At 67.7% G+C, this 56,307-nt stretch carries 49 protein-coding genes, 5 tRNA genes, 1 pseudogene and 1 riboswitch (2 of these 56 running past the window's edge); of the genes and pseudogenes, 30 read left to right on the forward strand and 25 right to left on the reverse strand.

The window, feature by feature from the left end; genetic code table 11:
- Positions 1–704 carry the 5' end (the start) of an ATP-binding cassette domain-containing protein gene (locus GZH52_RS09465; protein WP_163316233.1) on the reverse strand. 1,204 nt of this gene lie to the left of the window's left edge, so only the first 704 of its 1,908 coding nucleotides appear in the window; the start codon lies at positions 702–704; its stop codon lies off the left edge, out of view.
- A 48-nt stretch (positions 705–752) separates the two neighbouring features.
- The gene (gene tsaD, locus GZH52_RS09470; RefSeq protein WP_163316234.1) at positions 753–1,778 is read right to left on the reverse strand and encodes a tRNA (adenosine(37)-N6)-threonylcarbamoyltransferase complex transferase subunit TsaD; all 1,026 of its coding nucleotides are present in this window, start codon (positions 1,776–1,778) and stop codon (positions 753–755) included.
- Positions 1,779–1,886: 108 nt separating this feature from the next.
- Here tsaD and GZH52_RS09475 point away from each other — a divergent pair, with 108 nt between their 5' ends.
- From GZH52_RS09475 to flgL, 12 genes are all read left to right on the forward strand, one after another.
- Positions 1,887–2,303, forward strand: coding sequence for an OsmC family protein (locus tag GZH52_RS09475; protein ID WP_163316339.1), 417 nt, complete (start codon positions 1,887–1,889; stop codon positions 2,301–2,303).
- A gap of 143 nt (positions 2,304–2,446) precedes the next feature.
- On the forward strand, positions 2,447–2,851 hold the full coding sequence (gene flgB, locus GZH52_RS09480; protein ID WP_163316235.1) for a flagellar basal body rod protein FlgB: 405 nt from the start codon (positions 2,447–2,449) through the stop codon (positions 2,849–2,851).
- A gap of 2 nt (positions 2,852–2,853) precedes the next feature.
- The gene (gene flgC, locus GZH52_RS09485; RefSeq protein WP_136551671.1) at positions 2,854–3,264 is read left to right on the forward strand and encodes a flagellar basal body rod protein FlgC; all 411 of its coding nucleotides are present in this window, start codon (positions 2,854–2,856) and stop codon (positions 3,262–3,264) included.
- Positions 3,265–3,277: 13 nt separating this feature from the next.
- Entirely contained in the window at positions 3,278–3,952 is a 675-nt protein-coding gene (locus GZH52_RS09490; protein ID WP_163316236.1) for a flagellar hook assembly protein FlgD, read from the forward strand.
- Positions 3,953–3,976: 24 nt separating this feature from the next.
- Positions 3,977–5,590 (forward strand): flagellar hook protein FlgE, encoded by a 1,614-nt coding sequence (locus tag GZH52_RS09495; RefSeq protein WP_163316237.1) that lies wholly within the window; start codon positions 3,977–3,979, stop codon positions 5,588–5,590.
- 8 nt (positions 5,591–5,598) lie between these two features.
- On the forward strand, positions 5,599–6,339 hold the full coding sequence (gene flgF / locus GZH52_RS09500) for a flagellar basal-body rod protein FlgF (RefSeq protein ID WP_163316238.1): 741 nt from the start codon (positions 5,599–5,601) through the stop codon (positions 6,337–6,339).
- Positions 6,340–6,360: 21 nt separating this feature from the next.
- The gene (flgG, locus tag GZH52_RS09505; protein ID WP_163316239.1) at positions 6,361–7,143 is read left to right on the forward strand and encodes a flagellar basal-body rod protein FlgG; all 783 of its coding nucleotides are present in this window, start codon (positions 6,361–6,363) and stop codon (positions 7,141–7,143) included.
- 35 nt (positions 7,144–7,178) lie between these two features.
- Positions 7,179–7,853: a flagellar basal body L-ring protein FlgH gene (locus GZH52_RS09510; RefSeq protein WP_349290651.1), complete on the forward strand. Its 675-nt coding sequence runs from the start codon at positions 7,179–7,181 to the stop codon at positions 7,851–7,853.
- 10 nt (positions 7,854–7,863) lie between these two features.
- Positions 7,864–8,955 carry a flagellar basal body P-ring protein FlgI gene (locus GZH52_RS09515; RefSeq protein ID WP_163316240.1) on the forward strand — a complete coding sequence of 364 codons (1,092 nt, stop codon included), beginning with the start codon at positions 7,864–7,866 and terminating at the stop codon, positions 8,953–8,955.
- Positions 8,956–9,050: 95 nt separating this feature from the next.
- Entirely contained in the window at positions 9,051–10,004 is a 954-nt protein-coding gene (flgJ, locus tag GZH52_RS09520) for a flagellar assembly peptidoglycan hydrolase FlgJ (protein ID WP_163316241.1), read from the forward strand.
- Positions 10,005–10,062: 58 nt separating this feature from the next.
- A complete protein-coding gene (flgK, locus tag GZH52_RS09525; RefSeq protein ID WP_163316242.1) occupies positions 10,063–11,925 on the forward strand; it encodes a flagellar hook-associated protein FlgK in 1,863 nt (620 codons plus the stop codon).
- A gap of 15 nt (positions 11,926–11,940) precedes the next feature.
- A complete protein-coding gene (gene flgL, locus GZH52_RS09530) occupies positions 11,941–13,104 on the forward strand; it encodes a flagellar hook-associated protein FlgL (protein ID WP_163316243.1) in 1,164 nt (387 codons plus the stop codon).
- 12 nt (positions 13,105–13,116) lie between these two features.
- On the opposite strand, the gene astE is transcribed toward flgL, so the two are convergent.
- From astE to GZH52_RS09545, 3 genes are all read right to left on the reverse strand, one after another.
- Positions 13,117–14,091 carry a succinylglutamate desuccinylase gene (astE, locus tag GZH52_RS09535; RefSeq protein WP_349290652.1) on the reverse strand — a complete coding sequence of 325 codons (975 nt, stop codon included), beginning with the start codon at positions 14,089–14,091 and terminating at the stop codon, positions 13,117–13,119.
- Between the two features lie 111 nt (positions 14,092–14,202).
- Complete coding sequence (locus GZH52_RS09540) at positions 14,203–14,982, reverse strand: enoyl-CoA hydratase-related protein (RefSeq protein WP_163316244.1); 780 nt, start codon at positions 14,980–14,982, stop codon at positions 14,203–14,205.
- Between the two features lie 11 nt (positions 14,983–14,993).
- Positions 14,994–15,788 carry an alpha/beta fold hydrolase gene (locus GZH52_RS09545; RefSeq protein WP_163316245.1) on the reverse strand — a complete coding sequence of 265 codons (795 nt, stop codon included), beginning with the start codon at positions 15,786–15,788 and terminating at the stop codon, positions 14,994–14,996.
- Positions 15,789–16,260: 472 nt separating this feature from the next.
- Here GZH52_RS09545 and GZH52_RS09550 point away from each other — a divergent pair, with 472 nt between their 5' ends.
- The 7 genes from GZH52_RS09550 to speA all read left to right on the forward strand — a co-directional run bounded on the left by GZH52_RS09550 (position 16,261) and on the right by speA (position 27,596).
- Positions 16,261–17,403 carry an ABC transporter ATP-binding protein gene (locus GZH52_RS09550; protein WP_163316246.1) on the forward strand — a complete coding sequence of 381 codons (1,143 nt, stop codon included), beginning with the start codon at positions 16,261–16,263 and terminating at the stop codon, positions 17,401–17,403.
- An 11-nt stretch (positions 17,404–17,414) separates the two neighbouring features.
- Positions 17,415–18,320, forward strand: a complete 906-nt coding sequence (locus GZH52_RS09555) for an ABC transporter permease subunit (protein ID WP_432417434.1) — start codon at positions 17,415–17,417, stop codon at positions 18,318–18,320.
- Positions 18,313–19,209, forward strand: coding sequence for an ABC transporter permease subunit (locus GZH52_RS09560; RefSeq protein WP_163316248.1), 897 nt, complete (start codon positions 18,313–18,315; stop codon positions 19,207–19,209). The genes GZH52_RS09555 and GZH52_RS09560 overlap by 8 nt, the downstream gene beginning before the upstream one ends.
- Before the next feature lie 110 nt (positions 19,210–19,319).
- Positions 19,320–20,609 carry an NAD(P)/FAD-dependent oxidoreductase gene (locus GZH52_RS09565; RefSeq protein ID WP_163316249.1) on the forward strand — a complete coding sequence of 430 codons (1,290 nt, stop codon included), beginning with the start codon at positions 19,320–19,322 and terminating at the stop codon, positions 20,607–20,609.
- 82 nt (positions 20,610–20,691) lie between these two features.
- On the forward strand, positions 20,692–21,900 hold the full coding sequence (locus tag GZH52_RS09570) for an autotransporter strand-loop-strand O-heptosyltransferase (RefSeq protein WP_163316250.1): 1,209 nt from the start codon (positions 20,692–20,694) through the stop codon (positions 21,898–21,900).
- Positions 21,897–25,349 (forward strand): AIDA repeat-containing protein, encoded by a 3,453-nt coding sequence (locus GZH52_RS09575; RefSeq protein WP_163316251.1) that lies wholly within the window; start codon positions 21,897–21,899, stop codon positions 25,347–25,349. Before GZH52_RS09570 ends, GZH52_RS09575 begins: the two co-directional genes overlap by 4 nt.
- Positions 25,350–25,724: 375 nt before the next feature.
- Positions 25,725–27,596 carry an arginine decarboxylase gene (gene speA, locus GZH52_RS09580; RefSeq protein ID WP_163316252.1) on the forward strand — a complete coding sequence of 624 codons (1,872 nt, stop codon included), beginning with the start codon at positions 25,725–25,727 and terminating at the stop codon, positions 27,594–27,596.
- A gap of 132 nt (positions 27,597–27,728) precedes the next feature.
- Here the strand turns inward: speA and GZH52_RS09585 are convergent, their stop codons facing one another.
- Both GZH52_RS09585 and GZH52_RS09590 read right to left on the reverse strand, forming a co-directional pair.
- A complete protein-coding gene (locus GZH52_RS09585; protein WP_163316253.1) occupies positions 27,729–28,919 on the reverse strand; it encodes an ammonium transporter in 1,191 nt (396 codons plus the stop codon).
- A 150-nt stretch (positions 28,920–29,069) separates the two neighbouring features.
- The gene (locus GZH52_RS09590) at positions 29,070–29,543 is read right to left on the reverse strand and encodes an Lrp/AsnC ligand binding domain-containing protein (RefSeq protein WP_163316254.1); all 474 of its coding nucleotides are present in this window, start codon (positions 29,541–29,543) and stop codon (positions 29,070–29,072) included.
- 136 nt (positions 29,544–29,679) lie between these two features.
- Here GZH52_RS09590 and GZH52_RS09595 point away from each other — a divergent pair, with 136 nt between their 5' ends.
- Both GZH52_RS09595 and alr read left to right on the forward strand, forming a co-directional pair.
- On the forward strand, positions 29,680–30,981 hold the full coding sequence (locus GZH52_RS09595; RefSeq protein ID WP_239058083.1) for a D-amino acid dehydrogenase: 1,302 nt from the start codon (positions 29,680–29,682) through the stop codon (positions 30,979–30,981).
- A gap of 3 nt (positions 30,982–30,984) precedes the next feature.
- Positions 30,985–32,049: an alanine racemase gene (gene alr / locus GZH52_RS09600; protein WP_163316256.1), complete on the forward strand. Its 1,065-nt coding sequence runs from the start codon at positions 30,985–30,987 to the stop codon at positions 32,047–32,049.
- Positions 32,050–32,076: 27 nt separating this feature from the next.
- On the opposite strand, the pseudogene GZH52_RS17170 reads toward alr, so the two are convergent.
- The 3 genes and pseudogenes from GZH52_RS17170 to GZH52_RS09615 all read right to left on the reverse strand — a co-directional run.
- Positions 32,077–32,259: pseudogene (locus GZH52_RS17170) on the reverse strand (hypothetical protein); the annotation flags it as partial.
- Positions 32,231–33,919 carry a methyl-accepting chemotaxis protein gene (locus GZH52_RS09610; RefSeq protein ID WP_163316257.1) on the reverse strand — a complete coding sequence of 563 codons (1,689 nt, stop codon included), beginning with the start codon at positions 33,917–33,919 and terminating at the stop codon, positions 32,231–32,233. The gene GZH52_RS09610 and the pseudogene GZH52_RS17170, both read right to left, overlap by 29 nt.
- Before the next feature lie 80 nt (positions 33,920–33,999).
- A complete protein-coding gene (locus GZH52_RS09615; protein WP_163316342.1) occupies positions 34,000–34,935 on the reverse strand; it encodes a LysR family transcriptional regulator in 936 nt (311 codons plus the stop codon).
- Positions 34,936–35,166: 231 nt separating this feature from the next.
- On the opposite strand from GZH52_RS09615, the gene GZH52_RS09620 reads away from it, so the two are divergent.
- Complete coding sequence (locus GZH52_RS09620) at positions 35,167–36,102, forward strand: DMT family transporter (protein ID WP_203525696.1); 936 nt, start codon at positions 35,167–35,169, stop codon at positions 36,100–36,102.
- Between the two features lie 50 nt (positions 36,103–36,152).
- Here GZH52_RS09620 and serS read toward each other — a convergent pair whose 3' ends face one another.
- The 3 genes from serS to GZH52_RS09635 are packed head-to-tail and all read right to left on the reverse strand — an operon-like array spanning position 36,153 to position 40,309.
- Entirely contained in the window at positions 36,153–37,439 is a 1,287-nt protein-coding gene (serS, locus tag GZH52_RS09625; RefSeq protein ID WP_163316258.1) for a serine--tRNA ligase, read from the reverse strand.
- Complete coding sequence (locus tag GZH52_RS09630; protein ID WP_163316259.1) at positions 37,439–38,761, reverse strand: replication-associated recombination protein A; 1,323 nt, start codon at positions 38,759–38,761, stop codon at positions 37,439–37,441. The genes serS and GZH52_RS09630 overlap by 1 nt, the downstream gene beginning before the upstream one ends.
- A gap of 57 nt (positions 38,762–38,818) precedes the next feature.
- Complete coding sequence (locus tag GZH52_RS09635) at positions 38,819–40,309, reverse strand: APC family permease (RefSeq protein WP_163316260.1); 1,491 nt, start codon at positions 40,307–40,309, stop codon at positions 38,819–38,821.
- A 186-nt stretch (positions 40,310–40,495) separates the two neighbouring features.
- Here GZH52_RS09635 and gad point away from each other — a divergent pair, with 186 nt between their 5' ends.
- The 6 genes from gad (at position 40,496) to GZH52_RS09665 (ending at position 47,088) form a co-directional block, all read left to right on the forward strand.
- Complete coding sequence (gene gad / locus GZH52_RS09640; RefSeq protein ID WP_163316261.1) at positions 40,496–41,893, forward strand: glutamate decarboxylase; 1,398 nt, start codon at positions 40,496–40,498, stop codon at positions 41,891–41,893.
- Positions 41,894–41,998: 105 nt separating this feature from the next.
- Positions 41,999–42,091, forward strand: a riboswitch (TPP riboswitch).
- Between the two features lie 44 nt (positions 42,092–42,135).
- Entirely contained in the window at positions 42,136–42,945 is an 810-nt protein-coding gene (gene thiM, locus GZH52_RS09645; RefSeq protein ID WP_163316262.1) for a hydroxyethylthiazole kinase, read from the forward strand.
- Positions 42,942–43,577 (forward strand): thiamine phosphate synthase, encoded by a 636-nt coding sequence (gene thiE, locus GZH52_RS09650; RefSeq protein WP_163316263.1) that lies wholly within the window; start codon positions 42,942–42,944, stop codon positions 43,575–43,577. Before thiM ends, thiE begins: the two co-directional genes overlap by 4 nt.
- Complete coding sequence (thiD, locus tag GZH52_RS09655) at positions 43,574–44,374, forward strand: bifunctional hydroxymethylpyrimidine kinase/phosphomethylpyrimidine kinase (RefSeq protein ID WP_163316264.1); 801 nt, start codon at positions 43,574–43,576, stop codon at positions 44,372–44,374. The genes thiE and thiD overlap by 4 nt, the downstream gene beginning before the upstream one ends.
- 74 nt (positions 44,375–44,448) lie before the next feature.
- Positions 44,449–45,897, forward strand: coding sequence for a DUF2252 domain-containing protein (locus GZH52_RS09660; protein WP_163316265.1), 1,449 nt, complete (start codon positions 44,449–44,451; stop codon positions 45,895–45,897).
- 99 nt (positions 45,898–45,996) lie between these two features.
- Entirely contained in the window at positions 45,997–47,088 is a 1,092-nt protein-coding gene (locus tag GZH52_RS09665) for a phospholipase A (protein WP_163316266.1), read from the forward strand.
- Here GZH52_RS09665 and GZH52_RS09670 read toward each other — a convergent pair.
- The 6 genes from GZH52_RS09670 to GZH52_RS09695 form a co-directional block, all read right to left on the reverse strand.
- The gene (locus GZH52_RS09670) at positions 47,085–47,495 is read right to left on the reverse strand and encodes a DUF2511 domain-containing protein (protein WP_163316267.1); all 411 of its coding nucleotides are present in this window, start codon (positions 47,493–47,495) and stop codon (positions 47,085–47,087) included. The genes GZH52_RS09665 and GZH52_RS09670 overlap by 4 nt on opposite strands.
- 25 nt (positions 47,496–47,520) lie before the next feature.
- On the reverse strand, positions 47,521–48,132 hold the full coding sequence (locus GZH52_RS09675; RefSeq protein WP_163316268.1) for a LexA family protein: 612 nt from the start codon (positions 48,130–48,132) through the stop codon (positions 47,521–47,523).
- 161 nt (positions 48,133–48,293) lie between these two features.
- Entirely contained in the window at positions 48,294–48,722 is a 429-nt protein-coding gene (locus GZH52_RS09680; protein ID WP_163316269.1) for a BLUF domain-containing protein, read from the reverse strand.
- 35 nt (positions 48,723–48,757) lie between these two features.
- Entirely contained in the window at positions 48,758–49,459 is a 702-nt protein-coding gene (gene folE, locus GZH52_RS09685) for a GTP cyclohydrolase I (protein ID WP_163316270.1), read from the reverse strand.
- Positions 49,460–49,567: 108 nt separating this feature from the next.
- The gene (locus tag GZH52_RS09690; protein ID WP_163316271.1) at positions 49,568–50,374 is read right to left on the reverse strand and encodes a SprT-like domain-containing protein; all 807 of its coding nucleotides are present in this window, start codon (positions 50,372–50,374) and stop codon (positions 49,568–49,570) included.
- On the reverse strand, positions 50,371–51,792 hold the full coding sequence (locus tag GZH52_RS09695) for a sigma-54 interaction domain-containing protein (protein WP_163316272.1): 1,422 nt from the start codon (positions 51,790–51,792) through the stop codon (positions 50,371–50,373). Before GZH52_RS09695 ends, GZH52_RS09690 begins: the two co-directional genes overlap by 4 nt.
- Positions 51,793–52,027: 235 nt before the next feature.
- Between GZH52_RS09695 and GZH52_RS09700 the strand changes: the two genes are divergently transcribed.
- Positions 52,028–53,446 (forward strand): basic amino acid/polyamine antiporter, encoded by a 1,419-nt coding sequence (locus GZH52_RS09700; RefSeq protein WP_203525697.1) that lies wholly within the window; start codon positions 52,028–52,030, stop codon positions 53,444–53,446.
- Positions 53,447–53,659: 213 nt separating this feature from the next.
- On the forward strand, positions 53,660–55,051 hold the full coding sequence (locus tag GZH52_RS09705; RefSeq protein WP_163316273.1) for a dihydrolipoyl dehydrogenase family protein: 1,392 nt from the start codon (positions 53,660–53,662) through the stop codon (positions 55,049–55,051).
- Here the strand turns inward: GZH52_RS09705 and GZH52_RS09710 are convergent.
- The 6 genes from GZH52_RS09710 to GZH52_RS09735 all read right to left on the reverse strand — a co-directional run.
- Entirely contained in the window at positions 55,048–55,836 is a 789-nt protein-coding gene (locus GZH52_RS09710; RefSeq protein WP_163316274.1) for a hypothetical protein, read from the reverse strand. The two genes, GZH52_RS09705 and GZH52_RS09710, sit on opposite strands and share 4 nt — an antisense overlap.
- 80 nt (positions 55,837–55,916) lie before the next feature.
- Positions 55,917–55,993: transfer RNA gene (locus GZH52_RS09715), tRNA-Asp, on the reverse strand.
- Between the two features lie 14 nt (positions 55,994–56,007).
- Positions 56,008–56,083 (reverse strand) — tRNA-Val (locus tag GZH52_RS09720).
- A 23-nt stretch (positions 56,084–56,106) separates the two neighbouring features.
- A tRNA-Asp gene (locus tag GZH52_RS09725) sits at positions 56,107–56,183 on the reverse strand.
- Positions 56,184–56,188: 5 nt separating this feature from the next.
- Positions 56,189–56,265: transfer RNA gene (locus tag GZH52_RS09730), tRNA-Val, on the reverse strand.
- Between the two features lie 19 nt (positions 56,266–56,284).
- Positions 56,285–56,307, reverse strand: a tRNA-Asp gene (locus tag GZH52_RS09735) (it continues 54 nt past the right edge of the window).

Genomic DNA, 56,307 nt, shown 5'->3' on the forward strand with positions numbered 1-56,307 from the left:
TCGAACGCGCTGTAGTTGCCGGTGTACAGCGTCAGCGTCTGGTCGGCGACCTCGACGATGTGGTCGGCGACGCTGTCGAGAAAATCGCGGTCGTGCGAGATCACCAACAGCGTGCCCGGGTACGCCTTCAGCCAGTCTTCCAGCCACAGCACCGTCTCGATGTCGAGGTGGTTGGTCGGCTCGTCCAACAGCAGCAGGTCGGAGCGGCACATCAGCGCCTGCGCGAGGTTCAGGCGCATCCGCCAGCCGCCGGAGAACGACGACACCGGCCGCTGCTGCGCGTCGGTGGCAAAACCCAGCCCGGTCAGCAAGCGCGCGGCGCGGGCCTCGGCGGTGTACGCGCCGACATGCTCGAGCTCGCCGTGCAATCGGCCGATCGCCATGCCGTCGCCGGCGTGTTCGGCCGCGGCCAGCTCGGCCTGCAGCGCGCGCAGCTCGGCGTCGCCGTCGAGCACGTAGTCGAGCGCGCGGCTGTCCAGCGCCGGGGTTTCCTGTGCGACGTGGGCAACCTTCCAGTGGGCGGGCACCTCGACGTCGCCCGCGTCCTGATGCAGCTGGTTCATCAAAAGCGCGAACAGGCTCGACTTGCCGGCGCCGTTGGCACCGACCACGCCGGCCTTGTAGCCGGGGTTGAGGGTGAGGGTCGCGCCGGTCAACAGTTCCTTGAGGCCGCGGCGCAGGGTGACGTTTTTTAGCTGGATCATGGTATGGGGCAGGCAGGGCGAACCCTGCCGCGAAGTTCGTGGAGGGGGTCAGGCCTTGGGCAGCGACGCGAGGTCCCAGCGCGGCTTGACCGTGTAGCCGGCGACCGGGTGCGCGTACTTCAGGCGCAAGGCGCCTGCGAACGCGATCATCGCGCCGTTGTCGGTGCACAGCGCGAGTGGCGGGTAGAACACCTTGAACTTGCGGCGCTGTGCAGCGCTGTTCAGCGCCTCGCGCAACTGGCGGTTGGCGCCGACGCCGCCGGCGACCACCAGCTGTTTGAAGCCGGTCTGTTTGAGCGCCTTCAGGCACTTGGCGACCAGCACGTCGACGATGGCGTCCTGGAAGGCGCGGCAGATGTCTTTCCGCGTCTGCTCCTTGAGGCCGCCTTCCTGTGCTTCGACGTCGCGCACCAGCGTCAGCACCGCCGTCTTCAGGCCGGAGAAGCTCATGTCGAGGTTGTCCGAGTGCAGCATCGGCCGCGGCAGCGTGAAGCGCGTGGCGTCGCCTTCCTCGGCGAGTTTCGACAGGCGCGGGCCGCCCGGGTAGTCGAGCCCCATCAGCTTGGCGGTCTTGTCGAACGCCTCGCCCGCCGCGTCGTCCAGCGTCTCGCCGAGGATCTCGTAGTTGCCGACGCCGCGCACCGCCATGATCTGGCTGTGCCCGCCGGAAACCAGCAGCGCGAGGAAGGGGAATTCCGGCCGCTCGTCGGCCAGTAGCGGCGAGAGCAGGTGGCCTTCGAGGTGGTGCACCTCGACAACCGGCTTGCCCAGCGCGAAGGCGAGCGCGTTGGCGAAGCCCGCGCCGACCAGGAGTGCACCGCCCAGCCCCGGTCCTTGCGTGTACGCGACGGCGTCGACGTCGGCGAGCGTGAGGCCGGCTTCCTTCAGGCAGGCGTCGGTCAGCGGCACCACGCGGCGGATGTGGTCGCGACTGGCAAGCTCGGGGACGACGCCACCGTACTCGGCGTGCATCGCCATCTGCGTGTGCAGGCAGTGCGCGAGCAGGCCCTTTTCGGTGTCGTACAGCGCGACCCCGGTCTCGTCGCAGGAAGATTCGTACCCCAGAACTCGCATGGCGTGGTTTCTTATAAGAAAAACAACGGTGCATTTTACCGGCTAATCTTTGTCAGCCCAAATCCCGGTGGTACGCTGCCGTTTTGTCATGCGATGAAAGGGCGAATGATGAAGGCCAGATTGAAGTGGGTCGACGGCGTGTGCTTCGTCGGCGAGACCGGCAGCGGCCACGCGGTGGTGATGGACGGCGCGCCGGAAGGCGGCGGGCGCAACCTGGGGCCGCGGCCGATGGAGCTGTTGCTGGTCGGCACCGCCGGCTGCACCAGCTACGACGTGCTGACCATCCTGAAAAAGGCGCGCCAGGACGTGCGCGACTGCTGGGTCGAGATCGACGCCGAACGGGCCGACACCGAGCCCAAGGTGTTCACCCGCATCCACTTCCATTTCGTGGTCACCGGCCGAGCGCTGAAGGCCGACGCCGTCGAGCGCGCGATCCGCCTGTCCGCCGAGAAGTATTGCTCGGCGTCGATCATGCTGGGCAAGACTGCCGACATCACGCACGACTTCGAGCTGCGCGAGGATTGAGCTGTCGCTTGCCGGTGGCGGCGGCAATTCTTGCCGCTGCCGCCGTCTTGCCGATTGTAAAGCTTCCGCTATCACAAGGTTTCGCCGTCTGATATTTACTGGCATGATTCCTGCTTTGGTGCCGTGGTCAAACGGAGGCAGGCATGCTCGACAAGATAGGCAAACACTTCGATTTCCAGCAGCGCGCGCTGAACCTGCGCGCGTACCGCACCGAAGTGCTGGCGGGCAACCTCGCCAACGCCGATACCCCGTACTACAAGGCGGTCGACTTCGACTTCGGCCAGGCGCTGCAAGGCGCCGCCGACGCGCAGCGCACGATGGCGCTCGCGCGCACCGACGCGGGCCACCTGGCCGGCGGCAGCGCCGATGCCGGCGGCGCCGACCTCAAGTACCGCACCGCGGTGCAGCCCAGCCTGGACGGCAACACCGTCGACATGGACGTCGAGCGCGCCGCGTTCACCGAGAACGCGCTGCGCTACCAGAGCACCCTCACTTTCCTGAGCCGCCGCATCTCGGGGCTGTCCGACGCGATCAAGGGAGGCCAGTAAGCATGTCGCTTGCCAACGTATTCACCATCGCGGGTTCGTCACTGACCGCGCAGTCGCAGCGCCTCAACCTGGTCGCGAGCAATATCTCCAACGCCGAGAGCGCGACCAGTTCGACCGGCGAGCCCTACCGCGCGCGCCATGTGGTGTTCTCGGCGACGCCGGTGACTGCCGCAGACCCGCAGGTCGCCGGCGTGCGCGTCACGCAGATTGTCGAGGACACCTCGCCGTTCCGCCTGAAGTACGACCCGTCGCACCCGCTCGCCGACGACAAGGGCTATATCCGCCTGCCCAACGTCAACCCGGTCGAGGAAATGGCCGACATGATCTCGGCCGCGCGCTCGTACCAGACCAGCGTCGAAGTGATGAACACCGCCAAGACCCTGATGCAGAAGACCCTGCAACTGGGCCAGTAACCGGAAGGCCACCATGACCACCGTCAACACCGACATCATCACGGACCTCAACAAGACCGCGCAGTCCAAGGCAGGCAGCAAGAACGACAACTCGGCGGCAGGCATCCAGGACCGCTTCCTGACGCTCTTGATGGCGCAGCTGAAGGCGCAGGACCCGATGAACCCGATGGACAACGCGCAGATCACCAGCCAGATGGCGCAGATCAGCACCGTCACCGGCATGGAGAACATGAACCAGACCATGAACATGCTGTTGCAGTCGCAATTCGCCAACCAGTCGATGATGGCGGCGACGCTGATCGGCAAGCAGGTGATGACCGACGGCAACGGCCTCGTGCTGGGCGAAGGCGGCAAGGGCGCCGGCGCGGTCGAACTGGCCGGCCCCGCGGACAAGGTCAAGGTCACGGTCTCCGACAAGGACGGCAACGTGGTGCGCGAATTGTCGATCGACAAGCCCAAGCTCGGCATCAACCACTTCGAGTGGGACGGCAAGGACGGCAACGGCGAGGCGCTGCCGGCGGGCGAGTACAGCTTCAAGGTCGAGGCGAGCAACGCCGGCGTCGCGGTCAAGTCGACCGCGCTGGCCTTCCAGCAGGTGAACGGCGTGACCTGGGAGCAGGGTATCCCGATGCTGATGCTGGCCAACGGCAAGACCACCTCGCTCGCCGAGATCGTGCAGATCGTCTGAGCAGGCCAAGAGAGAGAATAAACCATGAGTTTCCAGCAAGGCCTGAGCGGACTGGGCGCCGCGTCCAAGCAGCTTGACGTAATCGGCAACAATGTCGCCAACGCGAGCACCATCGGCTTCAAGCGCTCGCGCGCCGAATTCGCCGACCTGTACGCCGCGAGCATGTACGGCGTGGCCGCCACTGCCACCGGCATCGGCGCGCGCACCGTCGCCGTCAGCCAGCAGTTCAACCAGGGCAACATCTCGAGTACCGGCAACCCGTTCGACCTGGCGATTTCCGGCCAGGGCTTCTTCCGCATGGTCGGCCTGGACGGGCAGGCGATGTACACCCGCAATGGCGAATTCCAGCTCGACCGCGACGGCTACTTCGTCAACGCCGGCCACTACCTGACCGGCTACGGCGTCAACGACCGCGGCGAGGTGGTGGTCGGGCCGCCGGAGCGGCTGCGTGTCGACACTTCGAATATCGGCGCCAAGGCGACGACCGAAATGATCCTGGGCTCCAACCTCGACGCGCGCGCCAAGCCGCCGTATTCCGTGTTCAAGCCGACCGCTTCGCTCACGGTTGGGCAGTCCAACCTGTCGTCGACCGCGCCGACCTCGGCGGTGACTTCGCAGCCCATCCAGGTATTCGACGCAGCGGGCAAGGCGCAGTCGCTGCAGCTGACGTATACGCCGACTGCCACGCCCGGCCAGTGGACGGTGTCGGGATCGGTCGGAGGCACTGCGGTGACGCTGACGCCAGCGACGCTGACCTTTGACGCGGCGGGTAAGCTCACCGCACCGGCGGGCGGGCAACTGGCGCTGGCCAGCACGACGCCGGCCGTCAACGCGACAGTCAGCCTGAACGGCCTGACCAGTACCAGCCAGCCGACCTCGCTGGCCGCGATGACGCAGGACGGTGCGCCGACGACCGGCAAGCCGTTCCCGGTTGGCATCGCCGGCACGCCGGATCCGGACACCTACAACTACACCAACACGGTGACGGCGTACGACAGCCTCGGCGTCAGCCACCAGGTGTCGTACTACTACGTGAAGCAGGAAGGCGCGCCGAACACCTGGAAGGTCTTCTCGCGGGTCGACGGCGGCGCCCCCGAGGCGATGAACCCGGACCTGGTGTTCGACACCTCGGGCAAGGTGCAGTCGCCGATGCAGCCGTACACGCTCAACCATGTGCTCGACAACGGCGCGGCCAACCTGTCGATCACCATCGACCTGTCCGGCTTCACGCAGAACGCCGGCCCGTACGCGAACGCCGAGCAGCGGGTGAACGGCTGGGCCGACGGCGTGCTCTCCAGCGTCAGTACCTCGAAGGAGGGGTATGTCGAGGCGCGCTACTCGAATGGCCAGACCAAGATCATCGGCCAGGTGGTGCTCGCCAACTTCGCCAACGCGCAGGGCCTGCAGCCGATCGGCGACAACCGCTGGGCCGAGACCTACGCGTCGGGCGGCCCCAAGCTCAACGCGCCGGGCAGCAGCAACGTCGGCCTGATCCAGGGCGCAGCGCTCGAGGAGTCGAACGTCGACATGACCACCGAGCTCGTCAACATGATCACCGCGCAGCGCTTCTACCAGGCCAACGCGCAGACCATCAAGACGCAGGACACGGTCCTGCAGACGCTGATCAACATCCGCTAAGGTAGCCCATGGACCGCATGCTGTACGTGGCGATGAACGGCGCCAAACATGTCGAGCTGCAGCAGTCGACGACGGCGCACAACCTCGCCAACGTCCACACCAACGGCTACAAGGCCGACCAGGTCGCGTTCCGTGCGCTACCGGTGGTCGGCGACGGCTCGCCGACCCGCGTCTACCAGGTCGACCATACCGTCGGCCACGACCTCTCCCAGGGCAGCCTGCAGCAGACCGGCAACGAGCGCGACTTCGCGTTGTCCGGCGAAGGTTTCTTCGCGGTCACCGCGCCGGACGGCGCCGAGGCGTATACCCGCGACGGCGGCTTCGTGCTCGACGAGGCCGGCGTGATGCGCACGCGCTCGGGCCTGCCGATTGTCGGCGACGGCGGGCCGATCGCTGTGCCGGAAAACAGCCGCGTGCTGATCGGCCGCGACGGCACGGTCAGCGCGGTGCCGGTTGACGGAGGCGACCGCCAGGCGCAGGAAGTCGGGCGGATCAAGCTGGTCAACCCGGGCGCGCGCGCGGTATACAAGGGCGAGGACGGCCTGTTCCGCCTGTCCGCCGGCGGCATCGCGCCGCAGGACGATACCGTCAAGGTGGTGTCGGGGGCGCTCGAGGCGTCCAACGTGAACGCGGTCGAGTCGCTGGTGCAGATGATCAGCCACGCCCGCCATTACGACCTGACCGTCAAGCTGATGCAGACGGCCGACCAGAACGCGCAGCGCGCGACCCAGCTGTTGTCGCTGGGCTGAGAACGATAAGGATCCCGCACCATGATGCGCTCGCTGTATATCGCCAAGACCGGCATGGACGCCAGCCAGTTCCGGCTGGACGTCACCTCGAACAACCTCGCCAACGTCAACACCAAGGGCTTCAAGCGCTCGAACGCGATCTTCGAGGACCTCTACTACCAGACGCTCAGGCAGCCGGGCAGCCAGATCGCCGGCGGCGGCACCTTGCCGACCGGCCTGCAGGTCGGCACCGGCGCCGCGGCGGTCGCCTCGGCGCGCATCCACACCCAGGGCAACCTGGTGCGCACCGAGCAGACTTTCGACCTGGCGGTGGTCGGCGACGGCTTCTTCCGCGTCGCGATGGCCGACGGCACCATCGCGTATACCCGCAACGGCGAGTTCAAGCGCAACCAGGACGGCCAGATCGTCAACAGCGCGGGCTACCTGCTCGACCCGGCGGTGACCATTCCGTCGGATGCGACGCAGGTGAGCGTGTCCGCGTCGGGCGTCGTCCAGTACTTCCTCAAGGGCAACCCCGACCCGGTGGTCGCCGGCAATATCCAGACCGCGAGCTTCGTCAACCCGCAGGGGCTGGAGAGTCTGGGCGAGAACCTGTATCTTCCGACGGCCGCCTCCGGTGCGGCGATCGAGGGCGACCCGGGTGTCGAAGGCCGTGGCACCATCAGCCAGGGCTACCTCGAGGACTCCAACGTCAACGTGACCGAGGAACTCATCAACATGATCCAGGCGCAGCGCGCGTTCGAGATGAACTCCAAGGCGATCAAGACCGCCGACGAGATGCTCCAGCGCGTCGCGCAACTGTAAGGCGGCTGCTTGGCGGCCGCGCGGGAATCCAGGCCGTGTCCAGAATTTTCTTGTTGTTGCCGCTGTTGCTCGCCGCGTGCGCGAGCCAGCAGCCGTCCATTGTCGCGCAGCCGGTGTCGGCACGTCCGCAGCCGGTGCCGCAGGCCTTGCCCGCCACCGGTTCGATCTTCCAGAACGCGAACTACCGGCCGATGTTCGAGGACCGGGTGCCGGTGCGCGTCGGCGACATCCTGACCGTGCAGATCGAGGAGAAAACGCAGGCGTCGCTGTCCGAGGAGAGCAAGGGCAGCCGCGACGCCAGCATCACCGGCGGCATCGACGCCGGCATCAAGCTGCCGTTCTTCCCCGGCTACATCGAAAACAAGCTCGGCGGCGCGGCGATCAACGGCGCGGGCGAGGCCAGCCGCAACGGCAAGGGCAGCAATACCAACTCGAGTTCGTTCACGAGCTCGATCACGGTCACCGTGATCGACGCCCTGCCCAACGGCAACCTGATGGTCAGCGGCGAGAAGCAGATGCGCATCAACGAGGAACTGCAGATCGTGCGCCTGTCCGGCGTGGTCAACCCGCGCGACATCAAGGCCGGCAACTTCGTCTCGTCGACCCGAGTCGCCGACGCGCGTCTCGAGCAGGTCAACCAGGGCAGCAACCGCCTCTTCAACCAGACCGGCTGGCTCGGCCGTTTCTTCCTGACCATCCTGCCGTTCTGAGACAAAACAGATGATCAAGCGAACCTTCCTCTTCCTGTGCGTGCTGGCGGTGTCGCTGCCGGCGTCCGCCGCCCGCCTGAAAGACTTGGCGAGCATCGGCGGCGTGCGCGACAACCAGCTGATCGGCTACGGCCTGGTGGTGGGCCTCGACGGCAGCGGCGACAAGGGCACGTCGACGCCTTACACCACGCAGTCGCTGGGCAATATGCTCAACCAGCTTGGCGTGCAGATCCCGCAGGGGCTCAAGCTCGACCCGAAAAACGTCGCCGCGGTCAGCCTGACCGCTACGCTGCCGCCGTTCGCGCGCGCCGGGCAGAAGATCGACGTCACCGCGTCGTCGATCGGCGACGCCAAGAGCCTGCGCGGCGGCACGCTTCTGATGTCGTCACTCAAGGGCGCGGACGGGCAGATCTACGCGATCGCGCAGGGCAGCCTGATCGTCGGCGGCGCCGGCGCGCAGGCCGGCGGCAGCAGCGCCAAGGTCAACCACCTGTCGGTCGGCCGCGTCCCGGCCGGCGCGACGGTCGAGCGCGAGGTGCCGACCCAGCTCTCCGGCCCGACCATCGCCGTCGAACTGAACGAGGCGGACTTCGGCACCGCGAGCAACGCGGTCGACGCGATCAACCGCACGCTGGGGCCGGTCGCGCGCGCGATCGACGCGCGCCTGATCGAGGTGAGCGCGCCGCAGGACAGCAACGCGCGGGTGCGTTTCGTGTCGCGGCTGGAAAATATTGCCGTCACGGCGGCAAAAGCGTCCCCTCTCGTCATCGTCAACGCGCGTACCGGCTCGATCGTGATGAACCAGACGGTGACGCTGGAGCCGTGCGCGGTCGCCCATGGCAACCTGTCGGTTACCGTCAGCAATACGCCGCAGGTCAGCCAGCCGAATGCGCTCGCCGGTGGCCGGACCGTGGTCACCAACCAGGCCGACATCGACATCAAGGCCGAGAGCGGCAAGGTGATCGAAGTGCCGCGTGGCACCGACCTTGCCCGGGTGGTCGCGGCGCTCAATGCGCTGGGTGCCGACCCGCAGGACCTGATCGCGATCCTGCAGGCGATGAAGGCCGCCGGCGCGCTCAAGGCCGAGCTCGAGATCATCTGATCCTGACGACGGCCAGCGGGCGGGGGCAACCCTGCCCTTTTGTTTTGGTTGCAGGCACTCTTTTTGCTTGGTGCCGGTAACCAACCGGAGTACGCATGTCCATTTCCGCCAGTTTCAATCCCGCCGAGCTGTCCCGCCAGCTCGCGCTTGACCCGTCCGCGGCCAACCGCCTGTCCGACATCGCCCGCAAAAGCCCGGAGGCGGGCGTGCGCGAGGTGGCGAGCCAGTTCGAGTCGATGCTGATGGAGACGCTGGTGCGTGCGATGCGGGTGACGACCGAAGAGGACGGCGAGGAAGACAGCGCGGGCATGCAGACCTGGCGCGGCATGCTCGACCAGCAGATGGTGCAGGCGATGGTCGCCTCCGGCGGCATCGGCCTGGGCGACATGCTCGCGCGCGAGATCGGCCAGTTGCAGCACCTGGACGTCGCGCCGCGGGACGTGCAGCGGCTGGCCAAACCCGCCGGCGGCGTGCCGCAACTGGACGAGACCTTCACGCGCGCCGCGCTGACGGCGCGTACCCGCAAGGCGCTGGCGGCGGCCGAGGGGGGCGAAGGCGCCACGGCCGGCTCGCAGGGGGCGCAGGGTTACGGCGAAGGTGCGCGCGCCTTCGTTGAGACTGTGCTGCCGCATGCGCGCCGTGCGGCCGAGAAGCTCGGCGTCGACCCGATGCTGATCGTCAGCCACGCCGCGCTCGAATCCGGCTGGGGCAAGCGGGTGATCCGCCACGCGGACGGACGCGACAGCTACAACCTGTTCGGCATCAAGGCGACCGGTAACTGGCAGGGCGACGCGGTGGCGACGCTGACCACCGAGTTTGTCGGCAGCAGCGCGCGCAAGCAGGTCGAGCCGTTCCGCGCCTACCCGAGCCTCGCGGCCGCCTTCGACGACTACGCCGCGCTGATCGCCGGTAACCCGCGCTACCGCGCGGCGCTGGGCAGCGGCAACGACATGGGCGCGTACGCGCGAGCGCTGAAGGACGGCGGCTACGCGACGGATCCCTCGTACGCCGGCAAGCTGGTTGCGGTCGCCCGCAACGCGGGGGTTTGAGCGTGTCCGCTAAAGTAATGCACCCCTTGCGCCGATAAGGGAATATCAAGGAGACACGATGAGCAGTATCTTCAATATCGGCCTCTCCGGCCTGAATGCGGCGAAGGTGGCGCTGTCGACGACCAGCCACAATATCGGTAACGTCAACACACCGGGTTACCACCGCCAGCAGGTCAGCCAGGCCGCCGCCTTCCCGAGCTTCGAGGGTTACGGCTATCTGGGCCGCGGCGTCGAGCTGACCGCAGTCAACCGCGTCTACAACCGCTACCTCGAGCGCCAGCTCGCCAACGCGACCACGCAGGACGGCAACTACGCGACCCAGCTTAATACGCTCTCGCAACTGGACGATTTGTTGGGCGACCCGGCAACCAGCCTGTCGGCCAGCCTCTCGGGCATGTTCAAGTCGCTGCAGGGGATCAACGCGAGCCCTGAGTCGATCCCGGCACGCCAGGCGGCGATCAACGGCATGCAGGCGTTCGCCGGCCGCGTGCAGTTGCTGAACACCCGCCTCGAGGAACTGAGGCAGGGCACCAATACGCAGATCCGCTCGACGGTGTCGCAGGTCAACGCGATCGCCAGCCAGATCGCCGACATCAACGTGCAGATCCAGTCGCTGTCGCAGGCCGACGCGATGCCGAACGACCTCTTGGACCAGCGCGACCAGCTGGTGCTCGATCTGAACAAGCTGGTCAAGGCCGACGTGACGGTGCAGTCCGACGGCCGCTACACCATCGCCATCGGCAGCGGGCAGGCGCTGGTCGCCTCGGGCGAGCATTTCCCGCTGGAGGTGGTCGAGAACGCGGTCGACCCGCAAAAGCTCGAAATCGCCTACGCCGGCAGCAACGGTACGGTCCGCATTCCGGATCGGCTGTTCGACGGCGGCTCGCTGTCCGGGCTGATCAACAGCAAGGCCGAGGCGATCAACCGCGCGCAGGCCGACCTGGGACGGCTGGTGATCGAGGTCGCCGACCAGATGAACCGCCAGTCTTCGTTGGGGCGTGACCTCTACAACGAGCAGGGCGGTCCGCTGTTCAAGGACCTTAACGGCTTGCGGCCGGTCGCGGTCGGCGAAGTAAACCCGGCGACCGGCCAGGTCGAGACGCTGGAGTCGCAGATGAAGGCGTACCGCGACGCGGCGGCCAACTTCTCGGTGGTGGTGTCCGACCCCTCGCGCCTGGCGGTGGGCAGCGGTTTGAAGGCCGGGTCTGTCGACGCCACGCAGCCGGTGCAGCCCGTCATCACGTCGATCTGGCAGACCGCGCCCGGCAATTACGAGGACTACGCGCCGACAGGCAAGGCGCCCAGCCTGCCTACGGGCGGTTTCGAGGTCCGCTACGACGCGGCGAGCAGCAGCTTTGTGGTGGCCAAGCCTGCCACCGGCTACGAGATTGTCCCCAACGGGCAGGCTGCCGGCGGCTTCATCCTGCGCGCGACCGACCCGGCCAACAAGCTGTCGATCGAGTTCAAGGCCGAGGGGATGGGCAAGGAAGACAAGACGTTCACCATCGGCAACAAGGCGCTGGGCCTCGATACGGCAGAGGGTAAAGCCGATTTCCAGCCGGCCGACAACGCCAACATGCTCGAGCTGATCAAGATCCAGACCAAGGAGACCATGTCGAGTACGCCGAACGGCACGACCAACTTCACGCCAGGGGGCTCGGCCATCAAGACGACCAATTTCGAGGGTTTCTTCGGCCAGTTGGTCAGTTTTGTCGGCAGCAAGACCAACGAGGTCAAGGTCGCCGCCGAGGCGCAGGGCTCCACCCTTAAGGAAACCTATCTCGCGCGCGAGTCGTTCTCCGGTGTCAACCTCGATATCGAGGCGGCCAACCTGATCCGTTACCAGCAGGCGTACCAGGCATCGAGCAAGGTGATCCAGATCGCGCAGCAGATCTTCTCCGACCTCCTGCAGATGCGCTGATAGAAAGGCCAATCCATGCGTATCAGTTCGAATACCCAGTTCATCGCGTCGACCTACAGCATCCAGAGCAACCAGTACCGTCTGGCCAGGCTCAACGAGCAACTGTCGTCGCTGCAAAGAATCAACCGCCCGTCGGATGATCCGGTGGCTTCGGCCCAGCTGATCAACCTCGACCAGTCGATTTCGCGCAACGACCAGATGATGGCGAACAGCAAGACCATCGAGTCGAGCCTCGCCTTGTCGGAGGAGTACCTGTTCCGGGCCGGCGAGATCATCCAGAACATCCAGTCGCTCGCCGTGCAGGCGGGCAACGCGTCGCTCAAGGATGAGGACAGGGCGTACATCCGCACCCAGATCCAGGAGCAGACCAAGGCGCTGGTCGGCATCGCCAACAGCACGGACGGGCAGGGCAAGTACGTGTTCGGCGGCACCCGCTCGCAGACGCCGCCATTCAGCCTCGAGCTCGAACCCGAGATGAAGATCGAGTATCACGGCGACTGGGGGCGGCAGGAGATCCAGGCCTCAAGCACCCGCGACATCGCGGTGACCGAGCCGGGCGGCCTGGTGTTTGGCGGCGGCTCGTCCGTGGCCGACCCGAATAACCCGGACGCGTTTAGCGACGGCAACAAGCTGTGGCAGTCGCTGGCACGGCTGGACAAGATTCTGGCCGACGGGCCTTCGGGAATGAATTCGGTGGCTGGCGGGCCGGAGGGGGAGCAGGTAATGGACAACACGGCCACGCCGCCCGTGCCGTTTCTCGACAAGGACGGTAACCCGATGGTGTTCAAGGACGGTTTGCCTCATGTCGACAACAACGGCGTCCCTCACCTGAAGCCTGCGCTCGATGCCGCGGGTAACCCGGTAGCCGGGCGCTGGGAGGCAGACCCGCTGCCGCCCACCTACGACGAGTCGCTGGCCGCTTCGATCAGCGGCCTCAAGGACGGGCACGAACAATTGCTTAGGTCGCATACTGCGGTCGGCGCGCGCCGGGCCGAGGTCGAGCAGCTTGCCAAGACCGGGGAGGGCTTAGACGTGCAGTACAAGGCGGCCGTCGGCCAGTTGCAGGATCTCGACTACGCGCAGGCGGTCAGCGACCTCAACATGGCCTTGCTGGCGATGGACACCACCCAGAAGACCTACAAGCTGGTGTCCGAGCTCAACCTGTTCCGTTACCTGTAACGGGCACGGCGCTCAGGGGCTGACCGGCCCGATCACGATCCCCGCACGCAGCCCCGGCTTGACGCCGGGGTTGGGGAACAGGATGCGCTCGTCGCCGCCTGCGGCGACGTAGCGGGTCGCTCCGTCTTCGGCGATCAGGCTGCCGGCGGCAAGCCGCGTGAAGTTCTCGACGTCGGCGTCCAGGTGCAGGCGGAACGCCTCGCTCTTCTTGATGAGGTCGTACTTGGCGGCAAAGCAGGGCGGGATCTTGCCCTCGCGCGCGGGCTCGCCCGATACCAGGCGCCTCAATTGCGCGTCGATCGCGGCAAAGCGCGCAAGGTCGTTCTGGCCGAACGCCCGTGCCTTGCCAAGCTCCAGCGTGTACGACTCGGCGCCGTGATGGTGGCTGGTGTGGTAGCTGAAGGTCGCCGCCGGTGCGCTGTGCAGCAGCACGGCCTCGATGCCGGCGCCGGCGAGCGTGGCCAGGCGCTGCCGCGCCGGGCGTTCGCCACCCAAGTAGGGCACGATCGCGAAGCGCTCGTAGACCGAGCCGCGGATTGCGGTGTGCAGGTCGTAGTGCAGCCGTGCGCCGCGTGCGGTATCGAAAAACTCCCCGACACAGGCTTCGAGTTCGGCCGCGCGCGCCGCTTCGCGTGCGCCCGCCTGCAACGCGTGCCGGCCGCAGAACAGCCGGTTCATGTCGTAGTCGAGGTAGCGCTCGCCGCTTTGCAGCGCGTCCGGGTGGCCGAGCGCGGCGAGCAGGCGCACGCCAAGCGGCAGCCGCCCGGCGAGCACGTCGTCGACGATGGCGGCAAGGATCTCGACCGGCGCGGTCTCGTTGCCGTGCACGCCGGCCGACACGACGAAGGCCGGCGTGGCGGCGTGCGCGCCGCGCGGGGAGAGTTCCAGCACGCCGCGCGCGAGCTCGCGGCAGAGGGGGCCGCCGCGCTGACTGACGGCGAGGGACGCGGCCGACAGGGCGGCAGCGAGAAAACCGGACGCGGACACATCAATCCTTTCAACGGGGTCGGCGCAGTGCGCCGATGATAACCCGCGTCCCGGTCATGATCTTGCCATAATGCGCCCCGGCCTTGCGCGGTGGCGACCCACCGTCCCGGCCTAGCCCACCCACGCGGGCGGGCGCTTCTCGATAAAGGCCGCCAGCCCCTCGCGGCCTTCGCCAGACGTGCGCACGCGGGCCGCCTCGCCGGCGGCGAGCGCGAGCGCCGCGGGCGAGGTGCCCAGCCCAGACAGGCTTTGCAGCAGCGCCTTGGCCGCGGCCATCGCCTGCGGGCCGTTGGCGAGCAGGTTGCCCACCTGCTGGCGGATCACCGCGTCCAGTTCTTCTTCCTCGACCACCATATGCAACAGCCCCAGCCGCTTGGCCTTGCCGGCGTTGAAGCGTTCGGCGCTGACGAAGTAGCGGCGGCACGCGCGAGTGCCCAGGCTCCTGAGCACGAAGGGCGCGACCGCGGCCGGCACCGCGCCCAGCCTCACGTCCGGAAAGCTGAACAGCGCGCCGGACACGCCGCAGGCGATGTCGCAGCAGGCGATCAGCGCGGCGCCGATGCCGAACGCCGAGCCCTGCACGCGGGCGATGGTCGGTTTGGGCAGGGTATCGAGCGTCTGCAGCATGCGGCCGATGCGCGCCGCCTGCGCCTCGACGCGGCCGGCGTCCATGTCGGCCATCGCCTGCAGCCACGCCATGTCGTGGCCGGTCGAGAAATTGATGCCGTTGCCGGTCAGCACGACGACGCGCACCGCCGGGTCGGCGCCGGCGGCCTCGAGGGCGCGGGTCAGCTCGTCGACCATCTCGTCGTCGAAGGCGTTGTGCAGGTCGGGGCGGTTCAGGCTGAGCGACAGCACGCCCTCGGTTTGCCTGATCTGGATGCGGTCCATGGCGGGTGTCCTCACGGTTGGAGCAGGAATCGTTGGGCGGCGCCGGCGAGCGCGTCCGGTGCCTCCAGGTGTAGCGCGTGCGCGCAGCCGTCCAGCAGCAAGAGTTGTGCCCCGGCGATGCCGTGCGCGATGAGTTCGGCCTGGTGTCGCGGGGTCAGCCTGTCTTCGCTGCCGACCACCACCAGCGTCGGGCAACGGATTTCGTTCAGCCAGCTGCGCGCGTCGTGCTCGAGCACGCCGCGGCTGAGCCTTTGCGCCGCCGGCCAGTCGACCGCCTCGGCGAACTGCCTGAGGGTTGGCAGAAGCTGGGCTTGCGCGGCAAGGAAGCGGCTGGAGAAGAGCCAAGGCAAGCCGCTGTCAAAGCGCAGCGCGAAGCCGCCGGCCTTGTCGCTGTCGACCCAGTTGCGCGCGATCAGCGCGTTGACCGGGTCCGACCACGCCAGCGTCGCCGCCAGCAGCAGGCGGTCGACGCGTTCGGGGTGGTGGCGGGCGAAGTGGAGGGCGACCATGCCGCCGTAGGAGAGCCCCAGCACATGCGTGCGTGCTACCTTCAGTTGTCCGAGCAGCGCCGCCGCGTCGGACGCCTGGCGCGCGAGCGGGTAGCGCGCTTCGTCCGGCTTGTCGCTGAGCCCCTGCCCGCAGAAGTCGACGCGAATCACGTCGAAGCATCTTTCCAGCACGGGCATCAGCCAGGTCCACGCGGCGGTGTTCATGGTGATGCCGTTCATCAGCAGGAGGGCCGGCGCGTCCGGCTGCCCGCTGCGCTCGTAAAACAGGCGGCGGTGGTCGACTTCGAGGTAGGGCATGGGCTTCGCTCCGGTCGCGGGCTTTGATCCAAGTTTACTTCCGACGATGCCAATGTGATGCCGGATGGGCATTATTTTTGTTGTGCAATGCGCAAGAATGGTGCGTGTTGGATGCCTTAAACGTCAGGGTGGTGCCCGGTGTTGCGCAAGAAATCTTTTCAATGTCCGACAATCTGGCAGCAAAATGCCCTTGCTTTGGTAATACGCGCTTTATGAAAAATAGATTTCGGTGTGTAATCTGCTGTTGCAATGAACAATCTTTGATCGTTGTCAAATTTATTAAACATGGAATAAGCTAGGTCAATGCCAGCGAGATGCCGCGTATGGCCGCTCCGGCTTGCCGGGAGGGGCCGGTAGCGGGGCGGGAGGGTCCGCTGGAATGATGATTGCTTAAACAGATGACGTAGCCGTTTGACGCAACCCCGCCGTGCGGCCGGTGCCGCACGCAGAACAAGCAGAGGGAACAGCCATCATGAAGGATGCCGTCGCAAGCGCCCAGCTACCGGCCAAGGAGGCCGGCCAGCAGGCGTACCTGAAGATTGCCGGAGTCGTGAAGAAGTTCGGCGACCATACCGCGGTCGACCACGTCGACCTCGAGATCCATCAGCACGAGATCTTCGCCCTGTTGGGCAGTTCGGGCTGCGGCAAGTCGACCCTCTTGAGGATGCTGGCCGGCATGGAGACGCCGACCGCCGGCAAGATCCTGCTCGACGGCCAGGACATCACCCGCCTTGCGCCCTACAACCGGCCGATCAACATGATGTTCCAGAGCTACGCGCTGTTTCCGCACATGAGCGTCGAGCAGAACATCGCCTTCGGCCTCAAGCAGGATGGCCTGCCCAAGGACGAGATCTCGGCGCGGGTGTCCGAGATGCTGGAGCTGGTGCAGATGAAGAAGTACGCGACGCGCAAGCCCTACCAGCTCTCCGGCGGCCAGCAGCAGCGCGTCGCGCTGGCGCGCTCGCTCGCCAAGCGCCCCAAGCTGCTGCTGCTCGACGAGCCCCTGGGCGCGCTCGACAAGAAACTCAGGCAGCAGACGCAGCTCGAGCTCGTCAATACGCTGGAGAAGGTCGGCGTGACCTGCATCATGGTGACCCACGACCAGGAAGAGGCGATGACGATGGCCACCCGCATCGGCATCATGAGCGAGGGCCAGCTCCTGCAGGTCGGCACGCCCTCGCAGATCTACGACTACCCGAACTGTCGCTTCACCGCCGAATTCATCGGCGAGACCAACCTGTTCGGCGGCGCGGTCGCCGTCGACGAGGCGGATCGCGTCGAGATCGACGCACCGGAACTGGGCGGTCGCATCAGCATCGGCCACGGCATCACCGGGCCCAAGGGCATGGAAGTGTGGGCGAGCGTGCGCCCGGAAGACATCCGTGTCGACATCCGTCCGGTCGAGCCCGGCCCCAACCGCGCGCGCGGCAAGGTGCGCGAGATCGCGTACCTGGGCAGCTATTCGGTCTACCACGTGCAGCTTGGCAGCGGCAAGGTGGTCAAGGCGATGGTGCCGGCCAACCGCTGGTACGAGGCGGGCGAGACCGAGCCGACCTGGGACGACGAGGTCTGGATCAGCTGGCGTGACGACATGCCGGTCGTGCTGACCGCGTAAGGAGGATGGTCATGAGCCTCTTGCGTAAACTGAGCCCGGGCCGGGGCAGCGTGATCGCCGTCCCCTACCTGTGGCTGACGCTGTTCTTCCTGGTGCCGTTCCTGATCGTGCTCAAGATCAGTTTCGCCGAGCAGGACATCGCGATTCCGCCGTTCACCGCGCTGACCGAGTACGCCGACGGCTACCTGAACGTCAAGCTGAACCTGTCGAACTTCCTGTACATCTTCACCGACGAATTCTACTTCGACACCTACCTGTCGTCGCTGAAGGTCGCGCTGTTCACCACCATCGGCTGCCTGCTGCTGGGCTACCCGATCGCATACGCGATCGCGCGCACCGACCCGGCGCGCCGCAACGTACTCCTGATGCTGGTGATGCTGCCCTTCTGGACGTCGTTCCTGCTCAGGGTGTACGCGTGGATGGGCATCCTCAACGAGACTGGGCTGATCAACAGCTTCTTGATGTCTACGGGGCTGATCGACGAGCCCTTGCACCTTTTCCATACCGACTTCTCGCTGTACATCGTGATGCTGTACGCCTACCTGCCGTTCATGATCCTGCCGCTTTACTCCAACCTGGTGAAGCTTGACCTGCGCCTGCTGGAAGCCGCGGCGGACCTGGGCGCACGCCCGATGAAGGCGTTCTTCACGATCACGCTGCCCTTGTCGAAAAACGGCATCATCGCAGGCTCGATGCTGGTGTTCATCCCGGCGGTCGGCGAATTCGTGATCCCGGAACTGGTCGGCAGCTCGGAGACGCTAATGATCGGCAAGGTGCTGTGGAACGAGTTCTTCGACAACAACAACTGGCCGATGGCCTCGGCGGTGGCGGCGGTGATGGCGCTGATCCTGATCGTGCCGACCGCGCTGTTCCACCGTTTCGAAACCCGCGAGCTGGAGGGCAAGAACCATGCATAACGGCAAGCTCTCTCCCTTCCTGAAGGGCGCGCTGGTGGTGGGCTTCCTGTTCCTCTATGTGCCCATCCTCAGCCTGATCGTCTACTCGTTCAACGCGTCCAAGCTGGTGACGGTGTGGGGCGGCTTTTCCTTGCGCTGGTACGCGTCGCTGTTCGAGAACGAGCAGATCCTCTCGGCCGTGTGGCTGTCGGTCCGCATCGCGCTGGCCGCCGCGGCGGCGGCCGTGGTGCTGGGCACCATCGCCGGCCTGGTGCTCGCGCGCTTCAAGCGCTTCCCAGGCAGCACGCTGTTTGCCGGGATGATCACCGCGCCGATGGTGATGCCTGAGGTGATCACCGGCCTCTCGATGCTGCTCTTGTTCATCTCGCTGCAGCAGCTGATCGGCGTGCCCACCGAGCGCGGCTTCTTCACGATCTGGGTCGGCCACACCACCTTGTGCATGGCCTACGTCGCGGTGGTGGTGCGTTCGCGGCTGGTGGAGATGGACAAGAACCTGGAGGACGCGGCGATGGACTTGGGCGCCAAGCCCCTGAAGATCTTCTTCGTGATCACGCTGCCCCTGATCGCGCCGGCGATCGCGTCGGGTTTCCTGTTGTCGGTGACGCTGTCGCTGGACGACCTGGTGACCACCGCCTTCCTGTCCGGCCCCGGCTCGACCACCTTGCCGCAGGTGATCTTCTCCAAGGTGCGCCTGGGCCTGAATCCGGAGATCAACGCGCTGGCGACGATCACCGTGCTGGTGGTCGGCAGCTTCGTCGTGCTCGCCAACTACTTTATGCTAAATGCACAAAGGAAGCGCGACAGGGCGATCGCCGAGGCGATGCGCGCCGACGCGCCCAAGCTGCCCGACGTGCCGCTCGAAAGCCTGGGCCGCCCGGGACGCGCGTAAGGTTCCCGGCGCCCGCGCGGTCCAGGCGCGGGCGCCTATTTTCAGGAAAACCCTGCAATGACCGTCATCCCCTGATCCACCCCTTTTTCCAACCACCCGAAAGCACCCTTATGCTCGAATTCGTCCGCCAGCCCCACGCCCCGTCCTATTACGCCGCGACCGCCGTCCCCTGGGACGACCAGCCGCCGCTGGACGGCGCCGCGAGCGCGGACGTGTGCGTGGTCGGCGGCGGCCTTTCCGGCCTGTCGGCCGCGCTCGAGCTCGCCCGGCAGGGGCTGTCGGTGGTCGTGCTCGAGGGCTCTAAAGTCGGCTGGGGGGCGTCCGGGCGCAACGGCGGGCAGGTGATCGCCGGCTACGCCTGCGACATCGACACCCTGGTCGACCAGCTGGGACAGGATACCGCCCGCGTGATGTGGGACATGACCGTCGAGGCGGTCGAGCTGATCGACAGCCGCGTGCGCGAATTCGGCATCGAGTGCGACTGGACGCGCGGCTTCTGCAACGCGGCGGTCAAGCCGCAGGCGATGGGCGAGCTGGCCAAGTGGCAGGATACGCTGGAGACCCGTTACGGTTACACCGGCACCGAGTTGTGGGACAAGGCGACGCTCGGCGCCAAACTTGCTAGCGACCGCTACCAGGGCGGCCTGTTCGACCCGCACTCGGGCCATCTTCACCCCTTGAACTACACGCTGGGCCTCGCCCGTGCGGCGCTCAAGCTTGGCGTGCGCATCTTTGAAGGCACCGCGGTCACCCGCGTCGAGCACGGCGCGCGCCCGCGCGTGCATACCGCCCGCGGCCACGTCGACTGCGACCAGGTGGTGCTCGCGTGCAACAGCTACGTGGGCGAGCTTGCACCAATGCTCGACCGGCGCATCATGCCGGCCGGCACCTACGTGATCGCGACCGAACCCCTGGGCGAGGCGAGGGCGCGCGCGCTGATCGCTAACAATATGGCGGTGTGCGACACCCAGTTCGTGCTTGACTACTACCGCCTGTCCGCCGACCACCGCCTGCTGTTCGGCGGCAAGGTCAGCTACTCGGGCAAGGAGCCGGCCAACCTCGCTGCGGCGATGCGCGAGGACATGCTCAGGGTGTTCCCGCAGCTGTCCGACGTGAAGGTCGACTACGCGTGGGGCGGCTATTGCGACATCACCATGAACCGCGCGCCGGACTTCGGCCGGCTCTCGGCCAACGTCTACTACCTGCAGGGCTTCTCCGGGCACGGCGTCAACATCACGCAGATCGCCGGCCGCGTGGTGGCCGAGGCGATCGCCGGCAGCGCGTCACGCTTTGACCTGTTCACCCGCATCCGCCACCGCGACTTCCCGGGCGGTCGCCTGATGCGCACGCCGGCCCTGGTGCTGGGCATGGCGTACTACCGGCTGCGCGATTATCTGTAACACGACGGCTGGCAATACTGCCGATCCGTCCTAAACCGTATGCATCGGGCCGGCGACGGCCCTTTGCATTGCGGGGGGACGGATGGCAGCAATCCAGCAGGGTAGCGGCGTCGCCTGCGGCCTGATCGATCCGGCGCCGGCGCCGGTCTGCGCGGGGCCCTGCGGGCTGCGCTACGACTTCAACCTGGGCGCGAGGCTGAGCCTGCCGCCGGGCAACTGGCGGGTACGCCTGTCGGACGTTGCCACCCACAACACCCTGTTCGAGACGACCTTAGAGGGTGGTTTTGTCTCCAGCGGCAAGAAGTACTATGTGCCCTTCCGCGTCGAGGCGTGGCTAAACGGCGAGCCGGTGTTCGACCACACCCTGTCGCTCTGTGGGCGCGAGGTGCTGGTGCAGTGCCCGGTCGGCACGCTGGGCGACGTGCTCGCCTGGTTCCCGTACGCCGACCGTTTCGCGCGGCAACACGGTTGCCGGCTCACCTGTTCGATGTCGCCGGTACTGATCCCGCTGTTTGCCGAGCGCTACCCCGAAATCCGCTTCCTGGCACCCGACGAAGTCGACCCGGCCGAGTTTTACGCGACCTACTACCTCGGCCTCTTCTTCGACGATGATGAAAGCGCGTGGCAGCCCGCCGACTTCAGGCTGGTCGGGCTTGCGCGCACCGCCGGCTACATCCTGGGCGTCGACCCGTCCGACACCCCCGCCTGCATCGATTGCCCGCCCGGGCGGCCGATTGCCGAGCCCTACGCGTGCATCGCCGTGCAAAGCACCACCCAGTGCAAGTACTGGAACAACCCGCAAGGCTGGCTTTCCGTGGTGCGCGCGCTCAAGGCACGCGGCCTGCGCGTGCTGTGCATCGACCAGAAGCCTTGCCATGGCCACGGCCTGACCTGGACGCAACTGCCCAACGGCGCCGAGGACTTTACCGGCGAGGTGCCGCTGGCCGAGCGCGCGCGGCAGCTTATGCATGCCGAACTGTTCGTCGGCCTCTCCAGCGGACTGTCGTGGCTCGCGTGGTCAGTCGGCACGCCGGTCGTGATGATCAGCGGCTTCACCCACCCGACCAACGAATTCTTCACCCCGTACCGGGTGTTCAACCCGCACGCGTGCAACAGCTGCTGGAACGACCCGCGCCACCGCTTCGACCACGCCGACTTCTTCTGGTGTCCGCGCCATCGGGGCAGCGAGCGGCAGTTCGAATGCACGCGGCTGATCACCGCCGAGCAGGTGACCGACACCATCGCCCGCGTGCCGCCGCGTGCGGAACAAGCAAGGGAGAATGACCGATGAAGTACCGTACCCAATGTTTACGTTTCGGCGTGCGCACCTTTGGCCGCGCACCTGTCTGGTCGAGATTGCTGTGCCTGCTGCTGGGACTGCCGCTGTCGTGGCCGGCGCTCGCTGACACGGTGTCCGGCGTGGTCAGTGGCGGGAAGGTGGTACTGGGGGCGACGCAGGACGTCGTCGCGGGTGGGGTCGCCATCCGCGTCGAGGTCGACGGTACGCAGAACGTGTCGGCAGGCGGGGCAACCAGCGCCACCTTCGGTGCCGGCGTGCAGAATGTCTACTCGGGCGGGGTGGCTAGCGGGACGGGCATGAAGGGTACCCAGTATGTTTACACCGGTGGCGTCGCCAGCACGACCAATGTTTTTGGTGTCCAGAATGTCTATGGTGGACGCGCCGTCAGCAGCACCGTCCTGTCCAGTGGTTCGCAGCGGGTTAGTGCGGGCGGGGTGGCGGTGTCGACCACGCTGCTTGGCCAGGGTGCAGGCCAGGGCGTGGCCGCTGGCGGCAGCGCCAGCCAGACGACGGTGGACGCAGGCGCCATCCAGACCGTCGCCGGCGGCATCGCCTCCCAAACCACCGTGTCGTCCGGTGGCTTGCAGCAAGTCCTGGCAGGGTCCGCGGGCGTGACGGTGCTGTTGTCCGGGGCCACGCAAGACATCATTGGCGCGGGCACCGCGCGGCAGACTACCGTGAGCGCCGGGGCAACGCAGAATGTCGGCGGGCAGGCGATCGACAATGTGGTCAACGGCGGCACGCAGAACGTGAGCGCGGGCGGAACCGCCACCTCGACGACGCTGGCCTCGGGCGGCCAGCAGGTGGTGTCGTCCGGCGGCTACGCCAGCGCGACGCAGGTAGTGAACGGCACGCAGAACGTCTCGGCCGGCGGCTCGGCAGGACAGGCCACGGTCGGTGTCTCCGGCGTGCAGAACGTGCAGGGGGTGGTCAGCGCCACCGTCGTCAACGGCGGCGCGCAGATCATGCTGTCGGGCGAGGCGTTCGACACCACGGTCAACTCGGGCGGGTCGCAGTCGGTCGGCGGCGGCCAGGTGCTGAACACCACGCTCAACGGCGGCAGCACCCAGACCATCCTCTCCGGCGGCCAGGCCAACCAGACCATCCTCAACGCGAGTTTCCAGAACATCCTCGCCGGCGGCACCGCGCTGCTGACCGAAGTGAACAGCGGCAGCGACCAGACGGTGCAGGGCGTGGCCAGCGCGAGCGTGATCCAGCAAGGCGGCCGCCAGTACGTCAGTGCCGGCGGCAGCGCGGTGCTCACCACCGTCAACGGCGGCTTGCAGGACGTGTACGCCGGCGGCTCGGCGACCAGTACAACGGTCGTCTCGGGCAGCCAGCGCGTCGAGGCGGGCGGGGTGGCAACCTCGACCACGGTGAGCCGTGGCGGCGACCAGATCATCTACGGCAGTGCCAGTACCAACCAGATCAACGGCGGGCGCCAGTTTGTCTACGCAGGCGGCGTCGCCAGCGGCAATACCTTTGCGGGTGGTAGCCAGCAGATCAATAGTGGGGGCTTGGCCACCGGTAACTCGCTGAGCTCGGCCAGCCAGTTCGTGGAGAACGGCGGCGTCTCACGGGACACCACCTTGCTCTCTGGGGGGCGTTTGACGGTGTCCGCCGGCGGCCTCGCGCAGGACGTGACGATAGAGACTGGCGGCGCGGCGCTGGTTGCCGGTGGCACACTGGATAACGCAACGCTCGCCGGCAACGGCGGGCGCTTGCAACTCAATAGCGGCACCCTGGCCGGGCAGACCCGCATCAGCGGCGACGACAACCGGCTGGTGCTGCAAGGCGGGCAGGTAGCCGGTAGCTTGTCGGTAGCCGGCAGCGGCAACCAGGTCGGCATCGGCCAGGCCGACTTGTCGGCCTGGGGGCCGCTGACCGACAGCACGGGCGCCAACACGCTGGTGGTGCTCTCCGGCACCAGCATCCGCGCGCAGACCGGCCCGGCTACCTCCGGCGTACTCGACTTGCAGAACTGGTCGGCGATCCGTGTCAACAGCGGCGGCACGCTGGGGCTCGCCGGCAATTTGGCGCTCGCCGGCGGCGGCACGCTTTCGGTGTCCGGCACGCTCGCGGTGCCGCAGGCGGCCACCGTCAGCGGGAACCTAGGCAACGCGGGGGTGCTCGCCTTGTCCGCGCCGCTGACGGTCACCGGCGACTACGCGGGCTTGGGCGGCGTGCTGCAGGACAATGTGTCGGCCGGCAGCGAAACCGCCACTTTGCTGACCGTAGACGGCGCGGGCAGCGGCACCACCCGCGTCGTCTTCGCCAACGACGGCACGCCGGGCCGCCTGGGCGAGAAGATCGAGTTCGCCAGGATCGCCTCGGGCAGCGCCGACTTCGTCGCCGCCAACCCGGTCGGTGCGAACAACCCCTACGACGTGCGCCTGAAAGGCAGCCCCTACGTGTGGCAGATGGTGCGCGCGGGCGACGAGTGGCTGCTCGAGTCGCCGGCCGCGCCGGTGACTCCGCCGATCCCCGAGCCGCCCACCCCGGCGCCCGAGCCGTCCAAGCCGCTCAAACCCGCACGCCTGTTGCCGGAAATTCCCGCCTACGGCACCTTGCCCGCAGTCTCGGAACAGATCGTGCGCGGCAACCTGATGTCGCTCGGGCAAAGGCTGGACACGGCGCCGGGCGTGTACCGCGACGTCTGGCTGAAGACCGACGGCTTTCACCTGCAGCAGGACGCGCGCTACGGTTTCTCGTTCGAGGGGCACGGCGTGTCGCTGACCGCGGGCGCCGACCAGGGCGGCGTGTGGCGGGACACCGGACGCTGGCGCGCCGGGGTGTTTGCCGCGTGGAATCGCGGCTGGATCGACGTCAACGGCGAGGGCAAGGTGATTCCGTCGCGCGCCACCTCGGACATCCACCTGGACAGCCTGCAGGCCGGCGTGTACGGCCAGTTCGAACAGGACGGCTGGTTCGCGCGCGGCATCGCGCTGGGCGGGCGCGAGCGGGCCAAGGTCTCGACCGAGGACCGCTACTTCAACACCCTGCACGCGACGATCTGGGCGCTGCACCTGGCGGCGGGCAAGGCGTTCGAGCCGCGCGAGGGCTGGCGCGTGCTGCCGCAGCTGAACGCGAGCTACGCGCGCCTCAATTGGGACCTGGTCGACGACAGCATCAAGGGCCGTTACCAGGACACCGCGCACTGGTACGGCGGTGCCGGCGTGCGCGTCGAGCATGCGCTGGCCGACGACGCGAGGGTGTGGCTGCGCCCCGGGGTGAGCCACCGCTTCGGCAGCGACCCGGCGCTGGCGCTCACCGCGCCCGACGTCTACCTGCCGGCGGCGGGACCGGCCACCACCTGGCAGCTGCAGGCGGGGCTCGCCAAGGACACCCGCTGGGGCGGCTGGTACGGCCTGGTTGGCGGCAGCTGGGGTAGCGGGCAGCAGCAGGCCAGGCTGGAGGCAGGTTGGCGCTGGCTGTGGTGAACGCGCAACAAGTGTCGCCCGGGTGTAGAGGATTTTGAACGGTACAAGGCGGGGATTCCCCGCCTTTTCCTTTTTGGCCGGCCGCTGGCGCGCTGCTTGTTTGTCATGCTGTTCAATAATTTTTACAGCCAAATTTTCGCGCTTGTCATTGTGCGCGTGCTTGCTAGAATCCGCCCCCATCGGGCTATCAGGCCCGGTTTGCTGCTCCGACATCCCAGGCCCACATCAAGCGATTGCGCCCGAAAGCCGCGCACTAAGGAGCGTTCCCTTCATTTATCAATGCGGGGAGCTTCGCGGTGACGGGCGTGCCCGGGTGCCGGCCTGCGGCCGGCGCTCCGGCGTGCTTTCTGCGCGGGTTCCCCTAGGGGCACATCGATGACCTGGAACATCCAAGACAGCCTGAGCCTGTACGGCATCCGCCACTGGGGCGACGGCTACTTCGACATCGGCGACAACGGCAACGTCTGCGTGCGGCCCAACGCACACGGCGAAGTCGACCTCCACGCCCTCTTGCAGCGGCTGAAACTGAAGAACCTCGAGTTGCCGCTGTTGCTGCGTTTTCCCGACATCCTGCAGGACCGTGCACGTCGGTTGTGCGGTGCGTTCGATACGGCGATTGCCGACGTGGGTTACCAGGGCGCGTACACCGCGATCTACCCGATCAAGGTCAACCAGCAAGAGGCGGTGGTCAAAAGCCTGATCGCGGCCAAGGGCGCCCGCGTCGGCCTCGAGGCAGGGTCCAAGCCCGAACTGATGGCGGTGCTCGCGCTGTCTCCCGCGGGCGGCACCATCGTGTGCAACGGCTACAAGGACCGCGACTTCATGCGCCTGGCGCTGATCGGGCAGAAGCTCGGCCACCGCGTGTTCATCGTGATCGAGAAGGAGTCCGAGGTCGCGCTGTTGATCGAGGAGGCTGCACGCCTCAAGGTGCGCCCGAACATCGGCCTGCGCGTGCGCCTGTCCAGTGTCGGCGGCAAGTGGGCGGACACCGGCGGCGACAAGGCCAAGTTCGGCCTGTCCGCCTCGCAGCTGATCGCCGTGGCCGCGCAGTTGCGTGCGGCGAATCTGGACGACTGCGTCTTGCTCATGCACTTTCACATGGGTTCGCAGATCGCCCACCTCGAGGACTACCGGCGCGGTTTCCGCGAGGCGATCCGCTACTACGGCGAGCTGCGCGCACTCGGCCTGCCGATCGGCGTGGTCGACGTCGGCGGCGGCCTCGGTGTCGACTACGACGGCACCCGCTCGCGCAACGACAGCTCGATCAACTACGATCTGGCCGAGTACGCGCAGACGGTGGTCGGCATGGTCGGCGAATTCTGCGCCGCCAACGGCCTGCCCGAGCCCGAGCTGTTCTCCGAGTCCGGCCGCGCGCTCACCGCGCACCACGCGGTGCTGGTGATGAACGTCACCGACGTCGAACGCCTGCCCGAGACGCAGCCGCAGCCGGCGGCGTCCGAGCTCTCGCAGCTTGCCGCGCCGACCAGGAAGCTCCTGGAGATGGGCGAGCTCGCCGACGCCGAGATGGTCACCGAGACCTACTACCGTGCCTGCCATTACCTCGCCGACGTTTCCGAGCTCTACAACGAGGGGCGGCTGGGCCTCGCCGAGAAGGCGCTGGCCGAGCAGGCGCACGCTGCGCTGTGCCGCCGCCTGCGGCAGGCCTTGTCCGCCGGCGCGCGCAGCCAGCGCCAGGCCTTCGACGACTTGACCGAGCGCCTCGCCGACAAGTACTTCTGCAACTTCTCGGTGTTCCAGAGCCTGCCCGACACCTGGGCGATCGACCAGGTGCTGCCGATCATGCCGATCCACAGGCTGGACGAGGCGCCGACCCGCCGCGCGGTGCTGCAGGATTTGACCTGCGACTCCGACGGAAAGGTGCGCCAGTACGTCGACGGGCAGAGCATCGAGACCAGCATGGCGGTGCACGAAGTGCGCGCGGGCGAGCCCTATTTGCTCGCGGTGTTCCTGGTTGGCGCCTACCAGGAGATCCTGGGCGACATGCACAACCTGTTCGGCGACACCGACTCGGTCAACGTCTGGCAGTACACCGGTGGCCAGCTGGAGATCGCCGGCGTGGAAGGGCACGATACGGTCGAAGACATGCTGCGCTACGTGCACCTGGCGCCGGACGAACTGTTGACCCGCTACCGGCAGAAGCTTTCGGTGCTCGACGTCGCCGAGCGCGGCAGTTTCCTCGCCGAATTCGCGCGCTGCCTCAAGCAGTCGTCCTATCTGTCGGTGTAAGAAGGCCCGTGCAGGGGCGGGATCATCCGTCCGGAACCGCCAAAAAGCCCTGCTTGCGCAGCAAGCAGGGCTTTTTGCGGACAGCGCCCCAGGCCGACAGCGGCCGCGGCCCGGCGCTGCCGGCGGTAGGGCTTACCAGTTGGTCTCGCGCTCGGGGCTCGCGCTGATCTTGTGGATGGCGAGGTCGGCGCCGATGAATTCTTCTTCTTCGGTCAGCCGCAGGCCCATCGTTGCCTTCAGCACGCCGTAAACCAGCAGCCCGCCGGCAAACGCGATGGCGACGCCAAGGGCAGTGCCGACCAGCTGCGAGGCGAGGCTGACGCCGCCGGTGCCGCCCAGCGCCTCTTGGCCGAACACCCCGGCGGCGAGCCCGCCCCATACCCCGCACAGGCCGTGCAGCGGCCACACGCCCAGCACGTCGTCGATCTTCCAGCGGTTCTGCGTCAGCGTGAACAGCCAGACGAACAGGGCGCCGGCGATGGCGCCGACCGCCAGCGCGCCCACCGGGTGCATCAGGTCGGAGCCGGCGCACACGGCGACCAGCCCGGCCAGCGGGCCGTTGTGGATGAAACCGGGGTCATCCTTGCCCAGCCACATCGCGGCGAGCGTACCGCCGACCATCGCCATCAGCGAGTTGACGGCGACCAGCCCCGAGATGCCTTCCAGCTTTTGCGCGCTCATCACGTTGAAGCCGAACCAGCCGACGATCAGGATCCACGCGCCCAGCGCGAGAAACGGAATGGACGAGGGCGGGTGCGCGGCGACGCGGCCTTCCTTGCTGTAGCGGCCGCGGCGCGGCCCCAACAGCAGCACGGCGGCCAGCGCGATCCAGCCGCCGACCGCGTGCACCACCACCGAGCCTGCGAAGTCGTGGAACGGTGCGCCGAAGGTATGCGTCAGCCAGTCCTGCACGCCGAAGCGTCCGTTCCACGCGATGCCCTCGAACAGCGGGTAGACGAAGCCGACGATCAGCGCGGTGGCGATGGTCTGCGGGTGAAAGCGCGCGCGCTCGGCGATGCCGCCGGAGACGATGGCGGGGATGGCCGCGGCGAAGGTCAGCAGGAAGAAGAACTTCATCAGCGCCTCGCCGTGGTTGGCGGCGAGCGCGTGCGCGTCGGAGAAGAAGTCCACGCCGTAGGCGAGCGTGTAGCCGACGAAGAAGTAGGCGAGCGCGGAGACGGCGAAGTCGGTGATGATCTTGGAGAGCGCGTTGACCTGGTTCTTGCGGCGCACGGTGCCGACCTCCAGGAACGCGAAGCCTGCGTGCATGGCGAGGATCATCACAGCGCCCAGCAGCAGGAATAAGGTATTGTCGGCACTCATTTGGCGCACTCCCTTGTTGTTGTGTGGGGTGCCTAATGCAAATTGGATGCCAGCGCATGGTGCACGCCGAATGCGCGGTGCACGGCACTGGTGCGCGCCTTGGCGCACGAAAACGGTGCGTGATGCGTTCGCCGTGCACCGTCGTGGAGCTCAGGTGAGCGGCAGCAGCAGCGTTTCCTTCACTTCTTCCATCACCACATAGCTTTTCGACTCGTTGGCCGCCGGCAGCTTGAGTAGGATGTCGCCCAATAGCTTGCGGTACTGCGACATGTCGCTGATGCGCGCCTTGATCAGGTAGTCGAAGTCGCCGGACACCAGGTGGCAGTCGAGGATGGCCGGGATCTTCTGCACCTCGCGGCGGAACGCCTCGAAGAGGTCGCCCGACTTGCTGGAGAGGCGTATCTCGACGAACACCAGAAGCCCCGCGCCCAGCGCCTGCGGGTTGAGCCGCGCGTAATAGCCCTCGATCACGCCCTCGCGTTCGAGGCGGCGTACCCGCTCGGTACAGGGGGTGGTCGACAGGCCCACCTTGTCGGCCAGTTCGGTCATGGTGATGCGCCCGTTGGCCTGCAACTCGCGCAGGATCTTGCGGTCGGTCTTGTCCAGCGTGCCTGACTTGTCCATGTTTCACTGTTTAACGCGTTAGTTTTGGCGAAACCCGCTTTGCAGTTGCCAATGTTTGGTGAAAAAAACTGGTATGCCATCAATATACTACGCCAAATCACTGAACGTGAATCTGTCGCAAGAACGGGGAGCAAGCATGAAAGTAGTCGTGTTGGGCGGTGGCGTGATCGGCGTGTCGACCGCATGGTATCTGGCCAAGGCCGGCTGCGAGGTGACGGTGATCGAACGCCAGGACGGCGTCGCGCTGGAGACCAGTTTCGGCAACGCCGGGCAGATCTCGCCCGGCTACGCCGCGCCGTGGGCCGCGCCCGGCATCCCGTTGAAGGCCGCCAAGTGGCTGTTCCAGGAACACGCGCCGCTGGCGATCCGTCCGGACGGCAGCCTGTTCCAGTGGCGCTGGATGGCCGCGATGCTCGCCAACTGCAACCCGCGCGCGTACAACGTCAACAAGTCGCGCATGATGCGCCTGGCCGAATATAGCCGCGACAAGATCCGCGAGATGCGCGCCGAGACCGGCATCGCCTACGAAGGCCGCCAGGGCGGCACGCTGCAGCTGTTCCGCTCGCAGGCGCAAGTCGACGCGATGGGCAAGGACATCGAGGTGCTGGAAGAGTGTGGCGTCGCCTACCGCGTGCACGACCGCGATAGCCTCGCGAGCGTCGAGCCGGCGCTCGCCGCGGTCAAGCACAAGCTCACCGGTGGCCTGCAGCTGCCGAACGACGAGACCGGCGACTGCCAGCTCTTCACCACCGAATTGGCCCGCCTGTGCGAGAAGGCCGGCGTGCGCTTCGTGTTCGGCGCGCCGATCGAGCGCATCGAGGAGGCGAACGGCCGCGTGCGCGCGGTGGTGGCCGGCGGCAACCGCTACGAGGCCGACCACTACGTGCTGGCGCTGGGCAGCTACTCGCGCCAGTTGCTCGCGACGGTCGGCATCGACGTGCCGGTCTACCCGGTCAAGGGCTACTCGCTGACGGTGCCGATCGTCGACGAGACGCGCGCGCCGGTGTCGACCGTGCTCGACGAAACCTACAAGATCGCCATCACACGCTTCGACAACCGCATCCGCGTCGGCGGCATGGCCGAACTGTCGGGCTTCAATCTCGAACTCAACCCCAAGCGGCGCGCGACGCTGGAAATGGTGGTGTCCGACCTCTACCCGGGTGCCGGCGACGTGCCGGCCGCCAGCTTCTGGACCGGGCTGCGCCCGATGACGCCGGACGGCACGCCCATCATCGGCGCGACGCGCCTTAGCAACCTGTCGCTCAACACCGGCCACGGCACGCTGGGCTGGACCATGTGCGCGGGCTCGGGCAAGTTGCTCGCCGACCTGATCACCGGCACCCGCCCGGAGATCAGCGCCGACGGCCTGTCGATTGCGCGTTACGGGCAGGCCACCGCGCAGATCGCCGGCGGCCGCGTCGCATTGGCCGGGGCGTAAGCGATGCGTCCGCTCGTCGCCGAAATTGATCTTGCCGCGCTGCGCGACAACTACCGTCTGGCCAAGTCGCTTGCCGGCTCCCGTGCGTTGGCAGTGGTCAAGGCCAACGCCTACGGCCACGGTGCCGTGGCGTGTGCCGAGGCGTTGTCGGGGCTGGCCGACGGCTTCGCGGTTGCCTGCATCGAGGAGGCGCTCGAATTGCGCGCGGCGGGCGTTGCGGCGCCCATCCTGCTGCTCGAAGGCGTGTTCGACGCCGACGAGTACACCCTCTGTGCCGAGCAGAACCTGTGGTGCGTGGTGCAGGGCGAGCCGCAGCTGGCGATGCTGGAGGCGGCGTCCATTCCCGCACCGCTGACGGTGTGGCTGAAGATGGATTCGGGCATGCACCGCGCGGGCTTCGCGCCCGAGGCTTACGCGCGTGCGTATCAGCGCCTGTCCGCCAGCGGCAAGGTGGCCGACATCGTCAAGATGAGCCACTTCGCGCGCGCCGACGAGCCGGCCGTGCCGATGACGCACGCGCAGGCCGAGCTGTTCGACAGCGTCTGCCGCGAGCTGCCGGGCGAGGAGAGCCTCGCCAACTCGGCCGCGCTAATCGCGCACCCGGCGACGCGCCGCGCGTGGTCGCGGCCGGGGATCATGCTGTATGGCGCCAACCCCTTGCCGGCGGGGCCGTGGCCCGCGCTGCGCCCGGTGATGACGCTCAAGAGCCGGGTGTTCGGCGTGCGCGAGATCGCCGCGGGTGAGCCGCTGGGCTACGGCGACAACTTCGTCGCGACGCGGCCGACGAGGGTCGGGCTTATCGCCTGCGGCTACGCCGACGGCTACCCGCGCTTGGCTTCAACCGGCAGCCCGCTCGCGGTGGACGGCGTGCGCAGCCGGGTGATCGGCCGGGTGTCGATGGACATGCTGACGGTCGATTTGACCGACCTGCCCGGCGCCGGGCTGGGCAGCGAGGTCGAGCTGTGGGGCAATACGGTGCAGGTGGGGGAGGTCGCCGCGCACGCGGGCACCATCGCTTATGAAGTGCTGTGCAACGTCAAGCGTGCGCGGCGGGTGTATCTGGGCTGAGCCAGCACGCTGGAGGCGATCGACTGCGCCCAGCGTGACGGCCGCAGCGGGCAGGCCGTAGAGCACGCCGCTGGCCTTGCTATGCGCCAGCGTATGCGCGCCGGCGTCGTGCATCGCCTGCAGGCTGCGCGCGCCGAGCCTGCTCAAGCGCAGGACCCTTTGCCAGAGGACTGACCGGCCATCAAACCGTGAAGTGCGTGAGGCGGGCATTCATCGTTTCGGCGAGTGTGCTCATCCGGCCGGCCACGTCGGCCGCGTCGCCGGCGCTGTGCCGGTTTTCCTCCGCGATCACGCCGATATGCTGGACATGGCCGTCGATATGGGCGTTGGCGCCGACATGCTCTTCGATCGCGCGGGCGATCTGCGCGGTCTCCCCGGCCAGCTCGATCGAGTGCGTGCGGATCGTCTGCATCGATTCGCCCGCTTCGCGGGCGAGCTGGACGCCGGTGGCGACCCTGGTGCTGACTTGCTGCATGTCTTCCACCGAGTTTTGCGTGCCGCGGCCGATCTCGTCGATGCGGCTGGCGATGTCCTGGGCCGCCAGCGCGCTGCGCTCGGCCAGTTTCCTCACTTCGTCGGCGACTACCGCGAAGCCGCGGCCCTGTTCGCCGGCCCGTGCCGCCTCGATGGCCGCGTTGAGTGCCAAGAGGTTGGTCTGGTCGGCGACGTCCTTGATGACTTGGACGATATGGACGATTTCGCTGCCCTTGCGGCCCAATTCATCGACCGAGCTGGCCGCGGTTTCGACCGCACGCGCGATATTCTCGATCTCGGCGACGGTCGACGCGATGATGTCGGCGCCATGTTCGGATACTTCGCGCGTCTTGCGGCTTTGCTCGTCGACCCGGCCGGCCGAACGGGCCACTTCGTTGATGCTGGCCGACACTTGCTGCATGCCGCTCTCCATGCTGCCGGCCGCGTCGGCCTGCTTGGCGGAACTTGCCTCGACGGCGCGCGCCGCCTCGTTCATCCGTTCGGCGGCGTCGGCGACCTCCGTGCTTTGTGCTCGGATCGCTTGCAGCGTGCCAGACAGCGCACGGCGCATCGATTCCAGTTGGCCGAGGATGCTCTGTTCGCCCCGGTAGGGTACCGCCTGCGAGAAGTCGCCGCCGGCAAACGCGCCGATCGCGCGGTGTGCAAGGTCGACCGAGCCGCCGATCTGCCGGTCCAGCGTGCGCTTGGCGTACCACAGTGCGGTGAACAGCAGGGCGGCCAGCACGGCGGTCAGCACGCTCAAGCCCTGTTCGATGGCGGCGGCCTGTTCGACGGCAGCGTCCGAACGCGTCTTGAGCAATTCGAAGAAGGCGTCGACCGGCTGCATGATGCGGGCGACTTCGGCGTGGTAGGCGTGTCCGTGTACCAGCTCGCGTGCGCGCGCCTGCTCTTCCGGGCCGCCGGCGGCCAGCTGCATCGCTTCCTCTTCCAGCTTGATCAGCGCGTCGGACGCCTTCTTCGCTTCGTCAAGCTTGGCCAGTTCCTCGGCGCTGAAGCCCGCCTGCTTCATCAGGTCGAGTAACGGCGCTGCCGGCCCGTCCGGTCGCGGCTTGCCGCCGCCGGCCTCGATGAACGGCCAGTAGATACGTTCGGGCTGTTGCGGCCGCGGCGCCTTGCCGTCGAGGATGTCGGCGATCGTCTGGTATTCGTTCTTGAAGCGCACATCACCGGTGACCACGTAGCTGCGCGCGGTGCGCGTCAAATCGTCCGACGCCTGGCGGAATTCGTCGGCGAGCAGGTAGGACTGGTGCTGCTGGCGATACGCGTTTTCCAGCCGGTCGCCCGCCATGATCAAGGCGACAAAACACAGCAACAACAGGATGGCCGACGCGCCGATCAGGGTCAGCGCGCGGGCAAACGGATTGGGTGTGCGCATGGTTGAATCCAATTTGGGTATTAATTCACATATAGTAAACTCAAAAACCATTTAAATGTCATGGATTTGGCGCTCTGGCGTCAGATGGTCCTGCCGCTGGCTGGTCGGTACGGGGTGTGCGGGCTGTTGTTGTCGTCTTTAAGAGTTGCGCTCAGGTGCGCCAGCAGCGCGCGCAGCGCGGCGCCGCTGTGGCGGTCGCGCGCGTAGAGCAGGTAGGCGGTGCCCTGGTAGTTGGTGTCGAACTGCCAGTTATCCAGCACGCGCACGACGCGTCCGCCGGCGAGCGCGTCGCGCGCGACGAAGTCCGGCACGCAGCCGACGCCCAGCCCCGCCTCGATCGCCGAGAGGCGCATCTCGCTATGGTTGGCCGCGAAGCGGCCGCCGACCGTCACGGAGACCTGGGTCTCCCCCTTGGTAAAGCGCCATAGCCGGTCGCCCGGCGCCTCGCCTATGGTCAGGCAGCTATGCGCGCCCAGCGCGTGCGGGGTGTCGATCGGCGCGTGGCGTGCAAGGTAAGCTTGGCTTGCCAGCAGCAGCTGGCGCACCGGGAACAGCGCGCGGGCGACGACGCCCGGCGGCGGCTCGTCGGTCAGGCGGATTGCGACGTCGATGTGTTCGCGGATCAAATCGACCGGCCGGTCGGTGACCATCAGTTCGACGTCGACGTCGGGGTAGGCGTGCAGGAAGGCGAGCAGCGGCGCGTCCAGCACATGGCGCGCGAACGCCTTGGGCGCGCTCAGGCGCAAGCGCCCGGCTGGGGCGCTGTGGTGTCCGGCGGCGACGGCTAGCGACGCCTGTGCGGCGGCGACCATCTGCCTGCCGTGGGCGAGCACCTCGGCGCCGGCGTCGGTCAGCGTCAGGCTGCGGGTGTTGCGGCGGAGCAGGGTGACGCCCAGCGCGCGCTCCAGCCGCGTGAGCTGGCGGCTCAAGGCCGACGGGGTCTGCCCGCACGCGCGCGCCGCCGCCGAGAAGCTACCGGCGTCGGCGACGCGCACGAAGGCTGCGAGCTCGTGCATCACTTCCAGAAAACTGTCTGTTCCCACCGTGCAACACTCCTGTTCGCGGCCACCGCCTAGTCGGCGCGCCGGCGCGCGCCCAAGATCGCGGCATTCCCCCGCTTGAAAAGGACACGCGATGACGACCCGCCCCGCCTTGTTCCACCGCGCCGCTATGGATAGCGGTCGGCCAGATTATACCTTTTGCATTGCGTGGCACGCCGCGCGGATGGGCCATGCCGGGAGACCGGCATGAGGCGCGCGCCGGGCATGGGCTACCGGCTGGGTAGCGGCGTTGCGGCGCGCCTGCCGTTTGGCCGGGTTGAAGGCTTGCTGCTCGGCGTCGCGCTGATCTGGGGGGCGAGTTACAGCGTCGTCAAGGTCGCCGTGGCCGAGATATCCGTCGCGCAACTGTTGCTGCTGCGCTTCGGGCTGACCTTCTTGTTGCTGCTGCCCGCCCTCGGCGCGCTGGCCCGGCACTGGAGCGCGGCCGCGGCCGGCGGCGCCTTGCTGCTCGGGGCCAACCTGCTGGCGATCTTCGCGTGCGAGAGCTGGGGCGTCGCGCAGACTTCGGCCGCCAACGCGGCCTTCCTGGTCAGCCTGTGCGTCGCCTTCACCCCCTTGTGCGAATGGTGGCTGCTGGGCGAGCGCCCCGTCGCGTCCGTGCTGGCGGCGGCGCTGGTGTCGGTGCTGGGCGCCTTGCTCTTGGCGTTCGCGCAGGGAGACGGGCTGCGCCTGCCGGGCGTCGGCGACGCGCTGATGGTGGCGGCGGCCTTGCTGCGTGCCCTGATGGTGTGCCTGACCCGGCGCCACGGCGGCCGGCACGGCTGGCCGGCGCTGACGATGACGGCGGTGCAGATGGGGGTGATGACTGCAGGCAGCGCGCTGCTGATGGCGGGGCAGTTCGGCACCGACTGGCCGGCCTTGCCGGTGAGCTGGCCGTTCTGGGCGGCGCTGGCCTTCCTGGTGGTGCTGTGCACGCTGTTCGCCTTTTTCGCGCAGAACTACGCGGCGTCCCGTACCTCCGCCTCGCGCGTCGCGCTGCTCACCGGCAGCGAGCCGCTATGGGGGGCGCTGGTCGCGGTGCTGTGGCTGGGCGAGCCCTTGTCCGCACAGGGTTGGCTGGGCGGCGCGCTGATCGTCGCCGCCGCGTGGTGGGTCAGCCGGCCGGGCGCGCGGCGCGGCTGACAAGAAAACACCCGGCGCACAGGCCGGGTGTTTGCGTGGGGCAGGGCGGTTTAGCCGCCGATCCTGTCCTTGCCGCCCATGTACGGGCGCAACACGGCGGGGATGGTCACCGAGCCGTCGGCGTTCTGGTAGTTCTCCAGCACCGCGACCAGCGTGCGGCCGACCGCGAGGCCGGAGCCGTTCAGCGTGTGCACCAGCTGGTTCTTGCCGGCCTCGTCCTTGTAGCGGGCCATCATGCGGCGCGCCTGGAACGCCTCGCAGTTCGAGCAGCTGGAGATCTCGCGGTAGGTGTTTTGCGCCGGCAGCCATACCTCGAGGTCGTAGGTCTTGGCCGCGCCAAAGCCCATGTCGCCGGTGCACAGCGTGATCACGCGGTAGGGCAGCTCGAGCGCCTTGAGGATGTTCTCGGCGTGGCCGACCATTTCTTCCAGCGCGGCGTACGAGTCTTCCGGCTTCTCGATGCGCACCATCTCGACCTTGTCGAACTGGTGCTGGCGGATCAGGCCGCGGGTGTCGCGGCCGTAGCTGCCGGCTTCAGAGCGGAAGCACGGCGAGTGCGCGGTCATCTTCTTCGGCAGCTCGTCGGCCTTGAGGATCTCGCCGGCGACGGTATTGGTCAGCGTGATCTCGGAGGTCGAGATCAGGTACTGGTCGACCGTGCCTTCCTCGCCGCCCTTGGTGACCTTGAACATGTCTTCGGCGAACTTCGGCAGCTGGCCGGTGCCGTAGAGCGCGCTGTCGTTGACGATGTACGGGGTGTAGTGCTCGGTGTAGCCGTGCTCGCCGGTGTGGGTGTCGAGCATGAACTGGGCGAGCGCGCGGTGCAGCTTGGCGATGTCGCCCTTGAGCACGGTAAAGCGCGCGCCGGAGAGCTTGGCGCCGGTGTCAAAGTCGAGCCCCAGCGGCGCGCCGACGTCGACGTGGTCTTTCACCTCGAAGTCGAAGCTGCGCGGCACGCCGACGCGGCGCACTTCGACGTTGCCGGTCTCGTCCGCCCCCGCCGGCACCGATTCGTGCGGCAGGTTGGGGATGCTCATCAGCCACGCGTCGAGCTTGCCCTGTACCGCCTCGAACGCGGCTTCGCTGTCTTTCAGTTCGTCGCCCAGGTTGGCCACTTCGGCCATGATCGCCGAGACGTCTTCGCCGTTGCGCTTGGCGATGCCGATCTGTTTGGACGCGCTGTTGCGGCGGGACTGCAGCTCCTGCATGCGGGTCTGCAGGGCCTTGCGTTCGGCCTCGAGGGCGGTGAACGCTTCGGTGTCCAGCGTGTAGCCGCGGCCGGCCAGACGGGCGGCGACCGCATCGATATCGTTGCGCAGTAGTTGGATGTCCAGCATTAGAGTTCGTCCTGTTTCTTGGCTTGTTCGTCGAGTTCGCGCAATCGCGCGAGTTTGTCGGCAATCTTGATTTCCAGCCCGCGCGGCACCGGCTGGTACCAGCCGGGCGCGTCCATCCCGTCGGGGAAGTAATGCTCGCCGGCGGCGTAGGCGTTCGGTTCGTCGTGGGCGTAGCGGTATTCGCGGCCGTAGCCCAGCTCCTTCATCAGGCGGGTCGGCGCGTTGCGCAGGTGCACAGGCACCGGGCGCGACGCGTCCTGCTTCACGAAGGCACGGGCGGCATTATACGCCTTGTAGCCGGCGTTGCTCTTGGCGGCGACGGCCAGATAGATCGCCGCCTGTGCCAGCGCGAGCTCGCCCTCGGGGCTGCCCAGCCGCTCGAAGGTGGTCGCCGCATCGTTGGCGATCTGCATGGCGCGCGGATCGGCGAGGCCAATATCCTCCCACGCCATGCGGATCAGCCGGCGGGCGAGGTACTTGGGGTCGGCGCCACCGTCGAGCATGCGGGTGAGCCAATAGAGCGCGGCGTCGGGGTTGGAGCCGCGCACCGACTTGTGCAGCGCCGAGATCTGGTCGTAGAAGGCGTCGCCGCCCTTGTCGAAGCGCCGCGCGTTCAGCGTCAGCACCTCTCCCAAAAAGGCCGCGTCAACCTGTGTCACGGCGCGCGCGCGCGCGGCGGCGCGCGCCTGCTCGACGAGGTTCAGGTAGCGGCGCGCATCACCGTCGGCGTAGCCGGCCAGCATCGCGCGCGCATCTTCTGAAAACTCCAGGCCTTCGAGCGCGCCGGCTGCGCGCGCGCGCTCGAACAGCTCGCCAAGCTCGGCCTCGCTCAGGGGTTCGAGCACGTAGACCTGCGCGCGCGAGAGCAGCGCGCGGTTGACCTCGAACGAGGGGTTCTCGGTGGTCGCGCCGATGAAGGTGAGTAGCCCCGACTCGACAAAGGGCAGGAAGGCGTCCTGTTGCGCCTTGTTGAAGCGGTGCACTTCGTCGACGAACAGCACGGTGCGCCGGCCGGAGGTGGCTAGCGCGACATGCGCGCGCTCGATCGCCTCGCGGATCTCCTTGATGCCGGCGAACACGGCCGAGACCGGGATGAACTCGGCGTCGAAGGCGCGGGCGAGGATGCGCGCGAGCGTGGTCTTGCCGACGCCCGGCGGCCCCCACAGGATCATCGAGTGCAGCGCGTTCGCTTCGAGCGCGAGCGACAGCGGCTTGCCCGGGCCGATCAGGTGGCGCTGGCCGACCACCTCGGCGAGCGAGGCGGGCCGCAAGGCTTCGGCCAGCGGCTTTTCGGGTTCCCGGGCGGCAAAAAGGTCGGTCATCCCCCGAGGCTAACGCGGCCGGCGGCCTGTGGCAAATGCGCAGGCCGGGCCACCGGTTCAGCGGGGTGGGTTCAGCGGCGCGTACTCTGCCGCGGCTTCCGCGGGCGACGCCAGCTGCCAGGTGGACTTCCTGCGCGCGTAAAACCCGAAGGGCGGCAGTGCGGCGAGTACCAGCAGGCTGCACAGCAAGGCGGCGTAGCCGGGGGCGGACAGCGGGAAGTGTTCGCTAGCCGGCGGGATGAAGCCCAGCAACAGCGCGAACAGCGACGCGGCGGCGCCGGTGCCGGCGATCAGCGGCAGGCGGCCGAGCCGGTAGCCGCGTGTAACGTCCGGCTGGCTGCGGCGCAGGTAGAGCGCGCTGGCGAACATCAGCAGGTAGACGATCAGGTAGAGCTGGGCGGCCAGTGCCGAGAGCAGCCAGAACGCGGCGGAGACGTCGGGGATCAGCACATAGACCGAGGAAATCAGCGAGACGACCAAGGCCTGCAGGCACATGATGTTGGCCGGCATGCCGGCGCGGTTCTCGCGCTGGAACCACGGCGGCAGCAGGCCGGCACGCCCCGCGTATTGCAGGCCCTTGGCCGAACCCGCGGTCCAGGTGAGCATCGAGCCGAACACGCCGGCGATCAGCATCAGGCCGACCGGCTTGAGCCAGGCCGCCAGCGGGCCTGTCAGCACCGCCGCGAACGCCTGCATCACGCCGACGGTCAGGCTGATCTCGTGCGCGGGTACCGCGGCGGCGATCGCCAGCGTCGGCGGGATGAAGATCAACAGCGTCAGGAGCACGCACAGGATCAGCGCGCGGCGCATGCCGGCAACCGGGTCGGCGAGGCGGCGCGCGTAGACGGCGTTCACTTCGATGCCCGAGTAGGCGAGAAAGCAGCTGACGATCAGCACCAGCGAGGCGAGTTCGCCCTCGAAATGCTGCCATAGCGAGGCGGCGCCCTTGCCGTGGCCGGCGAGCACGCCGCCGCCTTCAAGCTGCGGCCACAGCGCGGCCATGTTGAGCGGCGTGCTTGATGGCATGCCGCCCGACAGCGCGTGCACGGCAAGAAAGCTTAACAGCAGCGCCGGCAGCAGGGTGCCGATGAGCATGAACAGCGAGGAGAGCCGGGCGAGCGCTTCGACGCCGCGCAGGGCCAGCAGCGTGATCAGCCAGATCGACACCACGACGACGGCGGCGGTGAACGCGCCGTTGCCGGCGAGCGCCGGGTTGAACAGGTAGGCCAGCGTGTCGGCACCGAAGGCGAGGATGACCGGCAGCAACAACGCCGCCTGCACCCACATCAGCCAGCTCGCGGCAAAGCCCGCGCGCTCGCCGAAGGCCTGGCGCACCCAGCCGTAGATGCCACCGCGCCAGGTCGACCCCAGCTCGGCGGTCACCAGCGCGGCCGGGATGAAAAAGAGCAGCGCCGGCAGCACGAACAAGAGGATGGAGCCCAGGCCGTACATCGCCATGCCGGGCAGGGTGCGGATGCTGGCGACGGCGGCGACGTTCATCAGCGCGAGCGTCAGCCAGGTGAGGGGGCGGGTGGTGGTGTCACTCATCGCAGGCCTTTGGCCGCGCCGCCGCCCGGACGATGTTGCGCGTCGATGCGGCGACGGTCCGTTGCGGGTGCATGGACTGGTTATTCATACGGCGTATGCGCAAATGTTTTTCAGATTCACAGTCTAGACTGTTCGTCATTGGCCGCCCGCGCTCTTGCCCCGGGCGGGCCGTCATCAGGAGATTCCATGCCCTTGCATCGCGTCAGCCATCCGCTTGGCAACGATTCCGTGTTCGGTTCCGACTCGCTCGCCCATGTGGCGGCTAGCAAGCGCTTTCCGGTGGCCGAACAGCCGCCGCGCGCGGTCTACCAGCTGGTACACGACGAGCTCTACCTGGACGGCAACGCCCGCCAGAACCTGGCGACCTTCTGCCAGACTTGGGAGGAGGACGAGGTCCACCGGCTGATGGACCTGTCGATCGACAAGAACATGATCGACAAGGACGAGTACCCGCAGACCGCCGAGCTGGAAAGCCGCTGCGTGCACATGCTGGCCGACCTCTGGCACTCGCCGGACGCCGCCGGCTCGCTGGGCACGTCGACCGTCGGCTCGAGCGAGGCGTGCATGCTGGGCGGGCTGGCCGCGCTGTGGCGCTGGCGCGCCGTGCGCAAGGCGAAGGGGCTTTCCACCGACCAGCCGAACATGGTGTGCGGCCCGGTGCAGGTGTGCTGGCACAAGTTCGCGCGCTACTGGGACGTCGAGTTGCGCGAGGTGCCGATGGCCGACGGCCACTGGCGGATGGACGCGGGCGATATGCTCGCGCGCGTCGACGAGAACACCATCGTGGTGGTGCCAACCTTCGGCCAGACCTTCACCGGCCTGTACGAGGACGTCGCCGCGCTCTCTGCCGCGCTGGATGGCCTGCAGGCCAGCACCGGCCTCGACGTCGCGCTGCACGTCGACGGGGCGAGCGGCGCGATGCTCGCGCCGTTTTGCGCGCCCGACGTCGTGTGGGACTTCCGCCTAGAGCGCGTGAAGTCGATCAGCACCTCCGGCCACAAGTTCGGCCTGGCGCCCTTGGGCGCGGGGTGGGTAGTCTGGCGCGACGCGGCCGACCTGCCCGAGGGGCTGATCTTCCACGTCAACTACCTGGGCGGCGACATGCCGACCTTCGCGCTGAACTTCTCGCGCCCGGCCGGGCAGATCGTCGCGCAGTACTACAACTTCCTCCGGCTGGGCCGCGAGGGTTACCGCCGCGTGCATCAGGCGTGCTACGACACGGCGATGTTCCTCGCGCGCGAGCTGGTGAAGCTTGCGCCGTTCGAGATGCTGTACGACGGCAACCCCAAACAGGGCATTCCGGCACTGGCCTGGCGGGTCAAGGCGGGCAGCGCCCTGCCGTATACCTTGTACGACCTGGCCGACCGCCTGCGCACGCGCGGCTGGCTGGTGCCGGCGTACAGCCTGCCGGCCAATGCCGAGGAAGTGGTCGTGCAGCGCATCCTCGTCAAGCAGGGCATGTCGATCGACATGGCTCGGCTGTTGCTGGACGACTTCGCGCGCGAGATCGCGTTTTTTGATACGCACACGCCGCACGGCTTTGTGGGGGGCGAGGCGTCGGCCGGCAACCATAGCGGCCGCTGAACGGTTTTGGGGTGTGTGATACTGGCCCGGCCTGCGCGCCGGGCCTTTTTTCGCACCCGCCGCGTTGACCGTCCCGGAGCCCGCCTACATAATCGGCCGCGCTGCTTTATTGACACGGGGTGCCGCGCACGCGGCTGAGATACACCCGCATTACCTGATCTGGATCATGCCAGCGTAGGGATGTCGACAGGCAGGCCCCGCGGCCTGACTGCGCCGTCCTTGCGCTCGCGAGGACAAGCAAGATGACTCTCCCTGCCCAAGCCTTCGACGCCCGCGCCGCGGCGACCGCGCTCGCCGAACTGCGTGCCATCGCGCCGCTGGTGCACTGCCTGACCAACCAGGTGGTTTCCAATTTCACCGCCAATGTGCTGCTCGCCGCCGGCGCCGCCCCCGCCATGGTCGTCGCCGAAGAAGAAGCCGGCGACTTCGCGGCGCTCGCCTCGGCGCTGCTCGTCAATGTCGGCACGCTGGACCGCCCGCAGGCAGCCGCGATGCGCGCGGCAGTCGGCGCCGCCAGCACTGCGGGCACGCCGTGGGTGCTCGACCCGGTCGCGGTGGGGGCGTTGGCCTGGCGCACCGCGTTCTGCCGCGAACTGCTGGCGTTCTCTCCCGCGGTGATCCGCGGCAACGCGTCCGAAATCATCGCGCTCGCTGGCGGCGCGGGCACCGGGCGCGGCGTCGACAGCACCGCCCAAAGCGACGCCGCGCTTGAGGCCGCGCGTGCGCTCGCCCGTCAGTGTGGCGCGCTGGTGGTGGTCACCGGCGCCACCGACTATCTGGTGGACGCGCAGTCGGCGCGGGGCATCGCCGGCGGTACGCCGCGCCTGCAGCAGGTCACCGGCACCGGCTGCGCGCTCTCGGCGCTGGTGGCCGCCGCCTGCGGCTGCGGAGCCGTGCGGCTGGACGCGGTGGCGGCGGTGTGCGCGCTGATGAAGCTCGCCGGCGAACGCGCGGCGCTGGCAAGCCGCGGCCCGGGCAGCTTCGCCGTCGCCCTGCTCGACGAGCTGGGCACGCTTGCCAGCGCCGACCTCGCCGAGCGGTGGTGCGCATGAGCGCGCCCGACTACCGCGTCTACCTGGTGCTCGACCCCGGCCAGTGCGGCGGGCTCGAGGGCATGCTGAGGGTGAGCGAGGCGGCGATTGCAGGCGGTGCGGGCGTCGTGCAGTTGCGCGCACCCGACTGGAAAAAGCGCGATTGGTTGGCCGCCGCGCGTGCCTTGAAAACCCTGTGCCACGCGCGTGGCGCGCGGCTGCTCGTCAACGACCACCTTGACGTGGCGCTGGCCATCGGCGCCGACGGCGTGCACGTCGGCCAGGCCGACCTGCCGGCGGGCGTGGTGCGTTCGCTGCTGGGGCCGGACGCGATCGTCGGCCTGTCGGTGAGCAACGCGGCCGAACTGGCGGCGGCCGAGCTCGCCGCAGTCGACTACCTCGGCGTCGGGCCGGTGTTCGCCACCTTGAGCAAGCCGGACGCTGCGCCACCTGTCGGGCTTGCCGGCCTCGCGTCGCTGGTGTCGGCCGTGGGCAAACCCTGCGTCGCCATCGGCGGCATTAGCCTTGATAACGCGGCGTCCGTCGCCGCAACCGGCGTGGCAGGCGTCGCCGTGATCGGCGCGCTGTGCCGCGCCGCCGACCCGGCCGCAGCTGCCCGCGCCTTGCTCAACCATTTCCGGGAAAAGCCATGATTCCACGTGTACTGACCATCGCCGGCTCCGATTCCGGCGGCGGCGCCGGCATCCAGGCCGACCTCAAGACCTTCTGCGCGCTGGGCGCGTACGGTACGAGCGCGATCACCGCGCTGACTGCGCAGAACACGCTGGGTGTGCAGGCGGTGCAGGCGGTCGACCCCGCCTTCGTGCGCGCGCAGTGCGAGTCGGTGCTGTCCGATATCGGCGCCGACGCGGTGAAGTGCGGCATGCTCGCCAACGCGGGCATCGTGCGCGAGGTGGCGCGCGTGCTGGACGACTACGCGCCGCGCCATGTGGTACTCGACACCGTGATGATCGCCAAGGGCGGCCATCCGCTGCTGAACGTTGACGCGGTTGCCGCGCTGCGCGACGAATTGCTGCCGCGCGCGTCGCTGATCACGCCCAACCTGCCCGAGGCCGCCGCGCTGCTGGGCGAGGTGGTGGCCGCCGACGAGGACGCGATGCTGCGTCAGGGCGAACGCCTGCTCGCGCTGGGTGCGCGCGCGGTGCTGATGAAGGGCGGGCATCTGGCTCTCAGCGCAGAGAGCGCGGACTGGCTGGTCAGTGCAGAGGGCGCCTTGCGTTTCGCCGCACCGCGCATCGCTACCCGGCACGGTCACGGTACCGGCTGTTCGTTGTCCGCCGCGCTCGCCGCCTTGCGTCCCGTGAGCGAAAACTGGCCGGTGACGGTGGCCGACGCCAAGGCCTGGCTTGCCGGCGCGCTCGCGGCGGCCGACCGGCTGGACGTCGGCAAGGGCATAGGGCCGGTCCATCACCTCTACCGCTGGTGGTAGCGGGCCGGCCGCCTGTCTACAGTGAAATGCCGCCGTCTTGAGTGCGGCGACACTCTGCCAGCAGGAGGCCCGCCATGCGCCAGCGACGCAACACCGACCGCACCCCTTCCGTCGACAGCGGAGCCTATCGGGTTCCGCTGGACGCGGCATATCTCAAAAAGCCCGCCCACCTGCGCACGCGCAAGGAGCGCTACGAGGCCGGCCGCGCGCTCAGGGTATCCACCCCGCGCGAGGCGCACGCAGGCTTTACGCCGCCCGCGGGGCGCGCCGACCCGGTCGAGCTGCTGCTCGCCTCCTGCGAGGGGCGGGACCCTGCGCTGCTGCCGATCCGCTGGGGGCGGATGCTCGCGTCCGAGTTCGCCTTCTACCGCGGCGCCGCGGCGATCATGGCGGCTGACCTTGCACGCACGCCGGTGACCGGCGTCGCGGTGCAGTCGTGCGGCGACTGCCACCTGATGAACTTCGGCGCGTTCGCGACGCCCGAGCGGCGCGTGATCTTCGACATCAACGACTTCGACGAGACCTACCCCGCGCCGTGGGAGTGGGACCTCAAGCGGCTGGCGGCGAGCTTCGTGATCGCCAGTCTGCACAACGGGCACAAGGCGTCGGACGCCCGCGCCGCCGCACGCCGCGTGGTGCAGTGTTACCGCGACAAGCTGCGCGAGCTGATGGAGATGCCGGCGCTCAAGGCCTGGTATAGCGACCTCGACTACGAGGTGCTGATCGAGCAGACCGAGGACGAGATGCTGCGCAAGCGGCGGCGCAAGGTGCTGGACAAGGCGCTTGCGCACGACAGCGCGACCGAGTTCGTCAAGCTCGGCCAGATCGACGCGGGCACGCCGCGCATCCGCGACGCTCCGCCCTTGATCTTCCACCCGCAGGAATGGCAGCGCGAAGACTTCGATGAAACCATCCGCGAGAACCTGGCACGCTACCGTGCGTCCTTGCCGCCGGAGCGGCGCCTCTTGTTCGACCGCTACGAACTTGCCGACGCCGCGATCAAGGTGGTCGGCGTCGGCAGCGTTGGCACCCTGTGCGTGGTGTGCCTGTTTTTTGCCGCCGAGGACGACCCCTTGTTCTTGCAGGCGAAAGAGGCGAGGCCGTCGGTGCTCGCGCCCTACGTCGACGTCGAGCCGTTCGGCAGCGAGGGCGAGCGCGTGGTGTTCGGCCAGCGGCTGATGCAGGGGGCGTCCGACGTCTTCCTCGGCCACTTCGTCGGCGTTGCCGGCCGCCATGTCTACGTGCGGCAGCTGCGCGACGTCAAGGTCAAGCCGATGGTCGAGATCTTCGACCCGGATCATATGCTGGGCTTTGCCCGCAACACGGGCTGGGCGCTGGCGCGTGCGCACGCGCGTTCGGGCGACGCGGCGCTGATCGCCGGCTACATCGGCAAGGGGGGCGACCTTGCCGAGGCAATTGCCGAATTCGCGGTCGATTACGCGGCGCAGAACACCCGCGACTATCAGGCGCTGCGTGCCGCGGTGCTCGACGGCCGGATCGACTACCTGGAAGACGGTAGTTGAACTCGTAATGACAAATAAAAACCAAATACGCTTGAAAAAGCAAAATGGCTAGTTTTTGCTACGCTTGATGCATTGTTAGCGTTGGTGCAAGGGGAAAGCATGGTGCGGCTAAGGGGCTTGGCCTGGCTGATGGTGGGGGCGGCTGCGCCCGTGATGGCAGGGGGGCTGGCCGAGTGCACGCTCATGGGCGACGCGGAGGCGCGACTGGCCTGCTACGACCGGGTAGCCGGCCGTTTGCCGGCGCCGCCGCTCCCCGCCTCAGGCGGTGCGACGGCCGGATCGGCCGCGCCCAGCCTGCCTGAACTGCAGGCGCCGGCAGGTGGCGAGGAGGCTGGGCGGGACAGCTGGGGCAACCTGGCCGGCCTGGGTGCCGAGTCATTCTCCCGCCGTTGGCAGCTCGAGCCGCAGTTCAAGGACGGCACCTTCAAGATCAAGCCTTACCAGCCGGTATACATCCTGCCCCTGTCGTGGCGCGAGCGGATCAACAACGACCCCTGTTCGCTCAACCCGCTCAACTGCTCGCAGCGCGGCGACCAGGACTACGACCGTACCGAGCTCAAGTTCCAGCTCTCGCTCAAGACCAAGCTATGGCAGGACATGCTGGGGTCGGAAGTTGACCTGTGGGCCGCGTATACCCAGCAGGCGTTCTGGCAGGCGTACGACAGCCAGAACTCTTCGCCCTTCCGCGAAACGGACTACCAGCCGGAAGTATGGGCGACCTTTCCGGTCGAGGCGGGGCCTGACTGGCTGAGGCTCAGGATGGTCAACGTCGGCGCAGTCCACCAGAGCAATGGCGAGACCAATCCGCTGTCGCGCTCGTGGAACCGCCTGTACGCAAGCTTCGGCCTGACCTCGGGAGACTTGTCGGTGATCGTCAAGCCATGGTGGCGCATCCCGGAGAGCGGCAGCGGCGACAACAACCCGGACATCAGCGATTTTGTCGGGCGCATGGAGACGGTAGCCGTCTACCCCTGGCGCAACAACGTGTTCTCGCTGACCTGGCGCAACAACCTCAAATTCGGCAGCAGCACGCCGAACCGTTCGTTCTTCCAGTTCGAGTGGGCATTCCCGATTTCGGGCAACCTGCACGGTTACGTGCAGGCGTTCAACGGCTGGGGCGACTCGCTGCAGAACTACAACTTCCACAACAAGGGCATCGGGCTCGGCGTCTCGCTGACCGAGTGGCGTTAGCTCGCGTCGCCCCGGCACAGGGGCCTGCCGATCTCGATCAGCGGGGCGAGCGGCATGTTCACCCCGCCGATCGAATCGTCGTACTTCCACACCTTCAGCGGTGCCGGGTAGCCGGCGGCGACCGCGCGGTCGTTGAGCGCGTAGCTGACGTTATCGTCGCCGGTCAGCGTGATCGCGCCGCCATCGTCGCAGCCCAGCGTGCCGCCGGTCAGCGTCAGCGGCCAGCGCTCGCCCAGATCGGCCGCGCGCAAGACCAGCTTGTCGGGTTTGGGCGTGCCGGCGGCAAACAACAGGCTCGCCGCCAGCAACAGCAGCAAGGCGACCATCAGGCGGGGACGCAGCCCCCCCTGCTTGCGCGGGCGGCGGCGTGCGCCAGGCTGGGCGGTGTAGGCAAGAGAGGGGGTCATCGCTTCGTCCTCGGCTTGTGCAGGTTCAGAACTGTTTGACGCAGCCGCAGACCACGCCCCACACCGTCAACTCCTGGTGCGGTGCGAGCACGATCGGCGCATAGCGCGCGTTTTCCGGCAACAACACGACGCGGCCGTCCCGCCTTTGCAGGCGCTTGACGGTCGGCTCGCCGTCGACGCCCGCGAGCACGATGTCGCCGTCGCGCGCGGTGCGGCGGGGGTCGATCACCAGAAGGTCGCCCTCGTCGATGCCGGCGCCGGTCATCGAGTCGCCCTCGACACGCACCATGAAGCGCTCGCCGGTCAGCAGCAGCGCGTTGAGGTCGACGTAGTCGTCGACATGGTCGTCGGCCGGGCTGGGCAGGCCCGCGCGCACCTTGCTCGCGAAGACAGGCACGTTGGCCGCCTCGGTCAGCGGTGCAGGCAGCAGGCGGGCAGGGTAGGGCGGCACCTGGCGCGCCGCGCCGGCAAGGCGCAGGCTGCGCGCGGCGATCCGCCGCTCGACAAAGTCGATCACCGCGCCCTTGTCCTGCTCGGGAACGCGGATCTGTACCAGCGGGCCTTGCTCGCCGAAACGGCCGCTGCCTTTCTTGCGGCCGGCGCCGACGCGGGCGCCGCCGTGGGTGTGTTCGGTCATGCTGTTTCCTCCTGTTTTGAATTCTGCACCTAAAATCAAAATGCGGCAAGCATCATAAGGCGCAGGCGAGCGCAGCCGTTGCCGATAGGCAACAGCAGAGGAGGAAAGCAGGGAGAGGAGGGTACGCGCCGGCGGGATGCGCCGACGCGAGTGGGCAGGCTTTAGCCTACGCGGCCGACAATGGCAGCGTTGGCGATCAGCTCGTCGAGCAGCGCCATCGACGCGCGGCCGCTGATCGAGAACGGGTCGAGCTCGGGCTTGGCCGAGTAGCGCAACAGCAGCGAGGGGTTGACCTTGGCCAGGTTGACCTGACCCATCGTCCAGTTGGCGAAGCGGCGCTGGTCGATCTCCTCGAAGCACAACAGCTCGACGCCGTGATGGCGCGGGTCGGCCGCGATGGTGTTGTAGAGCTTGCATACCTCCTGGCGGCTGCCCTCGAGCACCTGCATGAAGATGTCGCCGCTAAAGCAGAGGATGCCGGTGATGCCGAGCGCCGGGTTGTGCGTGTGCGACTGGGCGAGGATGCTGTCGAGCAATTCCTGGGTGTGCGGCTGGACCGCGCGGCTGGCGTAAAGCAGTCGGACGAGCATGGGGTTCTCCTCTTAAAGGGTGGGGCTGCCGATGTTCAGCCCTTGCGGCCGGGCAGCAGCGACAGGAATTCGCGCCTGAGCGCCGGGTTCTTCAGGAAGGCGCCGCGCATCACGCTGTTGATCATCTTGGAGTCGCTGTCGCGCACGCCGCGCCAGTGCATGCAGAAGTGGTCGGCCTCCATCACGATGGCGAGGCCATCCGGGTTCATCTTCTCCTGCAGCAGGTCGGCCAGCTGGATCACCGCCTCTTCCTGGATCTGCGGGCGGCTCATCACCCACTCGGCCAGCCGCGCGTACTTGGACAAGCCGATCAGGTTGGAGTGCTCGTTGGGCATCACGCCTATCCATACCCGGCCGATGATCGGGCACAGGTGGTGCGAGCACGCGCTGCGCACGGTGATGGGACCGACGATCATCAGTTCGTTCAGGTGCTCGGCGTTCGGGAACTCGGTGACCGGCGGCGCCTTCACGTAGCGGCCGCGGAACACTTCCTGCATGTACATCTTGGCGACGCGCCGCGCGGTTTCCTGCGTGTTGTGGTCGCTGTCGATGTCGATCACCAGGCTGCGCAGCACTTCGCCCATGCGAGCCTCGACTTCCTGTTGCAGGTCGGTCAGCTCTTCGCCCTCGATGAAGTCGGCGATATTGTCGTTGGCGTGGAAGCGCCGGCCGCTCTGGCGGATGCGCTCGCGGATGCGTTCGGAAACCGGCTGGTAGTTGGGCTGTTCTGTGCTCACAAGCTGTCCTCTTCTCGTTTGCGTGCGGCGGAGTGCGTAAAGTCTAATCCGACAGTTTATGTCGGAAATGCAAACTTCAAGCCCGCCATCGTTTTTTTATTTGTAGTTTTATACCGGCTCCAGCGGCAGCGCACAGCGCGCGCAGATCAGCGCGACGTCGCCCCGCGAGATCCAGGCGCTCGCCTGGCAGCCCGGGCAGGCGAGGCGCTGCCGGTTGCTGGGCCTGGGCGGTGGCGGCGCGACGATGGGCAGGGCGCGGCCTTCGGCTTCGGCGGCGGCCAGCGGCGCCTGCGCCTCGGGGGCTGCCGGCGGCGGGGGCGGTGTCCACGGTGCGATGTCGTTCATCCCGTCCGGCGGCGGCGGGGAGACCGGGTCGAAGCGGGCCTCGACGCGCGCGAGCACCGCCTGGGGCGCCTCCGGCGCGTGGCGGTCGTAGACAGGCAGGCTGAAGCCCTGGGCGAGCAGCGCGCGGCAGGCTTCCTGGAAGGCGCCGCCTTCGATGATGTAGTGGCTGACCCGGTTGCCGCCGGTGTCGCCGCCGGGCGCGCCGGTGCTCGAGGGCATCAGGCCGACCTCCTGCATCTTGGCGGCCCACTCGCCGTTGTGGTGGTTCGAGCGGGTCGGCTTGCCGAGGTTTTCCTGCCAGTGGTGGACCATCTCGTGCACCAGCGTCGAGAGCACTTCGTCGAGCGGGCGCAACGCGAAGTAGCCAGGGTTGAGCGCGATCTCGTCGAGTCGCTCGTCGTGCGCGCCCGAAAAGCGCGCGGGCTGGTGGTGGCCGTAGCGGGTGCGCGCGGCGCGCAGGGTGATCACGCAATGCGGCAGCTCGCCGGCAAACAGCGTGCGGTTGAAGTGGTCGAACGCCGTCTGCAAGGCCCGGTACAGCGCGAGGCCGGGCGCGTCCTGTTCGGTCATCGGTCGGACTCCGGTGGAGGGGCGTGCCATTTTGGCGAGCCTGCGGTGGCTTGTCCATCGGCGCTGGCATCGGCAGCGATCCCCAGTCTTGCCAACCGGGAGATCAGCGTGGTGCGCGGCAACTTCAGCGCGCGGGCGGCAGCCGAGAGGTTGCCCGCGTGTTCGGCGAGCGCGTCCTGCAGCAGGCGGCTCTCGAAGCTGGCCAGCTGTTCGCGCAGGCTTTCGCCCCTCTGGCGGACGGGCGCGAGCACGGCCGGCAGGGGGCCGGGCGAGGGCAGCGCGTCCTCGTTGAAGCAGAGCCGCGCCAGTACGCTGCCCTGGTCGCGCGCGAGCAGCAGGCTGCGCCGGATCACGTTCTCCAGCTCGCGCACGTTGCCCGGCCAGTCGTGCGCCATCAGCGCGTCCAGCGCTTCCTGGCTAATCGACGTCACCCGCGGGTTCAGCTGCGGCGCGTAACGGGCGACGAAGCGGCGCGCGAGCAGTGCAACGTCGCTTGCGCGCTTGCGCAGCGGCGGGATCGCGACCACGCCGACGTTGAGCCGGTAGTAGAGGTCTTCGCGCAGGCGGCCTTCGCGCACGGCGGCAAGCGGCGTCTGGTTGAGCGCGGCGATCAGCCGCACGTCGGTGCGCAGCGGCTTCTCGGCGCCCAGCGGCAGGAAGCTGCCGTCCTGCAACACGCGCAGCAGCTTGCTCTGCAGCGCGATCGGCATCGAGTTGATCTCGTCGAGGAACAGCGTGCCGCCGTCGGCCAGCGAGAACAGCCCCTTGCGGTTTTCGGCGCCGGTGAACGCGCCGCGGGTGGTGCCGAACAGCGTGCTCTCGATCAGGTTCTCCGGCACTGCCGCGCAATTGAGGCACAGCATGGGCAGGTGCGCGCGCGGGCTGGCCGCGTGCGCGCGCCGCGCGAACAGCTCCTTGCCGGTGCCGGTCTCGCCGTGGATCAGGATGGGCAGCTCGCACGCGGCGAAAGTGTCGACCGCGTCCAGTTGCGCGGTGAGCGCCGGGTGTCCGCCGACGATTTCCGGCGCCTTCTCGGCGCGGCCGCGGGCTTCGGGCGGCCGTTCGATGCGGCCGATCTCGATCGCGCCGATGATGGCGCCGTCGCGGCCGGTCAGCGGTTGCGCGCTGTGCACATAGTGCAGCAGTTCGCCGCCGGCGCCGCTATAAGCCTGGTAGTTGTCGACAAAGCGCTGCCCGTCCTCCACACAGCGCAGCAAGGTGCTGTCCTCGGCCTTCAGCCACGGGCTGACCTCGAGCACATGGCGGCCGATGATGCCCTTGGGGTCGACGCCGTCCATGCGCGCGCTGGCGCGGTTGTAATAGACGAACACCCCGCCTGCGTCGACGATGGTGACCGGCTGCTCGAGGTGGTCGAACACCTTGCCCAGGCTGTCGGCCAGCCAGTGGATTTCTTTCATGCGTCCCGCCTGCCTGTTTACTCTGCCGGCATTGTGCCCTGCCTCCTCGCACGTGCAAAGCAAATGCGCGCTTTTGCGCGAATCCGATCGAGATTGACCTCGGTCAACGGTCGTTTTTGAACATTCGTGGCGTCTGATGTACGATATGGCGACATAATATTGCGAAGAACAGACTGTGGTAGCCGTAGCCCAGGCTGGCTGCCACCCGGAATTTTCATTGCGTAAGGGGGCGATCATGGCATCGCAACAGGGCAAACTGGGGACGCTGGCGCTGACAGGGCTGGTGGTCGGGGCGATTGTCGGCAGCGGGGTGTTCGCGCTGCCGCAGAACATGGCGGAAGGCGCCGGCGCCGGCGCGATCCTGATCGCGTGGGCCATCACTTTCGTCGGCATGTTCGCGCTGACGCGCATCTTCCAGTGGCTGACGCTTAGCCGGCCGGACATCACCGACGGCGTATACGGCTACGCAAGGCAGGGCTTCGGCGAGTATCTGGGGTTCAGCGCCGCCTGGGGCTACTGGATGTCGGTATGGATAGGCAGCACCGGCTACCTGGTGGTGATGTTCAGCGCCTTGGGCTCGTTCGGCGCGCTCTCCTTCTTTGGCGATGGCACCACCTTGCCGGCGATGGTCGGCGGCCTCGTGGTGCTCGCGCTGATGCACGGCTTCGTGCTGATGGGCGTACGTTCGGCGGCGATCCTCAATACGGTGGTCACCATCGCCAAGGTGGTACCGATCGGCCTCTTCATCGTCTGCGTCGGGCTCGCCTTCCGCGTCGAGACGTTCAACCTCGACTTCTGGGGCAGTCCCGAACTGGGCAGCATCGCCGACCAGGTGAAGACCACCATGTTGTACACGGTGTGGGTGTTCCTCGGCATCGAGTGCGCGACGGTGTACGCGAACCGCGCACGCGACATGGCCACCGTCAGCCGCGCCACGCTGCTGGGCTTTCTGATCACCATCGGCCTGTTTGTCTGCGTGTCGGTGCTGTCGCTGGGGGTCGTCCCGCAAGAGGAACTGGCGGCGATGAAGAACCCGTCGATGGCGGCGGTGATGGCGCGCGCGGTTGGCCCGTGGGGCGGGGCGCTGGTCAATATCGGCCTGATCCTGTCGGTCGGCGGCGCCTTCCTCGCGTGGTCGCTGATCTCCAGCGAGATGCTTTACTTGGCCGCGCGCGGGGACAAGCACACCGCGCCCGCGCTGTTCGGCCGCCTCAACGCGAACGGCACGCCGGCCAACGCGCTGTGGCTGACCAACGGCCTGATCGGCTGCCTCTTGGTGATCAACCATTTCAACGAGGCCGGCTACAACATCCTGATCCAGCTCGCCTCGTCGATGGCGCTGATCCCGTACTTCCTGTGCGCGGCGTTCGGGCTGAAGCTCGCGCTGGGCGCGCCATCAGGGCGGGGCGGTATGCTGGCGGTCACCGCGCTGGGCACTGCCTACGGGTTGTGGCTGATCTACGCGGGCGGGATGTCCTACCTGCTGCTGTCGATGATCCTCTACGTGCCGGCGCTGGGCTTCTTCTGGCAGGCCCGCCGCGAACGCGGCCTGCCGGTGTTTGCCGGAGCGCACGAGCAGGTGTTCGCCGCGCTGGTGGTGCTTGGTGCGTGCTCGGCGCTTTACATGCTCGCGCAGGGGACGTTCGCGCTATAAGAACCTGTGCACGATCTGCTGCGCATCAGCGATACGGCGCCCTCAACGGTTTCGAAATGCTCGTGTACAAGCTGTACATTCCGCTTTCTCAGCCGTTTTCGCCTTGCCTCGCCCTCGCTCGCGGGATCTTGAACACGCTATCAGGGCGCGGCGCCGACTGCCAGCTGCTAGTCTCGATGGATGGACTTCAGCGGGGAGCGAACGGACATGGGCATGCTGCCGCCTGTCGAATTCGTCGTGCTGGGCGGCGGCCTTGCCGGGCGCCGCCTTGCATGCGACCTTGCCCGTCTCGGGCAGCAGGGCATCCTGATCGAATACCACGCCTTCGGTGGGGCGACCCTCAACGTTGCCTGCCTGCCCGACGCGATGCTGGTTCGTGCCGCGCGGATCGCGCGCCAGATCCGGCGCGGCGAGGGTTGCGGCGTCGGGCTGGGGGACGCCAGCGTCGACCTGGGCCGTTTGTTCGCGGCGGTCGGTGCCACCGTCAGCGCCGCCCGCTCGCACGACCTCGCGCTGTGGCCGGCCGACCGCGTCGAACTCGTGATCGGGCAGGGCAGGCTGATCGCGCCCGACCGCGTCGAAGTCGCGCTCGCCGACGGCACCTTCCGCCGCATCCGCACGCGGCGCGTCTTTATCGCCACCGGCACCACGGTGGCCACGCCTGATATCCCCGGACTGTCCGGCGCGTGCCCGCTGACGCCGCGCGAACTGTTCCGCCTGACCCGGGTGCCGCCGCAACTGGTGATCCTGGGCGCGAGCTTCGGCGGCATGGCGTACGCGCAGGCCTTCGCGGCGCTGGGCGCCGAGGTCACGCTGCTCGACGAGCACGAGCGGGTCGCCCGTTTCGAGGACACGGTGTTTTCCGACGCGCTCGCCCAGCAGTTGCGCCACGAGGGGGTCAGGCTGCTGACGTCGACCCGGGTGGGCGGGGTGTCCGGGCTGAGCGGGGAGGGAGTGACGCTGTCGCTCGAGCAGGGGCGGCAGCAGTTCGAGCTCGACGCGAGCGACATCCTGCTTGCCGGCGCGCGCCAGCCGCTGACCCGCAATATCGGCCTGGAGGCCGTCGGCGTGCGGCTTGACGCGCACGGCTGCATCGTCGTCGACGAGACGCTGAAAAGCTCGGTCGACGGCATCTACGCATTGGGCGACGTCGCCGCGTACCCGACGCCGGGGCACGCGGTCAGCGACGACGCGCGTGTCGCTCTGTCGCTGTATGGTGCGCCGCTGCGGACCACCGCGGGGCGGGTGCTGCCGCGCATCGCCTTTGTCGACCCCGAATACGCGCGCATCGGCCTGTCCGAAGCCGAGGCGCGCCAGGCGGGGGTTGCGGTGCGGGTGTGCCGGTTGCCGATGCACGCGGTGACCCGCGCGTGGTCGGAAGGGGAGCTGGGCGGTTTGATGCAGGCGGTGCTCGCCGAGGACGACGGGCGCATCCTGGGTTTCGCGATGCTGGGGATCGGTGCAGGGGACGTGACCTCGGCGGTGCAGGTCGCGATGCATGCAGGCTTGCCCGCTGCGGTGCTGGCCGAGTTGCCGCTGGCACACCCGACCGCTGCCGAGGCGCTCAACGTGCTGTTCGCCAGCGGCAGCTGGGTGCGCGGCTAGACGCCGAGCGCGGCCATCAGCCCCATGGTCAGCACGAAGCAGGTGACGCCGGTCAGGATCAGGTTGATCATCCGTTCGCGCTCGAATCGGCTCTCCAGGTGTTCCTTGTGCGAGGCCATGCGCGCGCGCGCGTCCTGCGCCTCGACGCGCAGGGTGTTTTCCTCGGCGACAAGGCCGATCAGCGCCTCGCAGCTCAAGTCGCGTACCGTCTGCAGGTCCCATACCGCGAGCAGCTGGTCGGCACGGCCCTTGAAGCAGCAACCGGCGCGCTGTTCGTGGTCGAACCACTCGAAGTCGAAGCCCTGGCTCGCGTAGAAGCTGTTGCGGCGCAGCCGGCTTTCCTCGTTGGTGGCTTCGTCAGGGTGCAGCAGGATGCGGGCGACGGCGTAGTCGGGGTAGCGCTGTTTCGCCCACAGGATGGTCTGCGCGAACAAGTAGCTGGGCAAACCGTGTCCGGCGAGCGTCTCGCTGACCGGGATGCCGCCCTTGGGGCCGAAGTGCAGCGTGCGGCTGCCGTGGTCGGCGATCACCCACGCGCCGTTGAGCGTGTCGTACCATTTCGCGTCGTCGCCGTCGAGCAGTTGCCAGTCGTCGCCATGCTGGCGCATGCACGCGCGCAGCTGCACGCGGAAGGTGTCGGAAGACGCGCGCTGACCGCGCAGCTTGCGCACCAGCGCGAACACGGTCTGGCCGCTTGCGGGTAGGGCGAGCACCGCCTCGGATTGTGCTTCGGTGCCGGCGAGTAGTTCGTCGGCGCTCGGAGCTTGTTGGGTGGCGTTTTCCATGCAGTGCCTCTATCGCTTGCGTGGTTTGGCGGCGCGGGACGTGAAAAAGCCCTGCTTGCGTGCAAGCAGGGCTTTCTGGCTGGCGGAGTGGACGGGACTCGAACCCGCGACCCCCGGCGTGACAGGCCGGTATTCTAACCAACTGAACTACCACTCCAAAATCAAATTGTCTGGTGGGCGCTGACGGGATCGAACCGCCGACATTCTGCTTGTAAGGCAGACGCTCTACCAACTGAGCTAAGCGCCCAGACCTTGTACTGCTTGCGTTGTTGGCGGAGTGGACGGGACTCGAACCCGCGACCCCCGGCGTGACAGGCCGGTATTCTAACCAACTGAACTACCACTCCAAAACTGGTGGGCGGTACTGGACTCGAACCAGCGACCCCTGCCGTGTGAAGGCAGTGCTCTACCAACTGAGACTAACCGCCCGGAAATCTATGCGTGAGGTTGGCGGAGTGGACGGGACTCGAA

Origin of the sequence: Crenobacter caeni, assembly GCF_010435965.1 — a bacterium.
GTDB lineage: Bacteria > Pseudomonadota > Gammaproteobacteria > Burkholderiales > Chromobacteriaceae > Craterilacuibacter > Craterilacuibacter caeni.

Coding starts and splice junctions, on each gene's coding strand:
- tsaD (WP_163316234.1), bottom strand. CDS start 1,778: ATGCGAGTTCTGGGGTACGAATCTTCCTGCGACGAGACCGGGGTCGCG.
- GZH52_RS09475 (WP_163316339.1), top strand. CDS start 1,887: ATGAAGGCCAGATTGAAGTGGGTCGACGGCGTGTGCTTCGTCGGCGAG.
- flgB (WP_163316235.1), top strand. CDS start 2,447: ATGCTCGACAAGATAGGCAAACACTTCGATTTCCAGCAGCGCGCGCTG.
- flgC (WP_136551671.1), top strand. CDS start 2,854: ATGTCGCTTGCCAACGTATTCACCATCGCGGGTTCGTCACTGACCGCG.
- GZH52_RS09490 (WP_163316236.1), top strand. CDS start 3,278: ATGACCACCGTCAACACCGACATCATCACGGACCTCAACAAGACCGCG.
- GZH52_RS09495 (WP_163316237.1), top strand. CDS start 3,977: ATGAGTTTCCAGCAAGGCCTGAGCGGACTGGGCGCCGCGTCCAAGCAG.
- flgF (WP_163316238.1), top strand. CDS start 5,599: ATGGACCGCATGCTGTACGTGGCGATGAACGGCGCCAAACATGTCGAG.
- flgG (WP_163316239.1), top strand. CDS start 6,361: ATGATGCGCTCGCTGTATATCGCCAAGACCGGCATGGACGCCAGCCAG.
- GZH52_RS09515 (WP_163316240.1), top strand. CDS start 7,864: ATGATCAAGCGAACCTTCCTCTTCCTGTGCGTGCTGGCGGTGTCGCTG.
- flgJ (WP_163316241.1), top strand. CDS start 9,051: ATGTCCATTTCCGCCAGTTTCAATCCCGCCGAGCTGTCCCGCCAGCTC.
- flgK (WP_163316242.1), top strand. CDS start 10,063: ATGAGCAGTATCTTCAATATCGGCCTCTCCGGCCTGAATGCGGCGAAG.
- flgL (WP_163316243.1), top strand. CDS start 11,941: ATGCGTATCAGTTCGAATACCCAGTTCATCGCGTCGACCTACAGCATC.
- GZH52_RS09540 (WP_163316244.1), bottom strand. CDS start 14,982: ATGGACCGCATCCAGATCAGGCAAACCGAGGGCGTGCTGTCGCTCAGC.
- GZH52_RS09545 (WP_163316245.1), bottom strand. CDS start 15,788: ATGCCCTACCTCGAAGTCGACCACCGCCGCCTGTTTTACGAGCGCAGC.
- GZH52_RS09550 (WP_163316246.1), top strand. CDS start 16,261: ATGAAGGATGCCGTCGCAAGCGCCCAGCTACCGGCCAAGGAGGCCGGC.
- GZH52_RS09555 (WP_432417434.1), top strand. CDS start 17,415: ATGAGCCTCTTGCGTAAACTGAGCCCGGGCCGGGGCAGCGTGATCGCC.
- GZH52_RS09560 (WP_163316248.1), top strand. CDS start 18,313: ATGCATAACGGCAAGCTCTCTCCCTTCCTGAAGGGCGCGCTGGTGGTG.
- GZH52_RS09565 (WP_163316249.1), top strand. CDS start 19,320: ATGCTCGAATTCGTCCGCCAGCCCCACGCCCCGTCCTATTACGCCGCG.
- GZH52_RS09570 (WP_163316250.1), top strand. CDS start 20,692: ATGGCAGCAATCCAGCAGGGTAGCGGCGTCGCCTGCGGCCTGATCGAT.
- GZH52_RS09575 (WP_163316251.1), top strand. CDS start 21,897: ATGAAGTACCGTACCCAATGTTTACGTTTCGGCGTGCGCACCTTTGGC.
- speA (WP_163316252.1), top strand. CDS start 25,725: ATGACCTGGAACATCCAAGACAGCCTGAGCCTGTACGGCATCCGCCAC.
- GZH52_RS09585 (WP_163316253.1), bottom strand. CDS start 28,919: ATGAGTGCCGACAATACCTTATTCCTGCTGCTGGGCGCTGTGATGATC.
- GZH52_RS09590 (WP_163316254.1), bottom strand. CDS start 29,543: ATGGACAAGTCAGGCACGCTGGACAAGACCGACCGCAAGATCCTGCGC.
- GZH52_RS09595 (WP_239058083.1), top strand. CDS start 29,680: ATGAAAGTAGTCGTGTTGGGCGGTGGCGTGATCGGCGTGTCGACCGCA.
- alr (WP_163316256.1), top strand. CDS start 30,985: ATGCGTCCGCTCGTCGCCGAAATTGATCTTGCCGCGCTGCGCGACAAC.
- GZH52_RS09610 (WP_163316257.1), bottom strand. CDS start 33,919: ATGCGCACACCCAATCCGTTTGCCCGCGCGCTGACCCTGATCGGCGCG.
- GZH52_RS09615 (WP_163316342.1), bottom strand. CDS start 34,935: ATGCACGAGCTCGCAGCCTTCGTGCGCGTCGCCGACGCCGGTAGCTTC.
- GZH52_RS09620 (WP_203525696.1), top strand. CDS start 35,167: ATGAGGCGCGCGCCGGGCATGGGCTACCGGCTGGGTAGCGGCGTTGCG.
- serS (WP_163316258.1), bottom strand. CDS start 37,439: ATGCTGGACATCCAACTACTGCGCAACGATATCGATGCGGTCGCCGCC.
- GZH52_RS09630 (WP_163316259.1), bottom strand. CDS start 38,761: ATGACCGACCTTTTTGCCGCCCGGGAACCCGAAAAGCCGCTGGCCGAA.
- GZH52_RS09635 (WP_163316260.1), bottom strand. CDS start 40,309: ATGAGTGACACCACCACCCGCCCCCTCACCTGGCTGACGCTCGCGCTG.
- gad (WP_163316261.1), top strand. CDS start 40,496: ATGCCCTTGCATCGCGTCAGCCATCCGCTTGGCAACGATTCCGTGTTC.
- thiM (WP_163316262.1), top strand. CDS start 42,136: ATGACTCTCCCTGCCCAAGCCTTCGACGCCCGCGCCGCGGCGACCGCG.
- thiE (WP_163316263.1), top strand. CDS start 42,942: ATGAGCGCGCCCGACTACCGCGTCTACCTGGTGCTCGACCCCGGCCAG.
- thiD (WP_163316264.1), top strand. CDS start 43,574: ATGATTCCACGTGTACTGACCATCGCCGGCTCCGATTCCGGCGGCGGC.
- GZH52_RS09660 (WP_163316265.1), top strand. CDS start 44,449: ATGCGCCAGCGACGCAACACCGACCGCACCCCTTCCGTCGACAGCGGA.
- GZH52_RS09665 (WP_163316266.1), top strand. CDS start 45,997: ATGGTGCGGCTAAGGGGCTTGGCCTGGCTGATGGTGGGGGCGGCTGCG.
- GZH52_RS09670 (WP_163316267.1), bottom strand. CDS start 47,495: ATGACCCCCTCTCTTGCCTACACCGCCCAGCCTGGCGCACGCCGCCGC.
- GZH52_RS09675 (WP_163316268.1), bottom strand. CDS start 48,132: ATGACCGAACACACCCACGGCGGCGCCCGCGTCGGCGCCGGCCGCAAG.
- GZH52_RS09680 (WP_163316269.1), bottom strand. CDS start 48,722: ATGCTCGTCCGACTGCTTTACGCCAGCCGCGCGGTCCAGCCGCACACC.
- GZH52_RS09690 (WP_163316271.1), bottom strand. CDS start 50,374: ATGACCGAACAGGACGCGCCCGGCCTCGCGCTGTACCGGGCCTTGCAG.
- GZH52_RS09695 (WP_163316272.1), bottom strand. CDS start 51,792: ATGAAAGAAATCCACTGGCTGGCCGACAGCCTGGGCAAGGTGTTCGAC.
- GZH52_RS09700 (WP_203525697.1), top strand. CDS start 52,028: ATGGCATCGCAACAGGGCAAACTGGGGACGCTGGCGCTGACAGGGCTG.
- GZH52_RS09705 (WP_163316273.1), top strand. CDS start 53,660: ATGCTGCCGCCTGTCGAATTCGTCGTGCTGGGCGGCGGCCTTGCCGGG.
- GZH52_RS09710 (WP_163316274.1), bottom strand. CDS start 55,836: ATGGAAAACGCCACCCAACAAGCTCCGAGCGCCGACGAACTACTCGCC.